The 56287-nt window shown below is 70.3% G+C and carries 55 protein-coding genes (2 of these 55 cut by a window edge); 32 read left to right on the forward strand and 23 right to left on the reverse strand.

The annotated features are described in order from the left end of the window. From ABEA33_RS13585 to ABEA33_RS13595, 3 genes are all read right to left on the reverse strand, one after another. Positions 1-340 carry the 5' end (the start) of a hypothetical protein gene (locus ABEA33_RS13585; RefSeq protein WP_345527325.1) on the reverse strand. It extends 512 nt beyond the left edge of the window, so the window shows 340 of its 852 coding nt (coding positions 1-340); the start codon lies at positions 338-340; its stop codon lies beyond the left edge, outside the window. Then, positions 341-943 carry a hypothetical protein gene (locus ABEA33_RS13590; protein WP_345527326.1) on the reverse strand — a complete coding sequence of 201 codons (603 nt, stop codon included), beginning with the start codon at positions 941-943 and terminating at the stop codon, positions 341-343. A gap of 99 nt (positions 944-1042) precedes the next feature. After that, complete coding sequence (locus ABEA33_RS13595) at positions 1043-1900, reverse strand: aldo/keto reductase (protein WP_345527327.1); 858 nt, start codon at positions 1898-1900, stop codon at positions 1043-1045. 67 nt (positions 1901-1967) lie between these two features. Here ABEA33_RS13595 and ABEA33_RS13600 point away from each other — a divergent pair, with 67 nt between their 5' ends. Further along, positions 1968-2924, forward strand: a complete 957-nt coding sequence (locus ABEA33_RS13600) for an iron-containing redox enzyme family protein (protein WP_345527328.1) — start codon at positions 1968-1970, stop codon at positions 2922-2924. After that, a complete protein-coding gene (locus tag ABEA33_RS13605; RefSeq protein WP_345527329.1) occupies positions 2921-3130 on the forward strand; it encodes a CDGSH iron-sulfur domain-containing protein in 210 nt (69 codons plus the stop codon). The genes ABEA33_RS13600 and ABEA33_RS13605 overlap by 4 nt, the downstream gene beginning before the upstream one ends. A 10-nt stretch (positions 3131-3140) precedes the next feature. Here ABEA33_RS13605 and ABEA33_RS13610 read toward each other — a convergent pair whose 3' ends face one another. After that, positions 3141-3770 carry a methyltransferase gene (locus ABEA33_RS13610; RefSeq protein ID WP_345527330.1) on the reverse strand — a complete coding sequence of 210 codons (630 nt, stop codon included), beginning with the start codon at positions 3768-3770 and terminating at the stop codon, positions 3141-3143. 95 nt (positions 3771-3865) lie between these two features. After that, complete coding sequence (locus ABEA33_RS13615) at positions 3866-4495, reverse strand: alpha-ketoglutarate-dependent dioxygenase AlkB (protein ID WP_345527331.1); 630 nt, start codon at positions 4493-4495, stop codon at positions 3866-3868. Between the two features lie 188 nt (positions 4496-4683). Here ABEA33_RS13615 and ABEA33_RS13620 point away from each other — a divergent pair, with 188 nt between their 5' ends. From ABEA33_RS13620 to ABEA33_RS13640, 5 genes are all read left to right on the forward strand, one after another. Further along, positions 4684-8490 carry an HtaA domain-containing protein gene (locus ABEA33_RS13620; RefSeq protein ID WP_345527332.1) on the forward strand — a complete coding sequence of 1269 codons (3807 nt, stop codon included), beginning with the start codon at positions 4684-4686 and terminating at the stop codon, positions 8488-8490. A gap of 130 nt (positions 8491-8620) precedes the next feature. After that, positions 8621-8992, forward strand: a complete 372-nt coding sequence (locus ABEA33_RS13625; protein WP_345527333.1) for a hypothetical protein — start codon at positions 8621-8623, stop codon at positions 8990-8992. A gap of 52 nt (positions 8993-9044) precedes the next feature. Next, the gene (locus tag ABEA33_RS13630) at positions 9045-9821 is read left to right on the forward strand and encodes an ABC transporter ATP-binding protein (protein WP_345527334.1); all 777 of its coding nucleotides are present in this window, start codon (positions 9045-9047) and stop codon (positions 9819-9821) included. Next, entirely contained in the window at positions 9818-12379 is a 2562-nt protein-coding gene (locus tag ABEA33_RS13635; protein ID WP_345527335.1) for an ABC transporter permease, read from the forward strand. Before ABEA33_RS13630 ends, ABEA33_RS13635 begins: the two co-directional genes overlap by 4 nt. A gap of 74 nt (positions 12380-12453) precedes the next feature. Beyond that, positions 12454-13173 carry a GntR family transcriptional regulator gene (locus ABEA33_RS13640; protein ID WP_345527336.1) on the forward strand — a complete coding sequence of 240 codons (720 nt, stop codon included), beginning with the start codon at positions 12454-12456 and terminating at the stop codon, positions 13171-13173. 6 nt (positions 13174-13179) lie between these two features. Here the strand turns inward: ABEA33_RS13640 and ABEA33_RS13645 are convergent, their stop codons facing one another. After that, positions 13180-13524: a hypothetical protein gene (locus ABEA33_RS13645; protein ID WP_345527337.1), complete on the reverse strand. Its 345-nt coding sequence runs from the start codon at positions 13522-13524 to the stop codon at positions 13180-13182. Positions 13525-13615: 91 nt separating this feature from the next. Here ABEA33_RS13645 and ABEA33_RS13650 point away from each other — a divergent pair, with 91 nt between their 5' ends. Next, the gene (locus ABEA33_RS13650) at positions 13616-14323 is read left to right on the forward strand and encodes a copper homeostasis protein CutC (RefSeq protein WP_345527338.1); all 708 of its coding nucleotides are present in this window, start codon (positions 13616-13618) and stop codon (positions 14321-14323) included. A gap of 10 nt (positions 14324-14333) precedes the next feature. Then, entirely contained in the window at positions 14334-14594 is a 261-nt protein-coding gene (locus ABEA33_RS13655; RefSeq protein WP_345527339.1) for a DUF4031 domain-containing protein, read from the forward strand. On the opposite strand, the gene ABEA33_RS13660 is transcribed toward ABEA33_RS13655, so the two are convergent. Next, complete coding sequence (locus ABEA33_RS13660) at positions 14591-15187, reverse strand: HD domain-containing protein (protein ID WP_345527340.1); 597 nt, start codon at positions 15185-15187, stop codon at positions 14591-14593. The two genes, ABEA33_RS13655 and ABEA33_RS13660, sit on opposite strands and share 4 nt — an antisense overlap. A 96-nt stretch (positions 15188-15283) precedes the next feature. Here ABEA33_RS13660 and ABEA33_RS13665 point away from each other — a divergent pair, with 96 nt between their 5' ends. Continuing rightward, positions 15284-15658, forward strand: a complete 375-nt coding sequence (locus ABEA33_RS13665; RefSeq protein ID WP_345527341.1) for a nuclear transport factor 2 family protein — start codon at positions 15284-15286, stop codon at positions 15656-15658. 1 nt (position 15659) lies between these two features. Here the strand turns inward: ABEA33_RS13665 and ABEA33_RS13670 are convergent, their stop codons facing one another. The 4 genes from ABEA33_RS13670 to ABEA33_RS13685 form a co-directional block, all read right to left on the reverse strand. Then, on the reverse strand, positions 15660-16910 hold the full coding sequence (locus ABEA33_RS13670; protein ID WP_345527342.1) for an MSCRAMM family protein: 1251 nt from the start codon (positions 16908-16910) through the stop codon (positions 15660-15662). Positions 16911-16966: 56 nt separating this feature from the next. Next, positions 16967-17824: an oxygenase MpaB family protein gene (locus tag ABEA33_RS13675; RefSeq protein ID WP_345527343.1), complete on the reverse strand. Its 858-nt coding sequence runs from the start codon at positions 17822-17824 to the stop codon at positions 16967-16969. Further along, positions 17824-19023, reverse strand: a complete 1200-nt coding sequence (gene serA / locus ABEA33_RS13680; protein ID WP_345527344.1) for a phosphoglycerate dehydrogenase — start codon at positions 19021-19023, stop codon at positions 17824-17826. The genes ABEA33_RS13675 and serA overlap by 1 nt, the downstream gene beginning before the upstream one ends. A gap of 82 nt (positions 19024-19105) precedes the next feature. Further along, complete coding sequence (locus ABEA33_RS13685; RefSeq protein WP_345527345.1) at positions 19106-19369, reverse strand: hypothetical protein; 264 nt, start codon at positions 19367-19369, stop codon at positions 19106-19108. 148 nt (positions 19370-19517) lie between these two features. Between ABEA33_RS13685 and ABEA33_RS13690 the strand changes: the two genes are divergently transcribed. Next, positions 19518-22226: an alpha/beta hydrolase gene (locus ABEA33_RS13690; RefSeq protein WP_345527346.1), complete on the forward strand. Its 2709-nt coding sequence runs from the start codon at positions 19518-19520 to the stop codon at positions 22224-22226. Here ABEA33_RS13690 and ABEA33_RS13695 read toward each other — a convergent pair. Next, positions 22223-23578, reverse strand: coding sequence for a TrpB-like pyridoxal phosphate-dependent enzyme (locus ABEA33_RS13695; protein WP_345527347.1), 1356 nt, complete (start codon positions 23576-23578; stop codon positions 22223-22225). The two genes, ABEA33_RS13690 and ABEA33_RS13695, sit on opposite strands and share 4 nt — an antisense overlap. Before the next feature lie 309 nt (positions 23579-23887). On the opposite strand from ABEA33_RS13695, the gene ABEA33_RS13700 reads away from it, so the two are divergent. After that, positions 23888-24037, forward strand: coding sequence for a hypothetical protein (locus tag ABEA33_RS13700; protein WP_345527348.1), 150 nt, complete (start codon positions 23888-23890; stop codon positions 24035-24037). 149 nt (positions 24038-24186) lie between these two features. Here the strand turns inward: ABEA33_RS13700 and ABEA33_RS13705 are convergent, their stop codons facing one another. Genes ABEA33_RS13705 through ABEA33_RS13720 form a run of 4 tightly spaced genes read right to left on the reverse strand, consistent with a single transcriptional unit; the run spans position 24187 to position 29078 of the window. Continuing rightward, entirely contained in the window at positions 24187-25827 is a 1641-nt protein-coding gene (locus ABEA33_RS13705; RefSeq protein ID WP_345527350.1) for a DNA repair helicase XPB, read from the reverse strand. 29 nt (positions 25828-25856) lie between these two features. After that, positions 25857-26261 carry a VOC family protein gene (locus tag ABEA33_RS13710; RefSeq protein ID WP_345527351.1) on the reverse strand — a complete coding sequence of 135 codons (405 nt, stop codon included), beginning with the start codon at positions 26259-26261 and terminating at the stop codon, positions 25857-25859. 9 nt (positions 26262-26270) lie between these two features. Then, positions 26271-26798, reverse strand: coding sequence for a CGNR zinc finger domain-containing protein (locus tag ABEA33_RS13715; RefSeq protein WP_345527352.1), 528 nt, complete (start codon positions 26796-26798; stop codon positions 26271-26273). A gap of 9 nt (positions 26799-26807) precedes the next feature. Further along, a complete protein-coding gene (locus ABEA33_RS13720; protein ID WP_345527353.1) occupies positions 26808-29078 on the reverse strand; it encodes a helicase-associated domain-containing protein in 2271 nt (756 codons plus the stop codon). A gap of 39 nt (positions 29079-29117) precedes the next feature. On the opposite strand from ABEA33_RS13720, the gene ABEA33_RS13725 reads away from it, so the two are divergent. The 9 genes from ABEA33_RS13725 to ABEA33_RS13765 are packed head-to-tail and all read left to right on the forward strand — an operon-like array spanning position 29118 to position 37542. Further along, positions 29118-30044, forward strand: coding sequence for an FHA domain-containing protein (locus tag ABEA33_RS13725; protein WP_345527354.1), 927 nt, complete (start codon positions 29118-29120; stop codon positions 30042-30044). Continuing rightward, complete coding sequence (locus ABEA33_RS13730; RefSeq protein WP_345527355.1) at positions 30041-31174, forward strand: RDD family protein; 1134 nt, start codon at positions 30041-30043, stop codon at positions 31172-31174. Before ABEA33_RS13725 ends, ABEA33_RS13730 begins: the two co-directional genes overlap by 4 nt. Positions 31175-31193: 19 nt before the next feature. Beyond that, positions 31194-31604 carry an SRPBCC family protein gene (locus ABEA33_RS13735; RefSeq protein ID WP_345527356.1) on the forward strand — a complete coding sequence of 137 codons (411 nt, stop codon included), beginning with the start codon at positions 31194-31196 and terminating at the stop codon, positions 31602-31604. Then, entirely contained in the window at positions 31604-32161 is a 558-nt protein-coding gene (locus ABEA33_RS13740) for a dihydrofolate reductase family protein (RefSeq protein ID WP_345527357.1), read from the forward strand. The genes ABEA33_RS13735 and ABEA33_RS13740 overlap by 1 nt, the downstream gene beginning before the upstream one ends. 30 nt (positions 32162-32191) lie before the next feature. Next, the gene (locus ABEA33_RS13745) at positions 32192-33808 is read left to right on the forward strand and encodes an AMP-binding protein (RefSeq protein WP_345527358.1); all 1617 of its coding nucleotides are present in this window, start codon (positions 32192-32194) and stop codon (positions 33806-33808) included. A gap of 40 nt (positions 33809-33848) precedes the next feature. After that, on the forward strand, positions 33849-34352 hold the full coding sequence (locus ABEA33_RS13750; RefSeq protein ID WP_345527359.1) for a SigE family RNA polymerase sigma factor: 504 nt from the start codon (positions 33849-33851) through the stop codon (positions 34350-34352). Beyond that, positions 34349-35662 (forward strand): hypothetical protein, encoded by a 1314-nt coding sequence (locus tag ABEA33_RS13755; RefSeq protein WP_345527360.1) that lies wholly within the window; start codon positions 34349-34351, stop codon positions 35660-35662. The genes ABEA33_RS13750 and ABEA33_RS13755 overlap by 4 nt, the downstream gene beginning before the upstream one ends. 9 nt (positions 35663-35671) lie before the next feature. Next, positions 35672-37087, forward strand: coding sequence for an ATP-dependent sacrificial sulfur transferase LarE (gene larE / locus ABEA33_RS13760; protein ID WP_345527361.1), 1416 nt, complete (start codon positions 35672-35674; stop codon positions 37085-37087). A gap of 59 nt (positions 37088-37146) precedes the next feature. Continuing rightward, complete coding sequence (locus ABEA33_RS13765) at positions 37147-37542, forward strand: cold-shock protein (protein ID WP_345527362.1); 396 nt, start codon at positions 37147-37149, stop codon at positions 37540-37542. Positions 37543-37625: 83 nt separating this feature from the next. Here the strand turns inward: ABEA33_RS13765 and ABEA33_RS13770 are convergent, their stop codons facing one another. Continuing rightward, positions 37626-39044, reverse strand: a complete 1419-nt coding sequence (locus tag ABEA33_RS13770; protein ID WP_345527363.1) for an MFS transporter — start codon at positions 39042-39044, stop codon at positions 37626-37628. A 71-nt stretch (positions 39045-39115) separates the two neighbouring features. On the opposite strand from ABEA33_RS13770, the gene ABEA33_RS13775 reads away from it, so the two are divergent. Beyond that, entirely contained in the window at positions 39116-39895 is a 780-nt protein-coding gene (locus ABEA33_RS13775; protein WP_345527364.1) for a DUF3027 domain-containing protein, read from the forward strand. On the opposite strand, the gene ABEA33_RS13780 is transcribed toward ABEA33_RS13775, so the two are convergent. Further along, positions 39892-40194, reverse strand: a complete 303-nt coding sequence (locus ABEA33_RS13780) for a DUF2530 domain-containing protein (RefSeq protein ID WP_345527365.1) — start codon at positions 40192-40194, stop codon at positions 39892-39894. The two genes, ABEA33_RS13775 and ABEA33_RS13780, sit on opposite strands and share 4 nt — an antisense overlap. Before the next feature lie 36 nt (positions 40195-40230). On the opposite strand from ABEA33_RS13780, the gene ABEA33_RS13785 reads away from it, so the two are divergent. From ABEA33_RS13785 to ilvA, 8 genes are all read left to right on the forward strand, one after another. Beyond that, a complete protein-coding gene (locus ABEA33_RS13785) occupies positions 40231-41679 on the forward strand; it encodes an NCS2 family permease (protein ID WP_345527366.1) in 1449 nt (482 codons plus the stop codon). Between the two features lie 128 nt (positions 41680-41807). After that, entirely contained in the window at positions 41808-42257 is a 450-nt protein-coding gene (locus ABEA33_RS13790; RefSeq protein ID WP_345527367.1) for a MarR family transcriptional regulator, read from the forward strand. Between the two features lie 11 nt (positions 42258-42268). Then, positions 42269-43534, forward strand: coding sequence for an MFS transporter (locus ABEA33_RS13795; RefSeq protein ID WP_345527368.1), 1266 nt, complete (start codon positions 42269-42271; stop codon positions 43532-43534). Positions 43535-43834: 300 nt separating this feature from the next. Continuing rightward, positions 43835-44209, forward strand: a complete 375-nt coding sequence (rpsL, locus tag ABEA33_RS13800) for a 30S ribosomal protein S12 (protein ID WP_028636428.1) — start codon at positions 43835-43837, stop codon at positions 44207-44209. A 1-nt stretch (position 44210) separates the two neighbouring features. Beyond that, a complete protein-coding gene (gene rpsG / locus ABEA33_RS13805; RefSeq protein WP_056151822.1) occupies positions 44211-44681 on the forward strand; it encodes a 30S ribosomal protein S7 in 471 nt (156 codons plus the stop codon). A gap of 80 nt (positions 44682-44761) precedes the next feature. Beyond that, positions 44762-46873 carry an elongation factor G gene (gene fusA / locus ABEA33_RS13810; RefSeq protein ID WP_345527369.1) on the forward strand — a complete coding sequence of 704 codons (2112 nt, stop codon included), beginning with the start codon at positions 44762-44764 and terminating at the stop codon, positions 46871-46873. Positions 46874-46942: 69 nt separating this feature from the next. Then, complete coding sequence (tuf, locus tag ABEA33_RS13815; protein ID WP_345527370.1) at positions 46943-48136, forward strand: elongation factor Tu; 1194 nt, start codon at positions 46943-46945, stop codon at positions 48134-48136. Positions 48137-48396: 260 nt separating this feature from the next. Next, on the forward strand, positions 48397-49653 hold the full coding sequence (gene ilvA / locus ABEA33_RS13820) for a threonine ammonia-lyase IlvA (RefSeq protein ID WP_345527371.1): 1257 nt from the start codon (positions 48397-48399) through the stop codon (positions 49651-49653). Here ilvA and ABEA33_RS13825 read toward each other — a convergent pair. Continuing rightward, positions 49637-50986 (reverse strand): aspartate aminotransferase family protein, encoded by a 1350-nt coding sequence (locus ABEA33_RS13825; protein ID WP_345527372.1) that lies wholly within the window; start codon positions 50984-50986, stop codon positions 49637-49639. The two genes, ilvA and ABEA33_RS13825, sit on opposite strands and share 17 nt — an antisense overlap. A gap of 17 nt (positions 50987-51003) precedes the next feature. Here ABEA33_RS13825 and trmB point away from each other — a divergent pair, with 17 nt between their 5' ends. Continuing rightward, entirely contained in the window at positions 51004-51729 is a 726-nt protein-coding gene (gene trmB / locus ABEA33_RS13830) for a tRNA (guanosine(46)-N7)-methyltransferase TrmB (RefSeq protein WP_345527373.1), read from the forward strand. Here trmB and ABEA33_RS13835 read toward each other — a convergent pair. Continuing rightward, positions 51714-52727, reverse strand: coding sequence for a LacI family DNA-binding transcriptional regulator (locus ABEA33_RS13835; RefSeq protein WP_345527374.1), 1014 nt, complete (start codon positions 52725-52727; stop codon positions 51714-51716). The genes trmB and ABEA33_RS13835 overlap by 16 nt on opposite strands. Before the next feature lie 47 nt (positions 52728-52774). Here ABEA33_RS13835 and ABEA33_RS13840 point away from each other — a divergent pair, with 47 nt between their 5' ends. Then, positions 52775-54160, forward strand: coding sequence for a GH1 family beta-glucosidase (locus ABEA33_RS13840; protein WP_345527375.1), 1386 nt, complete (start codon positions 52775-52777; stop codon positions 54158-54160). On the opposite strand, the gene ABEA33_RS13845 is transcribed toward ABEA33_RS13840, so the two are convergent. The 3 genes from ABEA33_RS13845 to ABEA33_RS13855 all read right to left on the reverse strand — a co-directional run. Then, entirely contained in the window at positions 54150-55076 is a 927-nt protein-coding gene (locus tag ABEA33_RS13845; protein ID WP_345527376.1) for a carbohydrate ABC transporter permease, read from the reverse strand. The genes ABEA33_RS13840 and ABEA33_RS13845 overlap by 11 nt on opposite strands. Next, on the reverse strand, positions 55073-56035 hold the full coding sequence (locus ABEA33_RS13850; protein WP_345527377.1) for a carbohydrate ABC transporter permease: 963 nt from the start codon (positions 56033-56035) through the stop codon (positions 55073-55075). The genes ABEA33_RS13845 and ABEA33_RS13850 overlap by 4 nt, the downstream gene beginning before the upstream one ends. A 172-nt stretch (positions 56036-56207) precedes the next feature. Continuing rightward, positions 56208-56287 carry the end of an ABC transporter substrate-binding protein gene (locus tag ABEA33_RS13855; RefSeq protein ID WP_345527378.1) on the reverse strand. Its footprint extends 1300 nt past the window's final position, so the window shows 80 of its 1380 coding nt (coding positions 1301-1380); its start codon lies off the right edge, out of view; its stop codon occupies positions 56208-56210.

Below are 56287 nucleotides of genomic sequence, written 5' to 3' on the forward strand. Positions count from 1 at the left end.
CCACCAGGAGGAGGCCACCCGTCGCGGCGGTGGCGAGGGTCGCCCTCCGTCCGACTCGGCCAGAGCGGAACACGGCCATCCCGCCGGCCGTCGCGGCGGCGAGCAGGATCACCAGCAGTGCGGGCACCAGGATCCCCTGGGGGCTGCGCATCACGAACTCACGCGTGCCCATGCCCAGGGTGTCCACGTCGACACCGAAGTAGGAGTACTGGGCCCGAGACGAGACGTAGCCGAAGTAGAAGAGCAGAGCGGTCACGAACGTCACCGGCGCGATGAAGGTCGTCGCGAGCGTCAGCCAGCGCTCCCACGAGCGGCTCGGCTCCGCACCCTCGTCGGACATCTACTCGGTCCCGTCAGACGGTGGGTCCGTCGTGGAGGGGGTCTCGAGAGATTCCGACTCGCTCCCCTCGATCACCAGGACGGCCGTCTGGGTGACGAGCTCCTCCTTGAACCGGTCGCAGGCGGCCTGGTCGTCGCAGTACGCCGTCCCGTCCGCACCGATCTCCAGGGTGGCTGGTGTCTCGCCGGTCCACCGCACGCCGAGGTTGCAGGACGTCTGCCCCGTCCGGAAGGTGACACCCCCGAGGCAGGCCGGCCCGGCGCCGGCACAGGCGCTGGCGTCGACACTCACATGGTCCGGCAGGTGGAACTTCGTGATGGCGACCTCGATGCCCTCGGGGATCTGCTCACCCGGGCCGACCCAGGCCACCGTGCCGCAGCCGCTGGGACTGGTGGTGGTCAGGGCGGTGTCGGGGACCAGCCCGCCGATGGGGAGGCCGGGCAGGGGCGCGCTCGGCTGGTCGCCGCCGGGGTTCGGTGCGTCGACTTCGCCGTCCGCGCCCGCCTGCGACACGGGTTCGTCGCCCGGCTCCGGGTCCGAGCCGCAGCCTCCGACCAGCAGCGCCGCGGTGAGCAGCCCCACCGCGACCGTCGATGTCCTCATGGCGGTCACCTCCAGCGCGGAGCACGGATTGCTCCGTCACTGAGAGGTGGCCGCCGCGAGTGGCCAGATACCTCGGGCAGACCGACCAGCCGGGACCTGTCAGCCCAGGTCGGACAGTGCCGAGAACTCCTCGTCCGTCAGCTCGATGCCGGCAGCGGCCGTGTTGGACTCGAGGTGCGCGACGCTCGACGTGCCCGGGATCGGGAGCATCACCGGCGACCGCCGCAGCAGCCACGCCAGTGCGAGCTGCGACGGCGTCGCGTCGTGGCGCTTGGCCGCCTCCGCGAGCGGACCGTCCTCCTTGGACAGCTCGCCGGTCGCGAGCGGGAACCACGGGATGAAGCCGATGCCCTCGGCCTCGCAGTAGTCCAGGACGTCCTCGGAGCTGCGGTTGGCGAGGTTGTAGAGGTTCTGGACGGTGGTGATCTCCGCGACCTCGCGCGCGGCCTTGATCTGCTCGACGCTCACCTCGGACAGCCCGATGTGGCGGACCTTGCCCTCGTCCTGCAGCGCCTTGAACTCCCCGACCTGGTCCTCCAGCGGGTACGCCGCGTCGATCCGGTGCAGCTGGAAGAGGTCGATGGTCTCCACGCCGAGCCGGCGCAGGCTCAGCTCGCACTGCTGGCGGAGGTACGGCGGGTAGCCGACCGGCGTCCAGATGTGCGGCCCCTGCCGGGTCAGGCCCGCCTTGGTCGCGATGACCACGTCGTCGGCGTACGGGTGCAGGGCGTCCTTGAGCAGCTGCTCGGCCGTCTCCGGGCCGTACGAGTCGGCGGTGTCGAAGAACGTGATGCCGAGCTCGACGCTCCGCCGCAGCACCGTCATCGCGGTGTCGTGATCCTTGGCCGGTCCCCACACGCCCTCGCCGGGGAGCTGCATGGTGCCGTAGCCAAGTCGGACGACGGGCAGGTCGCCGCCTATGTCGAAGGTCCCTGAGCTGTTGGCGATGTTGGTCATGCCTCATTCGTACTACCTCCTCCAAGAGGGTGAGTCTGTGTCTCGCGCGAACGGGTACTCCACGGACATGGATCTGCCGACCCCACGGGGCCCCCTGACCGAGACGCTCTTCGGCGCGCTCCGGTCGGGAGACGACTTCTTCGCGGTGCTGACCGCCCTGCCCGACGCCGACCCGGGCGACTCCGCGCTCGCGCTGTGGGTGCTGCACCAGCTGCACTACCGCGACTTCACCGGCGTGCCCGACGACCTGGAGTGGGACGCGCAGCTGCTCCGGCTGCGCGGCCTGCTCGAGCGCGACCTCGAGCAGCGGCTGCGCTCCCGGTTCACGGCGCCAACAGGGCTGGGCTTCGTCGCCGACTTCTTCGACTGGGTCGCCGAGCACGACGGCGCCTCGATCGCTGCGCACGTGCACCGCGACGCGACCCGGGAGCAGGTGCTGGAGCTGACCCGGATGCGCTCGATCTACCACCTCATGGAGACCGACCCGACCGCGTGGGTCGTGCCGCGGCTCGGCGTACGCGCCAAGGCCGGCCTGATGGAGCTGCTGTACGACGAGTACGGCGCCGGCGACCCCAACCGCCTCCACCACCACCTCTACGCGCGTGGCATGGAGGCGAGTGGGCTCGACGCGTCGTACGGCGCGTACATCGACGAGGTGCCGCTGGAGGTCCTGGAGCAGAACAACGCCCAGTCGCTCTTCGGCCTGAACCGCCGGCTGCGCGGCGCTGCGCTCGGCCACCTCGCGGCCTTCGAGGCCACGAGCTCGTTGCCGTCGTCGCGGATGGTGCAGGGTCTCGAGCGGCTCGGCTTCCCTCGGGAGTACGTCGACTACTACGCAGAGCACGTCGAGGCCGATGCCGTGCACGAGCAGGTCGCGGTCCACGTGATCTGTGGCGGCCTCCTGGCCGACGAGCCGCAACTGGAAGGCGACCTGTGGTTCGGTGCGTTCACCGCCCTCGACCTCGAGGACCGCGTCGCCCGCTCGGTGCTCGCGCGCTGGGAGTCCCAGGAGGCGGTGGCATGAGCGACGTCTTCGACCATCCCGACGCGATCCGCTGTCCCGGAGGCCCGCTGCTCATCCGCGGCGACCACACGGTCGAGGACCCCGGTGGCATCCCGCACGGCACGACCCGGCCGGTCTCGGCGGTCTGCCGCTGCCTGAAGTCGGGGTCGCTGCCGTGGTGCGACGGCACCCACAAGGTGCTGCCGAAGGAGCTGCGGCCAACGTAGATGGTGCTCTCTAGCGCCGATCGACCCGCACGAGCACCCCGCGATCGTGCCAGCGCACCTCGGTGACGCTCAGCTCGTCGCCGCGCAGCCGCTCGCGCGCCGCGTCGAACTGCTCGTGGGTGCCGAGTTGGAGGAGCAGCGTGCCTCCTGGGGTGAGATGGAGGCGTGCGGTGTCGAGACAGGTCCAGGCGACGTCCATGCCGTCGTCGCCACCGTCGATCGCCAGGAGCGGGTCCTCGGGGTAGCGCCCGGTCTCGGCGCGACGGACCCACGGCGGGTCGGCGATGACCATCGCGAACCGTTCGCTGTCGCGCAGCATCTCGTCGATCGCTCCCTCGCGGACCTGCACCCGGTCCGACATCCCCGCGGCATCCGCGTTGTGCCGGGCGTAGTCGCACGCCACCGGGCTGAGGTCGACGCACACCAGCTGGCGATCGCTGTCGGCCACGGCGAGCAGACCGATCTGCCCGGCGCCCGAGCACAGCTCGAGCACGCTCCCCGGCGGCGCGGTCGGCAGGATCTCGCCCGCCCACGCTGACTGGGCGACGGTCCAGGGGCGCGGCTCGAGGACGCGGCCGTCGTACGCGATGCGGAGCGGGCCGAAGTCCATCTCCTCCGGCTCGGCGGTGACGCTGTTCATGGCCGCGCTGTACCCATCAACGACGTCGGCAAGCGCGAGCCCCGGTGGTTGAGGTGCGAGGAGCGCCAGCGACGAGCCTCGAAACCACGCCGACCTCAGAACACGTTGAGTGGCCGGAACTGGACGGACACCCGCGGCCCGGCGTGCGCCACCTTGGGGACGGCATGCTCCCACGTGCGCTGGCACGAGCCGCCCATCACCAGCAGGTCCCCGTGCCCCATCTCGATCGAGATCGACGGCCCGCCGATCCGCGGTCGCAGCGCGAGCCGGCGCGGATCGCCGAGAGAGACGATCGCGACCATCGTGTCCTGGGTCTTGCCGCGGCCGATGGTGTCGCCGTGCCAGGCCACGCTGTCGCGACCATCGCGGTAGTAGCAGCAGCCCGCGGTGACGAACGGCTCGCCGAGCTCGGGGCGGTAGTGCGCCGACAGCGCCCCACGCGCCCGCGCCAGGGCCGGATGGGGGAGCGGCTCGCCGACGCCGTACGTGTGCAGCAGACGGGGTACGGCGACCTCGCGGTCGTACATCTGGCGTCGCTCCGCGCGCCACGGCACGTCCTGCACCATGGCGGCGAAGACGTCATCCGCCTCGGGCAGCCACGCCGGACAGATGTCGACCCAGGCGCCACGCGTCAGCTCCCGGCGTACGACGCGGTCGAAGGTCGGGGCGTCGACGCTGGCAGTCCCGAAGCTGGGCGCCCCGAACAGCGAACCCTGGAAGTCCATGGAGCGAGACTACTTCGAATCGAACAAATGTTCTATGTAGCTGAGGTCGCGGCCCACCGACCTCGTCGGTCTCCACTGGGATGGCCTTCGCGAACGGCGTCGAACCGTTCGTCCTGACCTGGAGCGAATCGCAGGCCGCTCGTCAATTAGGATAGGCTTGCCTAATCACCTAGATAGAGGATGGCGGCATGTCCGAGACACCTACGGTGCCCGAAGGCGCCAGCAAGCCCGCGTACCTGCAGCGTTGGTGGAGTCGGCTGTGCGTCCTCACCCTGCTGCTCGGCACGCTGGGCTTTGTCACGGCGTCCCCGGCTTCGGCCGAGGAGATCGCCATCACCGAAGGCACCGTGACCTGGGGTCTCAAGCAGTCTTGGCGCACCTACATAGGCGAGGCCGGCACCACAGTCTCTGGCGGCGTCACGCGCGCGGTCGACGGTGCCTTCGTGTGGCCCGTTGAGTCCGGCGCCTACGACGACTCGACCAAGACCCTTGAGCTCGATCTCGGCGGCAGTGCCCACTTCGAGGCCCACGAGGGTGCGCTCGATCTGACGATCAGCGGGCTCAAGCTCGTCATTGATGGCGAGACTCAAGCGCTGTTCGGCAAGCTGCAGAGCAAGAACCTCGACACCGGTGCGATGGTCGACTACGGCTTGGTGCCGCTGGCCGACATCGACCTCGACAGCGGAGCGCCGACCGTCACCGGCGGCACGACGACGTGGACGCCGCTGACGTCCTATCTCGCACCGGAGGCAGCCAAGGCTTTCGCCGGCTTCTACGGCAGCGGGATCGCCATCGACCCGGTTTCCATGACCTACACCGGACCCGGCGGTAAGCCGGTCGTCACCAAGGAGAGCTGGGACGCCCCCGCGACCCTCGTGTACGAGGAGATCGGCACGGCGGCGCCCATCCAGAACGCCACGGCGATCATGCCCGACTCCGACCGCAACATCGTGCACGTTGCCACGAGCACAGATCTCCGGGCGTATGCCGCGGACACGATGGAGCCGCTCGGCGCCGCCGTGACCCCGGGCCAGAGCTCCTACCCGACACCGATCCTCGACGAGTACTCCGGCGCGGTCGTCGCCAACTCCGGCGGCAAGCTCAAGGCCTTCACCTGGAATACCGCGACGAATGCCTACGACGTCACGGTGATCAGCGAGACGCCGATGTACCAGTTCAGCTACGACCCGAACTCCGCTCTGACGTGGGGCTTCAACGGAGAGGGCATCTACTACTGGATCAGCAATGGCGACGGCACCTGGTACGTCGAGAAGTTCGCGATGACGGGCCTGCCGAACGGCCGGGTCGGCTTCGCCGTCGACAGCAGCTGGACGGCCATCTTCGCCACGGCGGGCTCCCAGCCGTTCGCCGTCGATGTGACCCACAGCCCCCTGCAGCGCACCGCGCTCCCGGACGACTACCTCAACCCGACCGCCGCGCAGGCGTTCTACGGATATCCCACCGAGGCCGAGGCGCCCGCGGGCGGCGGATTCGTGCTGTCGAACTACCAGGGACAGGTCTACACCGTGAAGAGGTCCGACGGGGCCTACCGCCTGGTCGGTGCCCCCAAGATCACGGGCGGCAACCAAGTGCTGCGCGGCACGCTGGACTCCGACACAGGCACGACCTATCTCGTCGACTACGGGATGCAGCGCCTGACCGCAGTGAAGGGCGACTCGGTCGGGATCATCCCCGTCAAGGACCTCGGCATCGACTCGATCACGCCGATCGCGGCATCGGCCGACGGGGGCGTCGTGTACGCCGCCTCCTACCGCGGTGGAGCGGGCTCCGCGACCTACGGCCTGCACCGCTACCGCCAGATCGGCGTCACGCCCGCCGTCACGAGCCAGCCAAAGAGCACGACAGGCACGCTCGCGATCGGTCAGGAGACGGACACCGCAAGCTTCGAGGTCGACGGCAGCCTGATCGACAGCATTCAGTGGCAGACCCGCGCCGGCGCTTCGGGGAAGTTCGCCGACATGGACGGCGAGACGAGCAAGAAGCTGACCGTGACCGTCACAAAGGACGACCAGGGACGTCAGTACCGTGCCAAGGTCACCAACCAGTTCGGCGCCATGGTCTCGGACGCGGCGATCCTGACGGTCAACACCGCGCCGGTGATCTCGGTCAACGTCTCCTCGACCGCCGTCGGGGAGGGGGCCGATGCTCTGTTCGAGGTGATGCCGGGCGGCAATCCCTACCCGAATATCACCTGGCAGCGTCGCGTCGGTGGCTTCTGGGAGGACATCAAGGCGACCGACGTCAACTACCGAGTCGATGGTGGCAGGCTCACGGTGCGGGGCACCAACCTTGAGCAGGACGGCACCTTGTTCCGCGCCCAGCTGTCGAACGTCGTCGACACGATCTTCACCAAGAGCGGCAAGCTGACGGTGAGTCCGAAGATGACGATCCCGGAGGACGGTCTGGACCTGGAGGGCGTGTCGTTGGATTGGACGGGGTCGGAGGAGTTGCAGTCGGCGCCGCCTGCCGGTGGGTCGAACTACTTCTCGGCTGGGAAGTCGAATGGCGATGAGGCGTCCTACAAGGCGGCCGATGGCAATGTGAAGGTCCAGCAGCTGTCCTCGATTGGCGCGGAGTCGGCGGCGACGTACGCGACCCGTGCGGCGCATGTGTCCAACGGTGGGTCGCAGTTGGTGCGGCTGTCCGATGGCGAAGCGAAGGTCGAGGCTGATGGTTCCGCGACAGTTGAGTGGGAGGGTTCGTGGTCGGTGAACTTCTACGGCGGGATGGTGCCGTTCACGGTCACCGATCCTGAGCTCGAGGTCGACAAGGACGGTCGCGGCACCTTGAAGGCTGACCTGTCCGGGTATGCATCGTCGATGGAGGACCCCGAGGTCAAGACTCCGCTGGACCTGGTGCAGGACGTCACGATCGCGACCTTCTCCGATGTGGAGATCGACCCGGCCGGGAAGGTCATCGTCGACCCGGACTATGCCGGGGTGGAGCTGACTGTCCCGGATGGTCAGACGCCGCAGAAGCGCACGGGTGACGGCTGGGGTTCGTGGCCGCAGGGGTTTGTGGACTTCCACGTCGCCACCGGCTTGTCGTCGTACTGGTACTCCTCGGGCGGTGCGGCCGACAGTAAGAAGCCGCCGACGCCGTTCGTGGTGGACTTCACCGACGCCGAGACGGTCGATGGCCCGTCGGTGCGGGCACCGCAGATCACGGGCCAGCCGGGATCGAAGTCGGCGTTGGTCGGGTCGGATGTCACATTGTCGGTGACCGCATCCGGCGATGACCTGTCCTACCGGTGGCAGAAGCGGATCGGGTCGTTGTGGATCGACCTCCCCGACGAGACCGACGCGACGTTGAAGCTGACCGACGTGGTGGCCGAGGATGCCGGCTCCTACCGGGTCCGACTGACCAACAGCGCAGGCTCGGTGACGTCGTCGACGGCGACGCTGACGGCGGTCGAGAACGCCTCGACCCTCACCATCACCGCGCCTTCGGCCACGACGTTCGGCAAGGCTGCGACGGTCGTGGTGAACGTGCCGGACCGGACCGGGCAGGTCACGCTGGCCGGGGTGGGTCCCGCGAAGACGGCCATGCTGGCCGCAGGCAAGGCGACGTTCGAATTGCCGAAGACGCTGGTTGCCAGGGGCTACATCCTGCGTGCTTCGTATGCCGGTGACGCCAGGTATGCGGGTGTGTCCGCGCGCAAGAAGCTCACGGTCAAGCGGGCGTCGGTGTCGTTCACGTCGTTGACGGTGACCGATAAGCCGACGAGCAAGAAGGCCGGCAAAGCCAGCGTCGTGCTCGAGTCCTCGACCGGTGCGACGGTGACCGGGAAGGCCATGGTCACGGTCAAGAAGGGCAGGTCGGCGAAGAAGGTGACCGTGACCGTGAAGAACGGGAAGGCCATCATCAAGCTGCCCAAGCTGAAGAAGGGCGCCTGGAAGATCTCGGTGTCCTACCTGAAGTCGACCAACTTCAACGCCAAGACCAAGACCACCACGGTCAAGACCACCGAGTAGAGACGAGCTGAGGTTCGAAGGGTTCGTCTGGTCCGCTGAACACCTGGTCACCATTGTGAGGCGATGGTCGCCGCCACGAGTCCGAGCCTGTCCATCCCGGCCACCGCGATGCTCGACCCACAGGTGATCGATGACCCGTACCCGTTCTACCGACGGCTCGCGTCGAGGACTTCTCGTCGAACATTCGAGGACGCATCCCGAGTTCAGCCGGATCGTCCACCAGCTACGGGGCGGGCTGTCGGCTGGTCCAGCACTGGGTGCGCCCGGCGACGTCTCGGGCCTGGTCGACCAGGCCACGAGCCTGGTCGCAGACGTCGTCCGGACCGGTCAGGCGGCGGGCGAGATCCGGGTCGGTGACCCCCGGGCGCTCGCCCACCTCTACGAAGTCATCGTCCACGAGCACGTCATCCTCGCCGCGGCCGACGACCCGCACGCCGCGAACCTCACCAGGTCCGAGCTCCACGACTTCATCGACGGTGCCCTGCGCGCGCCCTCCGGGTGAGATCAGGGCGATTCCGGTAGCGCTGGACCCACGGACGCGGGAGGGTTGCCCCATGACCGAGGGCTCCTCCTTCCCGCCCCCGGCGGGCCACACCTCGCCGCCAGCGGCGCGCGTCCGCAACCTGACCAAGACGTACGGCCTCGGGCAGGCGCTGGTCACCGCGCTCGACGACGTCACCCTCGACATCGCCGCCGGTGAGTTCAGCGCGGTGATGGGCCCGAGCGGGTCCGGCAAGTCCACCCTGATGCACTGCTGTGCAGCGCTCGACACCGCCGACACCGGCTCGGTGTTCATCGGCGAGCAGGACCTGACCAAGCTCAAGGACAAGGGCCTGACCCGGCTGCGCCGCGACGAGATCGGCTTCGTCTTCCAGTCGTTCAACCTGGTGCCGACGCTGACCGCCGAGGAGAACATCACCCTCCCGATGTCCATCGCCGGCCGCAGGCCCGACCGAGAGTGGTACGACAACGTCATCGCGACTGTGGGGCTCGGAGACCGCCTCAAGCACAAGCCCAACGAGCTCTCGGGCGGCCAGCAGCAGCGCGTCGCGGTCGCCCGAGCCCTCGCCAGCCGGCCGCGGATCGTCTTTGCCGACGAGCCGACCGGCAACCTCGACTCGCGCTCCGGCGCGGAGGTGCTCGAGCTGCTGCGCCGCAGCGTCGACGACCACGGCCAGACCGTCGTGATGGTCACCCACGACCCCGTGGCGGCGGCGTACACGGACCGGGTCGTCTTCCTCGCCGACGGTCGCGTCGTCGACGAGCTGCGCGACCCCACCCGCGAGCAGGTCCTGGACGTGATGAACCGGATGGCCGAGCAGACGGCATGATCAAGGCCGCCCTCAAGAGCCTGCTCGGGCGCAAGGTGCGCCTGCTGATGAGCACGTTCGCCATCGTGCTCGGCGTCGCGTTCGTCGCGGGCTCGTTGATCTTCTCCGACACCCTCAGTCGCAGCTTCACCGCGCTCTTCGCCTCGACCGTCGGCGACGTGGTGGTGCGCCCGGAGGGCGGTACGACGGCCGACGGTGCGCCCTCGACCGTGACGCTCCCCGCGAGCCTGGTCGAGCAGCTGCGCGAGGTCCCCGGCGCGGCCCGGGTCGACGGCAACGTCAACGCGTTCGGCGTCTTCGTCGTCAGCGACGACGGCAAGGTCGTCAGCGGGTTCGGTCCTCCGGCGATCGGCGGCAACTGGTCGGACGCGCCGGCGGGCCACGGCCTCCAGGGACTCACGATCATCGAGGGCCACGAGCCGCACGGTCCCGATGAGGTGGTCTTCGACGAGCGCACGGCTGAGCGCGCTGGCTACGCCGTCGGCGACAAGGTCGACATCATCCCCTCGACCGCGATCGCCCAGCCTGCCGGCGGGGAGCCGGCCGCGCCGGCCCGGATCCAGCCGACCCTGGTGGGCATCGCGGGCTTCCCGAGCGGTGGTTCGCTCAACGGCGCGACGTACGCCGCCTTCGACACCGAGACCGCCCAGGACCTCTTCCTCGGCGGCGAGGATGCCTACACCGACATCTGGGTCACCGCCGACGACGGGGTCTCCCAGGAGCAGCTGCGCGACGACGTCGAGCCGGTGCTGCCCGACGGAGTCGAGGCCGTCACCGGTGACGATGCTGCCGACGAGTCGGCCTCGGACCTGATGGAGGCCATCTCGTTCCTGACCACCTTCCTGCTGATCTTCGCGGGCATCTCGCTGGTCGTCGGTGCGTTCCTGATCGTCAACACCTTCTCGATCCTGGTCGCCCAGCGCAGCCGCGAGCTCGCGTTGCTGCGCGCCCTCGGGGCGTCCAAGCGCCAGGTGATGTGGTCGGTGCAGCTCGAGGCGTTCGTGCTCGGCGTCCTCGGCGCGACCATCGGCCTCGGCCTCGGTGTCCTGCTGGCGATGGGCATCCGCGCGCTCTTCGCCAACTTCGGGCTCGACCTCTCCGGCCAGCCGCTGATCTTCGCGCCGCGCACCTTCATCGCGTCGTACTCGGTCGGCATCCTGGTCACCATGGCCGCCGCCTGGCTCCCGGCCCGGCGGACCGGGCGGATCGCGCCGGTCCAGGCGATGCGCGACGACATCGCGCTGCCCGAGTCGTCGCTGCGCCGGCGGATCGCCTGGGGGCTCGCGCTCACCGTCGCCGGGCTTGTCGTGCTGGCCCTCGGGCTCTTCTCCGACCTGCCACACGGCGGCTGGCAGACCGGAGGCGGGATCCTCGCGATCCTGCTCGGTGTCGCGGCCATGAGCCCGGTGATCAGCAGACCGTTCCTGGAGCTCGCGCGGGCGTCGTTCGCCCGGGCCTTCGGCAGCGTCGGCAACCTGGCCGGGCAGAACTCGCTGCGCAACCCCCGTCGTACGGCGGCCACCGCGTCCGCACTGATGATCGGCCTGGCGCTCGCCTGCACGATGGCGATCGTCGGCGACTCCGCGAAGGCCAGCGTCGACAAGTCGGTCTCCGAGAACTTCGTCGGCGACTTCGTCGTCAGCAACGTGATCGGTCAGGGCTTCTCGCCGGTGATCGGCGATCAGATGCAGCAGGTCGACGGCGTCGACCGCGTCGTGCGCGAGCGGTTCGCCTCGGCCGAGCGGGGGCGGGGCAACCAGTTCGTCGCGGCCGTCGATCCTGCGGACGTCGACGCGCTCGAGCTCGACGTGAGTGACGGCGACGCCCTCGCCGCGGGCTCCGTGATGCTGCAGCGGACGTGGGCCGACGACGAGGACCTCGGGGTCGGCGACGACCTCGAGCTGGAGCTGCCCGCCGGGAAGCGCACGTTCGCCGTGTCCGGGATCTTCGAGGACAATCCGGTCGTCGCGGCTCCGGTGCTGACCACTCTCGACGACTTCGCCGACGGTGGCTTCCCCGACAGCGACAACGTCCTGATCCTCTTCACCGACGACTCTCCGGGCATCCAGGACCGGCTCGACGCGGTGGTGGCCGACCTGCCCGTCGTGACCGTCAAGGACCAGGCCGAGTTCGCCCAGGAGCAGCGGGAGCCGATCGACCAGTTCGTGCTGATGATCTTCGCGCTGCTCGGTCTGGCGCTCGTCATCGCTGTCCTCGGCATCGTCAACACCCTGGCGCTGTCGGTGATCGAGCGGACTCGCGAGGTCGGCCTGCTCCGTGCCATCGGGCTCAGCCGCGGTCAGCTGCGGCTGATGATCACGCTCGAGTCGGTCGTGATCGCCGTCCTCGGAGCCGTGCTCGGGGTGGTGCTGGGCCTCGGGTTCGGGATCGCCCTGATGTACGCCGTGCGCGACCAGGGGCTCGAGGTGATCAGCGTCCCGGTGGGACAGCTGGCGGTCTTCCTGGTGCTCTCGGTCGTCATCGGGGTGCTCGCCGCGGTCTTCCCGGCCCGCCGCGCAGCACGTCTGGACGTGCTCCGGGCAATTGCGACGGAGTGAGCCCGTAATCACGCGGAGCACCTATGATGCGCGATCCGAGGACGAGAACCCTTTTCACTGCCTACAGTTCAGCCGTGGACGAGTTGCTGGTGACCGAGGGACGTGCGCTCAAGCACGTCCAGGTGCGTGAGTACGTGCGCACTCTCGTCACGGGGGCGGCGCCCGGTTCACCTGCACCTTCTGAACGCGAGCTGGTGCATCGTTTCGGGGTCGCCCGCATGACGGTACGACAAGCGATGGATGCGCTGGTGGTCGAAGGACTGCTCGAGCGCATTCCCGGGCGAGGCACGTTCGTGGCCCGCCCTCGGCGTACGGCGAGCCGCCTGACGAGCTACACCGAGGAGATGTCTCGGCGTGGTCTGTTGGCGGAGTCGCAGACACTGCTGGCCCGGCGCGAGCAGGCGGGGCCTGGTGTGGCCCGCGCACTGAACGTGAGCGAGGGCGACGCCGTGATCCACTGGCGCCGACTGCGCCGGGCGGACGGACAGCCGATGTGCATCGAGGACGCCTACCTCAACGAGGTGCTGATCCCGGGCTTCCTGCAGAGCGGGATGCCTATGAGCCTGTACGACGCCCTGGAGTCGCGCGGGCTGCGACCCACCTGGGCCGAGGACTCGGTCAACGCCGACGTCGCCAACGCCGAGGAGGCCGAGAGCCTCGAGATCGAGGCCGGCACCCCGGTGCTCCGGCACTCGCGGCGTGGTCTCGCAGGTGAGAAGGTCGTCGAGGTGTCGCGCACGGTCTACCGGGCCGACCGCTTCACCATGTGGCTGCAGGTCGGCTCGGAGCCCTAGGCGACACTAGAGCCCACCGAGGGGGGCGACGATGTCGCCGCTCTCCTCGCAGACCCACACCGGGTCCGGGCCGCCGAGGTCCGGCTGGATGTAGAGCACGTGCAGTGGGGTGTGGTCGCCGCAGTCGTTGCAGACCGGCCATCGGCCGACGTGCTCGAAGAGGGCGTCCTGCACGTCCTGGGCGACCAGCCCGGCGACGTACTGGGCGCCTTCGGGCCACTGCTCGGCCCACCACTTGCGTTGCTCGACCGCGTCCTCGAGCGCTGAGACGGCCGTCGGGGTGGCGTGGTTGCGCGCCGCCAGGTCGGCCAGGACGCGGGCCCGTGCGTCGAACAGCAGGGTGTTGTCCATCTCTCCATCATGCTCCTGGCGCCCAACAACCGGCGCGAGTCGCTGAGCGCGGCGCCCCCGCCCGGCGTGCCCCTCGCCCTACAGTGGCCGCATGGGCGACGGCCTCCTCGAGGTGTCCGTCCTCGACCCGCGGGACGTGTCCGGCGCGGCGGAGGGCGGGGCCGACCGACTGCTCCTCTCCACCGCGGACGGGATGTCGCCCGAGCCCGCGCTGGTCTCCGCGGTGTGCCGCGCGAGCGAGCTGCCCGTGCACGTCGTGCTCCGGCTCAACGACACCTGGAGCACCACTGGTGGTGAGATCGCCCGTCTCGTCGGGTTGGGCCAGGACTATGTCGGCTCCGGTGCCGCCGGGTTCTCCTTCGGCTTCCTGGACGCCGACCTGGAGGTCGACACCGAGGTCTGCGCCTATCTCGCGGCGCAGCTCCCACATGTCCCGTGGACATTCGGCCGGGCCGTCGACGACACCCTCGACCTGTGCCGCTCCTGGCGCCGCCTGGTCGAGCTGCCCGGGTTGGCTGGGGTGTGCTCGGCGGGTTCGCCGCGCGGGCTGGAGGCGGGGTTCGACGAGCTCCTGTCGGTGGCCGCGGACCCGACCGTGGCCGCGATGCTGATGCCGGGCGGCGGGCTGCTCGCCGAGCAGGTGCCGTGGTTCGCGCGGTCGGGGGTGCGCCAGTTCCACCTCGGACGGCAGGCGCGACCCGGCGCGTCGTACAAGGCGTACGTCGATGCCGGGCATGTCCGCTCGTGGCGACTCCTCGTCGACGACGCGCTCGAGCGGGCCGTCCGCGCCGCGGGGTGACCTCGACCCGATGATCCTGATCGACCCGCCCAACGCGGCCGGGCACGGCCGCCTGTGGTCGCACCTGGCCAGCGACACGTCGTACGACGAGCTGCACGTCTTCGCCGCCGGCGTGGGCATCCCGCTCCGCGGCTTCGACCGGGACCACTACGACGTGCCGTCCGAGTGGTACGACGAGGTGGTCGCCGCCGGGGCCGTCCCCATCTCCTCGCGCGAGCTCGTCGCCCGCCTGATCGCTGCGGGGCTGCGGCGGCGGAAGGGTCGGGGCTAGCCCAACCCCGCCAGCTCGCGCTCGACGTTGGCCCGGGCGGCGTCCTCCCAGGTGCTCCGGGCGTACGCCGTGTGGAAGAGGTGCGGCTTCGCGAGCAGATCGCGCAGGATCGTCGCCCGACCCGCCGCGAACGCGTCGTCGGGCACCTCGGCGTACTCCTCGCGGACCGAGGCGGCGTACTCGGCGTAGCGCTCCGCCGATCCCGCCAGGATCGCCAGGTCCGCGTCGGAGAGGGCGCACCCGTTGGCGTCGTCGTCGGCGGGCAGGTGGTGCTCGGTCATCAGGACCAAGCGCACGACCTCGTCGACGACCGCCTGGTCGACCAGGGTAGGCAGCGCCTCCGCCGCCCAGGCGGCCGAGCGCTTCTCCGCGTCGGGCTGCGCGTCGTACACGCTGTCGTGGAACCACGCCGCCAGTAGCACGGCCATCCGGTCGAACTCCACGCCGTGAGCCGACAGCTCGTGGACCCGCTCGAGCACCTCGGACAGGTGGCGGCCGTCGTGGTAGCGGCGGTCCGGGTGGGCGTACGACGCCACGAGCTGCGCGCCCAGCGTCCGGGCTCCGGGCAAGGGCCACGAGAGCAAGAGGTCCACGCCGCCATTCAAGACGCCAGACACCATCACGCGCTACGGTTGCCGGCACAAGAACGACATAAGAACGTGTTCTAGTTTCGATCGCGAGGAGTTCAGATGGCAGCGAGCGCGGACCGCATCGGCCAGATCGTCGACGACTACATCCGTCTGGTCGGCTCAGGCACCGCCGACGAGATCGTCGCCCTGTACGCCGCCGACGCCACCGTCGAGGACCCGGTCGGGTCCGACGTGCGCACCGGGCACGCGGCGATCCGGGAGTTCTACGCCGGCCTCGAGGGGCTGGAGAAGGAGACCCGGCTGATCACGTCGCGCATCGCCGGCGGAGAGGTGGTCTTCCACTTCGAGATCATCACCCGCGCGGGGGACAAGACCTACACGCTGTCGCCGATCGACGCGATGACCTTCGACGACAGCGGTGTGATCACCACAATGCGCGCCTTCTGGGGCGACGGCGACATGGTGATCAGCTGACTCAGGGCCCGCAGGTCGCCGGGTCGTCCTGCTCGTCGGCGGGCAGGTGCGGCAGCGCGACGAGCCCGATCGCGGATTCCCTGCTCGTGGTGATCGCGAAGGGCGCAGTTGTTGCGGTGCCGTATTTGCAGTAGTGCGTGCCCTTGCCGAGGTACGGCGAGTACAGGCCGGTTTGGGCGACCACCGTCATGCCGCTCTGCGTGGTGAGCTGTCCAGTGAAGGAGAACCGGCCGCCGCTGTCGGTGATCGTCGTGCCGAGTTTGGTGCCGGCCCCGTTGAAGAGAAGCACCTGGGCGCCCTCGAGGGGGAACGTTGTGTCCTTGGCGTCCACGACAGTGCCGGAGACAGAGGCGCCGCGCTTGGTGACCTTGAACTTGCCGAGGTCCGTCTGGTTGGACTTCACCTTGCCGGAGACCACAGTGCCGGTCTGCGGCAGCCACGCGCCCACCCCGTCGAACTTGAGCTTGTACCTGCCGGGGTAGAGACCCTCGAATATCGCGGTGCCGCCCTTGGCCGTCGCGGTCCACCACTGCCCGGTGGCCTTGCTGGTGACGGTGACCGAGGTCTTGCCGCCGAGTGAGCCGTTGGACGTGTAGAGCAGCACACGCAGGGCGCCGGCACGCTTGCTGAGCCGGATGGCCACATCCTGGCCCTTGCGCGGCTTGATGAGGCCCGCGTAGGCGCTCTTGCCGACCCAGCGCCTCTTCTTGTCCCAGGTGAACATCGAGTACTTGCCCTGCGGCAGGCCGCCGACGGCGAACTGGCCCTTGGCGTTGGCGGTCGTCTCGAAGGACTGCTCCGCGCGGTTGGCCGCCACGACCCGGGCGTTCTTGGCGGGCTTGCCGTCGCCGGTGCGGATCGTGCCGGTGACGTAGCCGCCAGGCTTCATCTTGACGTTGCGGATGGTCGGGTCCCCGGCGCGGACGGTCACCTGGACGTCGGTCGGCGCGTACTTCTCGATCTGGTACGACGGCCGCTGGTCGACGAACTGCAGGTGATAGGTGCCGGGCGCCAGGTTGAGGGCGTACGAGCCGCCGCCGGCGGCCTTCTTGCCGAGGTAGTTCCAGCTCTTGTCGAACCAGAGCAGCTGCACCTTCGGGTGGTCCTTCTGCGGGAACTTCAGCACTCCGGTCACGACCTCGGTGTTCGAGGCGGCCTGGGCGCTTCCCACGGGCGCGACAGCGAGCAGCAGCGAGCCGAGCAGGGCCACCACCGCGACGACGGCGGCGCGGGTCCGAGTGGGAGGAAGCATGCTGCCAGCCTAAGTCTCCCCGCTGAGGGTCCCCCCAAGATCGCCTCAGGCTTGGCTCAAGACCCGTGAGCCCGCTCACGCGGCGTCATCGCCCACCGGATGGTGCCGGTCGCGACCCCGCCCAGGGTGCGCACCACGGTCCGCTCGGAGACCGGCAGCCACGGCAGTCGCAGCGGCAGCCGGGTCCATCGCGGCATCAGGCCGACGGCGGCCGCCGCGATCACGGCGTACGGCGCACGCGCGAGCGCGGGCAGCGGCGGGTGCAGCAGGAGATAGCTGACGGTGGCCCGGGCCTCGGGAGTGCTGCGCAGCTCGGGCCGGTACGCCGCGAGCTTCGCCTTCAGCTCCGCCTCGGTCGTCGGCGGGTCGACGACGCCGAGCCGGCGGGCGACCTCGGCGGTCTGGGCGACGTAGGTGTCTCGATCAGCGCCGGTCAGCGGCTCCCGCCCGTAGACGGTGTGCGCCCGCAGGAAGCTGTCGATCTCCGCGACGTGCACCCAGCCGAGCAGGTGCGGGTCGGAGGCGGCGTACGCCGTGCCGTCGGGCATGGTGCCGACGATGTGCTCGTGGATGCTGCGTACGGCGGCCACGGACTGCTCGGCGTCGTCGGCCGTCCCGAAGGTCGTGACCGCGATGAAGCGGCTGGTCCGGGCGAGCCGGCCCCAGGCGTCCTGGCGGAAGTCCGAGTGGTCCGCGACCCCGCGCATGGCCGCGGGGTGCAGGCTCTGCAGCAGCAGCGCCCGCATGCCGCCGATGAACATCGACGCGTCGCCGTGGACGCGGGTGATCGGGCTGTCGGCCTCGAACCAGCGGGGTCCGGGTCGGCCGTGGATCCGCTCGGCGTGCCTGAGGCCGTCGGGACCCGCGACGCGCGCGAACAGCTCGCTACCGAGCCGCTCCCGCACGCCGAGCATCAGGCGTCCCAGGTTCGCAGCCAGATGGTGTGCTCCGACTGCGTCAGCTTGGCGAGCGCGTCGGCAGGGAGCGGATCGAGCGTGTCGGTCACGACGTACCCCTGCTCCCCGCGGGTGGAGAGGTACTGGCCGGTGACGTTGGCGCCGGCGTCGGCGAGCACGCCGTTCACACCGGCCAGGACACCCGGCACGTTGACGTGCAGGAAGCCGATCCGGTGGCCGGCCTGCAGCTGCGGGGCCAGTACGGCGGGCAGGTTGACCGACAGCTCGGTGCGGCCCTCGAGCGAGAAGCCCGCGAGCTTGCCGGCGACGAAGTAGCCGATCTCCTCCTGCGCCTCCTGCGTGGAGCCGCCGACGTGCGGGGTGAGGATGACGTTGGGGAGGCCGCGGAGCACCGACTCGAACTCGTCGCCCTGCGCCTTCGGCTCGACGGGGAAGACGTCGAGCGCCGCGCCGGCGATGTGGCCGGACAGGATGTGCTCGCGCAGCGACTCGTTGTCGACCACCATGCCGCGAGCGGCGTTGATGAAGAGGCTGCGCGGCTTCATCTTCGCGAACTGCTCCGGCCCGAAGAAGCCGGCGTTGCCCGGTCGGCCGTCGACGTGGAGGCTGACGACGTCGGCCTTGGCCAGCAGCTCGTCGAGGCTCTTCATCCGCTGCGCGTTGCCGTGCGCGAGGCGGTCGGCGGTGTCGAAGAAGATCACCCGCAGGCCGAGCGCCTCGGCCAGGTTGGACAACTGGGTGCCGATGTTGCCGTAGCCGACGATGCCGAGGGTGCGGCCGCGCACCTCGTGGCTGCCGTTGGCCGACTTGTCCCAGACGCCGTCGTGCATCTTGTGGGTCTTCTCGGTGAGCCGGCGGGCCAGCGCGATGATCTCGCCGATCACGAGCTCGACGACGCTGCGCGTGTTGGAGTACGGCGCGTTGAACACCGCGATCCCGCGATCGGCCGCGGCGACCAGGTCGACCTGGTTGGTGCCGATGCAGAAGCACCCGATCGCCAGCAGGTCGGGGGCGCCGTCGAGCACGGCCTGGGTGATGTGGGTGTTGGAGCGGATCCCGAGCAGCTGCACGCCGGGCAGCACCTCGAGCAGCTCCTGCTCGGACAGTGATCCCGCCCGCAGCTCGACCTCGAAGCCGCGCGCCTCGAGGACCTCGACGGCGAGCGGGTGGATGTTCTCGAGCAGCAGCACCTTCACGCGACAAGCCTAGGTGCCGTCCGTCCCAGGGCCGAACCCTCGCCGATGTGTGGACGTTCGGGCACGGCGTCGGTGCCGTCGCTCAGGGGCGCATCCAGTGCGGGTGCGTCCGGTTGCCCTTGCACACGTAGCGGCGGCCGTTGGCGTCCCACCCGCTGCGGCCGTACTTGCTCTGGGGGCAGAACTGGCCACCCCGGATGCAGGTGCCGCTGGAGGTGCGCGTGCAGGCGTGGGCGCGTGCGCTGGCGGCGACGCCGTCAGACGGCGTCACGTCGGCGACGGCAGGTGTCGCGACGAGTCCAGCGAGCAGGAGACCGAACGTCGCGAGCAGGATTCGTAGCTTCATCCCTCGAAGGTGGCATCGATCTCGCGGGCTGTCCGCCGTTCGGCTGAGCCTTTGCCGTATGGACCAGACCACCGGGTGTGTCGAATCCGCGGTCGGCGCACGGCACGTTCGACGTCGCGTGCGGCGACCGGGCGGCATGATGCGAGGCATGCCTCGTCCCTCCGGGTGGATCGCCGCCTCGGCTGCGCTCGTGCTCGCCGCCACCGTCCTCTCCAGCGGGATCGGTGGGGCCGCGGCGCGACCGCACGTGACCGATCGGGCGCCGGCCGCCGCGAGCGTCCGGGGGGAGTGGCAGGTCCGCACGCTCGGGCCCGGGCAGTACGCCGTCGCGTGGACGTCGCCGACCCGGCTGCCGGTCACCTCCGACCGGCCGACCGTCGTCGGCCCCGCGGGGTGGCTGGTCGGCACGTCGACGATCGCGGGCGACGGCCGCACGGTGCGAGCCCGGATCGACGCGCCGACCCGGCCCGACCCCACCCGGCTCGACGTACGCCTCTCCGGTGTCCGGCTCGACGCCGTCGCCGGCGATCGCGCCCGCCGGGCCGCCGGCCCGTTCGAGCCGGCGCTCGACCTCCCCGGCACGCAGACGTTGACGACCGACCCGGCGACTCCGGGGTCGTACGCCGTCGCCACGAGCGACTACACGCTGGCCCCGGTGGCAGTCCCCGGCATGCGCGCGCCGATCGAGATGGTCGGCCACGTCGTCGAGCCGGCCGCCGGGGCGCCCACCGGCCCGCGGCCGTTGGTGCTCTTCATGCACGGCCGCCACGGCTCCTGCTACGACCCGGCCGACGCGGACGCGTGGTCCCAGAACTGGCCCTGCAAGGCGCCGTTCCGCGAGGTGCCGAGCCACCTGGGCTACGACTACGTCCAGCAGGTGCTGGCCTCACAGGGCTACGCCACCGTCTCGATCCGGGTCAACGGCATCAACGCCCAGGACTTCGACGCACCCGACGGTGGCGCCGGTGCTCGCGCCCGCCTCGTGCAGGCGCACCTGGACCACTGGGCCGGGCTGGCCGCGGAGCACCAGGTCGACCTGTCCCGCGTCGTCCTGGTCGGCCACAGCCGTGGCGGCGAGGGCGTCGACCGGGCCTCCATCCGGATCCCCCTGACCGCGCCGTACCGGATCGTCGGGCAGGTGCTCATCGCACCGACCGACTTCGCGGTGCAGACCGCGCCGTACGTCCCGACCGTCACGCTGCTGCCGTTCTGCGACGGCGACGTCAGCGACCTGCAGGGCCAGAAGTTCACCGATGCGGCCCGCGACGTCGCGCCCGGCGACACGTCGCTGAAGAGCAGCGTCTTGGTGATGGGCGCCAACCACAACTACTTCAACACCGAGTGGACGCCGAAGACCGCCGTGTCGCCCGCGAGCGACGACTGGCCCGGCGAGGCCGGCCAGACCTGCGGCTCGGCCGACCCCCGGCGCCTCACTGCCGCCGAGCAGCGGGCCATCGGGACGGCGTACGTCGCCGGCGCCGTGCACCTCTTCGCTGCCGGCGACCAGTCCGTGTTGCCGCTCTTCGACGGCTCGCGGGCGCGGGTCGCGTCGCAGGGTGATGCCCAGACGCTGAGCCACGCGATCGGTGGCGGCCGGGTCGTGCGCGTCCCGTCGACCACGACGGCGCTGTCGCTGGCCGATGGTGCCCAGACGCGCTTCTGCGCCGGCACGTACGACGACGGCCGGGTCTCCTCGTGCGGGCTCGGCGCTGCCCTGGCCGCGGCTGCCCCGCTCTGGTCGACGAACGGCGAAAGGCTGCCGGTACGGAGCTTCTTCGAGATGGCCTGGACGGCGAGTGGCCAGTCCGGTGGGCTCCTGCTCGCCAGCCCGCTCGACCTGACCGGCCGTCGCCTCGAGCTGCGCACCATCGTCGACGGCCGGTCCGCGACGGCGGTGCGGGTCCGGATCACGGACGCCGACGGCGCCGGCGCGCTGGTCGACCCGGTCGGTGGTGTCGGTCTGCCCGGTCTCGGCTCCACGGCCGACGTCCGCAAGCTCTGGGCGCAGACCCTGGTGGTCGACCCGACGGGCGCCGCCGTCGACCTCACCCGGATCACCCGGGTCGACCTGGTTGCCGCAAGCTCGCGCGGCAGGGTGTGGGTCGCCGACCTGGCCTCGGCCCCGGCCGCCCTGGCCGCCGTACCCGACCGTCGCCTGCCCACCGTCAGCTTCTCGCGGGTGCGAGTCACCGAGGGGATGGGCGGAGCGAAGACCGCTCGCGTGCCGTTCCAGATCTCCGGAGCCCTCACCTCTCCGGCCCGCTTCACGGTGCTCACCGTCGGGCAGGCACGCGGCGACGTGCAGCGCTTCACGGTCGACCTCGCACCGGGACAGACGAGCGGATCGGTCCCGGTCGGGTACGTCGCGGACCAGCGCGCCGATTACCGGCGGCTGGTCACCCAGGTGACCGCTTGGCCGACCCGCAACGTGATGACCGACGGCTACCTCGGTGAGCTCGCGGTCATCGATGACGACCCACGTCCGAAGGTCGCCATCCGGGCCGTCGCGCGAGAGGTGCCCGCGGGCAGTCCGGCGCGGTGGCGGATCCGGCTCGACAAGCCCGTCGACTTCGACCTGTCCGTGTCCGGCAAGGTCGTCCGCGGTCCGGGTACGCCGGTCCGGGTCTCCGACATCGCGCAGTCCTGGACCGACCTGCACGTCGGGCCGGTCCGTCCGGGCAAGCCTCTGTGGAAGTCGCACGCCATGACGTACGACGTCATCGACCCTGGCCGCCGCGAGGTCGTGATCTCGATCCCGACCCGACCGTCCGACGAGGCCGGTGCGACCCGGACGTTGACGCTCCGGATCGACATCGGCAAGCAGACGGTGCGGCGTACCGTCCGGATCGTCTCCTAGACGATCGGCACCCCGGCCAGCGCTGTCGCCAGTGCGTCGTCGGAGAGCGGGTCGTCCTCGAGCCGGCCGCTCAGGAAGGCGTCGTACGCACCCAGCTCGAGGAGACCGTGGCCGGAGAGCCCGATCACGATGACCTTCTCCTCGCCCGACTCCTTGGCGGCCAGTGCCTCCCGCCTCGCCTGGGCGAGAGCGTGGGAGGACTCGGGCGCCGCGACGATGCCCTGGGTGCGGGCGAACTCGAGACCCGCCTCGAAGCACTCGCTCTGGTGCAGCGCGGTCGCCTCGATCAGCCCCTCGTGCACTGCGTGGGAGACCAGCGGCGCCATCCCGTGGTAGCGCAGGCCGCCCGCGTGGATCGGTGACGGCACGAAGTCGTGGCCGAGCGTGTACATCTTCATCAGCGGGGTGAGGCCGGCGGTGTCGCCGAAGTCGTAGCGGTACTCGCCGCGCGTCAGCGTCGGGCACGAGCTCGGCTCGACCGCGAGGATCGTGGGGTCCTGATTGCCGGCGAGCTTCTCGCGCAGGAACGGGAACGCCAGCCCGGCGAAGTTGGAGCCGCCTCCTGCGCAGCCGACCACGAGGTCGACGCTCGACTCGCCGGCCTTCGCGAGCTGACGCAGCGCCTCCTCGCCGATCACCGTCTGGTGCAGGAGCACGTGGTTGAGCACCGAGCCGAGGGCGTACTTGCTGCTCTCGTCCTGGGCCGCCACCTCGACCGCCTCGGAGATCGCGATGCCCAGTGAGCCCGGGTGGTCCTCGGGGAACGCCTTGCCCGACTCGGTCAGCCGGCTCGGCGAGCGGTGCACGGTGCCGCCGAACACCTCGATCAGCGTGCGGCGCTGGGGCTTCGTGTCGTACGACGCGCCCACCTGCCACACCTCGCACTCGACGTCGAAGAGCGCGGCGGCGTACGACAGGGCCGTGCCCCACTGACCGGCGCCGGTCTCGGTCGTCAGCCGCCGAATCCCGTGCAGGGAGTTGTAGTAGACCTGCGGGATCGCGGTGTTGGTCTTGTGGGAGCCGGCCGGCGAGACGCCCTCGTACTTGTAGTAGATCCGGGCCGGCGTGCCCAGCTTCTGCTCCCAGCGGCGGGCGCGGTAGAGCGGGCTCGGCCGGTACTGCTTGTAGACGTCGAGCACCGGCCCCGGGATCTCGACGTACCGCTCTCCGGTCACCTCCTGCATGATCAGCTCGATCGGGAACAGCGGCGCCAGGTCGTCCGGCCCGACCGGCTCCCGCGTGCCCGGGTGCAACGGCGGGGGCGGCGGCGTAGGGAGGTCGGCCACGATGTTGTACCAGTGGGTGACCTGCTCGGACTCGTCCAGCGTGAACATGATCTGGTCGTCGCTCATGCCCGCAGGCTAGCGACGACGCGCCCGTCTCGGGAGTGCATCGTCTCGGTGGTTGAGGTGTGAGGGCCGTCAGGCCCGAGCCTCGAATCCACCACGGCGAAGGCAGGGCGGTGGTCGAGCAGCGAGCTCCGGCGAGCGTCGTCGAGGCCCCCGCACCTGAGCGCCCTGTCGGGGTTGCGGGGATCTCGGCAGGCTCGACCACCGGGGGCCGCGTGGGCCGTCACCTCGCCGGCCCCTCAGCGATGACGTGACGTTCGCGTTGTTCGAACGTTCGTGCAACGCAGAACCTGGAATGGAGCTTGGCTGCCGTTGGCTGACAACGGGGGTATCTCGGTGGTCGAGCAGCGAGCTCCGGCGAGCGTCGTCGAGACCTCCGCACCGGAGGGCCCTGTCTGGGTTGCGGGGGTCTCGACAGGCTCGACCACCGCAGGCCGCATCGCGCTCGACTACGCCGCCTGAGGCCCGACCCTCTCGGGAGCAGCCATGACAACGACCGATCTCGTCCGGATCTTTCACGACCTCGAGACCGGCACGTCCTCACCTCGATGCGAGTGCGAGCTCGATCCCGGACCGACCACGCCTCCGGATACGACGGCTCTGAGGCGGACTCAGGCTGGCAGATCCTCCGCGTCCACGATCCGGTAGGCGTAGCCCTGCTCGGCGAGGAACCGCTGCCGGTTCTGGGCGAACTCGGCGTCGACGGTGTCGCGGGAGACGATCGTGTAGAAGTGCGCGGACTTGCCCTCGGACTTCGGTCGGAGGAGCCGGCCGAGGCGCTGGGCCTCCTCCTGGCGGGACCCGAAGGACCCGGAGACCTGAATGGCGACCTCGGCGGAGGGCAGGTCGATGGAGAAGTTCGCGACCTTCGAGACGACCAACAGGCCGACCTCCCCGGAGCGGAACGCGTCGAAGAGACGCTGCCTCTCCTTCACCGGCGTCTCGCCCTTGATGACTGGAGCATCCAGGGCGGCAGCGAGCTCGTCGAGCTGGTCGATGTACTGCCCGATGACCAGGGTCGGCTGGCCGGGATGCGCCGCGACGAGGTCGCGGACGACGTCGATCTTGTGGTGCGTGCACGCCGCGAGCCGGTAGCGCTCCTCTGGCTCGGCGGTCGCGTAGGCCAGCCGCTCGGAGGACGGCAGCGTCACCCGCACCTCGACGCAGTCCGCCGGCGCGATCCAGCCCTGCGACTCGATGTCCTTCCACGGGGCGTCGTACCGCTTCGGCCCGATCAACGAGAAGACGTCGCCCTCGCGGCCGTCCTCGCGCACGAGCGTCGCGGTGAGTCCGAGGCGCCGGCGGGCCTGGAGGTTGGCGGTCATCCGGAAGATCGGCGCAGGGAGCAGGTGCACCTCGTCGTACACGATCAGGCCCCAGTCGCGCGCGTCGAGCAGCTCGAGGTGCGAGTAGACGCCCTTCCGCTTCGTCGTCAGCACCTGGTATGTCGCGATGGTGACCGGCCGGACCTCCTTGACGGAGCCCGAGTACTCGCCGATCTCGTCCTCGGTGAGAGACGTACGGCGGACCAGCTCGTCCTTCCACTGCCGCGCGGAGACGGTGTTGGTGACGAGGATCAGCGTGGTGGCCTTCGCCTCGGCCATCGCGGCTGCGCCGACCAGGGTCTTGCCGGCGCCGCAGGGGAGTACGACGACCCCGGACCCGCCGTGCCAGAAGGACTCGGCCGCCTCGCGCTGGTAGTTGCGCAGGTGCCACTCGGTCTCGTCGAGGAAGATCGGGTGCGCCTCGCCGTCGACGTACCCCGCGAAGTCCTCGGCCGGCCAGCCGAGCTTGAGCAGCGCCTGCTTGAGGTTGCCGCGCTCGGACGCGTGCACCACGACGGTGTCGTCGTCGATCCGCTCGCCAAGCATCCCGGCGATCTTCTTGGCGCGCAGCACCTCCTCGAGCACTGGGCGGTCGGTGGAGGCCAGGACCAGCCCGTGGATCGGGTTCTTCTCGAGCCGCAGCCGCCCGTAGCGGGCCATCGTCTCGGCGACGTCGACGAGCAGCGCGTGCGGTACGGCGTACCGGCTGTACTCGAGCAGCGTGTCGACGACCTGCTCCGCGTCGTGGCCGGCGGCACGGGCGTTCCAGAGGCCGAGCGGCGTCAACCGGTAGGTGTGGACATGCTCGGGGGAGCGCTCGAGCTCGGCGAACGGCGCGATCGCCTTGCGGCAGTCCGCCGCGCGCTCGTGGTCGATCTCGAGCAGCAGCGTCTTGTCGGATTGGACGATGAGGGGGCCGTCATTCACCGACCCAGCCTACGGACCGGCCGAAGGCCTCAGCTGTAGAGGCAGAACGGATGACCATCGGGGTCGAGCAGCACCCGTACGTCGTCCTGCGGCTGGTGCTCCGCCGGCCTGGCGCCGAGCTCGACGGCATGCGACACGGCAGCCTCGAGGTCCTCCACCTCGAAGTCCAGGTGCAGCTGCTGCTGGGGCTGGAAGAGCGACGACGGCCAGACGGGCGCGATGTGCTGCTCGTTGAGGTGGAAGGCGAGGTAGGCGACGCCGTCGGGTGGGCTCAGCGTCACCCAGTCGTCCTCCTCGGACGCGATGTCCCACTCGAGCAGCTCGGCGTAGAAGCGGGCGAGCCGGCCCGGCGTGCGAGAGTCGAGCACGACGCCCCAGTAGTCCTTGCGGGCCGACCGGTCCGAGTTCGGGTGGTGCGTGATCCGTCCGCGCATGCGGTGACGCTACGCGGTCGCGGCCGCCCGTCGGCGGGCGCGGTACGCCGCGACGTTGGCCCGTGACGAGCAGCGGTCGGAGCAGTAGCGCCGCGACCGGTTCGGCGACGCGTCGACGAACGCGTTGGTGCACGTCGTCGACGAGCACACCCCCAACCGGTCGGCGCCGAGGTCGCAGACCAGCGTGGAGACACCCAGGAGGGACTCGCCGACGATCTGCTCGGCGACGCTCCCCGAGCCGGTCCACACGTGCAGGTGCAGGTGCTGGGCGTCGTGGTCGGAGATCTGCGGAGTGATCGGGTGCCGGGCGAGCAGCCCGTTGAGGCCGGCCACGACGGCCGAGACGTCGCCGGCCTCGCCCGCTTCGAAGACCGGGCGGAGCTCACGCTGCAGCTTGCGCAGCAGCATGCAGTCGCGGTCGGCGGCGCGTCCCCGCAAGCCCGGGCGGTCGTCGAGGTACGCGAGCAGGCCGTCGACCTCGGAGAGGTCGGCGTTCAGCAGGGCAGCCGCCGCCTCGGCATACCGAATGAAGTCCACGATTCAATCTTACGGAGCGTCTGGGAGCGGGCGCACCGTGGTGATCCGGTGCACCGCAAAGGTCCGCACGTCGTCGCTGCGGTGGTCGTGTGCCGTGAGGCTGCCGCCGTCGAGCGACATCGGGTCCACGACCCGGTCGCTGCTGGCGCCCTGGTTGTCGACGTACCCGATGACGATCGTCGCGCCGGTCTCGATCGCCTCGCGAAGCGCGGTCATCGAGCCGGTCGGGGTGAGCCGGTCGATGGCCACGGTGGGTCGCGTGGACTCGGCCCGGTCGCCGGCGCGGATGGCGCTGACGACCTGGCTGGTGTGCGCGGTCTCCCGGACGGCCCGCTGCGCGCGACCGCGGTGCTCCTTCGGGGTGCGCGCCCGGAGCACGTCGGGCCGGGCGACGTGGACGGTGCCGTCGGGGGACTCGACGACGGGGGCGACGCCGAGGTCACGCAGGCGCGGGAGGAGTACGTCGATCGGCGTGGTGCTGATCAGGACAGTCGGGGCCAGGCGGCGCAGTCCAAGGGTCGCGGCCTTCGGGTGGTGCAGGAGCTCGACCAGAGCCGCCTCGTCGTCGGCGCGCAGGAACGCCTCGGCGTGGCCGACTCGCACCGACCCGAACGTCCGGGCGGTGTCGTCGACCAGGTAGGTGAGCGGCTGCGGCACCGGCGTGCGCGAGACCGACCCGATGAAGTCGTGCACCTCGACCGCTGACCAGCCGGTGTCGAGTGCTCGGCGTACGGACCCGGGCGTGAACCGGTAGACGGTCGCGCCGCCGCGTGACTCGACGTCGGCGACCAGCTGCAGCTGCCGCGCCAGCTGCGACTCCAACGGACCGGGCGCCACCGCGGTCAGGTCTGCCTGGAGCAGCACGTGGTCGACGGGCGCGGGAAGCAGCTCGGTGAGGCCGGTCGTCGCGCCGTTGCGGTCGCCGGCGAGCAGGGTCCGGGCGTACGTCGACAGGCCGCCCAGCGCCAGGAGGCCGAGCGAGGTGCCCTCCTCGACCGCCCACACGACCTGGTCCGCGCGGGTGCGGGGGCGGCGCGGTCGGAGCCACTCGACGTGCTGCCGCAGTGACGGGACGCCGGTCCCCGAGGCGAGCACCGTGTCGGGCTCGAGACCGCTCAGCACGCCGAGGGTGAGCAGGCGGGTCTCCACCTGGTGGACCCCGGACAGCTCAGGGACGAGCGCGTTCCAGGTCTTGCCCGCGGGGTCGCGGGAGCCGACCAGGCCAGGCAGTCGGGGGCTGTCCAGCCACGCGGTCGCCAACGCGAGCCAGCGCTCGGCGGTCGGCAGTGCCGTCCAGGCGTCGAAGGCGTCGGTCGGGATCCAGCGCGCGTCGCCGTTGGGTCCGGCGGCGGTGGACAGCAGCCCCGCGGCCGAGGCGACCTCGACCAGGAGGGCGGCGGTGGGCTCGTCGACGTGGAGGTCGGTCGCAAGGGTGCGCAGGTCCCGGACGCCGAGACCGCCGCTGCGCAGGGCCGCGGGCGGGTTGGTGCCCCACTGGTCGAGCAGCAGCTCCACCCGGTGCGCGGCCTCGAAGGCCGCGCCCGCGGCCGCCCGGTCGACCATGGCCTGCCGACGCTCCGAGGTGGCGAGCGCGGGCGGGACGTCGACGGCGGCCGCCGTGGTGTGGCCGCCACGCAGGGCCATCCCGACCTCACCCGGGAGCACCACGGAGCCGCCGCTGCGCGGGACCAGCAGGCGGTGCGCCAGCAGCTCCTCGGCCGGGGTGGTCGCCTCTCCGGGAAGCACGGTGTGCCGGGCGGATCCGCTGGTCGCGGCGCCACCGGCGTCGAGGACGTGCTCGAGGAGTCCCCGGGCCGCCGGCGAGATGACCTCGAGCCGGGCAGCGACCTCGTCGGCGGTCAACGGATCGGCCGAGACCGGGCGCAGCCCGCTGACGCCGGGGGACCCCGGCGTCAGGGCCTCGGCCACCGTGGTCAGCGGGCGCACGCCCTGTGGGCTCTCCCACGCCAGCGCCAGGTCGAGCAGCCGCTCGAGCGCGGTGTGCACGGAAGCGCCGTCGCCGTGGACCACGTCCACCAGCTCGTCGGCGCTGGTTTGACCCACCACGACGAGGGCATCAAGGACACAGAGCTCGAACCGGTTCAGCTGGTCGAGCGCGCGTAGGACAGAGGACCGGGTGGCCGCCCGCGAGGCGAGCTGGCCGGAGTCGTGAGGGGCCGGAGTGGCGAGATCGGGGCGCAGGTGGAGCAGACGGGACAGCCGTTCGACCGGCCAGCCGCGGAGCTGGTCGGCGAGGGTGCGGTACGCCGTCGCGGACATCCCTCCCACGCTACCGGGCCGAGCACGGGAGGTACGCCGGTGAGTGCGGCGCCGGGACTCGCGTGGTCATTCCGCAGCGGCGAGTGGTTCGGGATCTTCGGCCCGAACGCGACCGTCGTACTGCCGCCGACCGAGAAGGATCGCGTCGCGCGACTGTGGGAGCTGGTCGACGACGGTGCCGGCTTCGACGAGACCCTCGACGCCCTGATCTCGGCCGGCCTGCGTGAGCTGCCGGGATTCGTGCTGGTGAGCGAGCAGCACGCCGAGACCCGGGTCGTGATCCGTGGAGCGGCTCGCGTCCACCTGGCGACCCGCGACGAGGTCGTGCACGTGGAGGGTGACGAGGGCACCATCTGGGTCGAACGGTCGGTCTCCGGCGTGGCCCGGGTCCGGATCGAGGTGACCGACGAGACCGACAACGACCACCTCGACGGGGTGATCGACGGCGGGCTGGTCCGGCTCGGCAGCGCCGAGCACCCGCCGGCCCTCGACGAGGTCTCGGTCCCGGAGAGTCGGGACCACGACGGCCTCACCCGCGGCCCGCAGACCGCCCCCGTCGACCTGCTCGGGCTGCCGCCCGGGATCGAGAGCCAGCCGCCGCCGGTCACCGCCCGACCGGTCGCGCGACTGCTGCTGCCCGACGGCGAGACCGTCGATGTCGACCGCTCCATCCTGGTCGGTCGGGCGCCCGAGGCGAGCCGCATCGTCACCGAGGGAGAGCCGCGCCTGGTCGCGGTCGCGAGCCCGCACCAGGAGGTGTCCTCGACCCACCTGGAGGTGCGGCCGGGATCCGGGGCCGACCACGGCTGCGCGGTCGCCACCGACCTCGGCTCGACCAACGGCTCGGTCGTCGTCCAGCCCGGCCTGCCGCCGGAGGACCTGCGACCCGGCGTCACGGTCCAGCTGGTCCCCGGGGCTGTCGTCGACCTCGGTGACGGCGTGAGCATCGAGGTCATCGACGCGTGACCGGCGAGACCGTCCCCTTGACGCCGGTCGCCGACCTGGACCGGCGCTTCTACGCCTTCGCCATCGACCGGGCGATTGCCTGGAGCCTCGACGCGGCTGCCGCGGTGATGATCTTCCAACTGCTCATCGAGCCCGGCAACGTCTGGGCGGGCGTGGTCGCGATCATCGGCGTGGTCGTCCTGGTCGGTGCGGTGTTCGCGGTGGTCCTGGGCCTCACCGGCACCTCGCCGGGCATGGGCATCTCCGCGATCCGAGTGGTCCGTGACAGCAGTGTCCGGGAGGGCAGCGGTACGCCGATCGGGGTCCGCGACGCGCTGCTGCGCCAGCTGATCCTGGGTGTCGCCGCGCTGCCCACCCTCGGCCTCGGTGTCGCCACCTTGGCCTGGACCGCCGTGATGGATGTCGATGGCCGCCGCCGGGGGTGGCACGACCACGTCGCGCACTCCGTCGTGGTCGACGTCCGCCCCGTGGTCGAGGAGCTGCCCGAGGAGGAATCCGGGCCGCGCCACGTCGTCAACCTGACTGCTCTCCGTCTGGTTCCGGCGCCCGCGCCCGAGCCCGTCAGCTCGCCGGCCCGTGCCCGCAGGCCCAGCTCGCCCCCGCCGGCCGGTCCGCCACAGCCACCGACCCAGCCCCAGCCGGCGCGGCACGCCGCCGTGGCGATCGCCCCGTCGCCACCACCACCCCCGCCGGCCTCGTCGCGGCAGCAGCTCGGCTACCCCCTCGTGCCCGAGCCTCGCCCCGACGCCGACCCGGATGCGTCTGTCGGCGGGGCACACGCCGCCCGGGCCGCCCGGTCACCTTGGCGCGTCCGCTTCGACACGGGGGAGTCCTTCCTCGTCGAGGGCCTCGCCCTGGTCGGCCGCCGCCCGGAGGGGCGCCACGGCGAGCAGGTGCAGCACCTGGTCCAGCTGCCCTCGTCCGACATGTCGCTGTCGAAGACGCACGCGCAGTTCCAGATCGCTGCGGACGGCGCGCTCGTCGTGATGGACAGAGGCTCGACCAACGGCTCCTTCCTGGTCCGTCAGGGCGTGCCGCGCGGCCTCCCGGCGGGCAAGGCCGCGACCCTGGTCGACGGTGACCACGTCCGCTTCGGCGACCGCGAGATGACCGTCGTACGCGAGGGGTAGAGCGGGCTAGATTGCGCTCATGACCTTCGAGTACGAGCTCTCCGTGACCACGACCGCGAGCCCCGCCGACGTGTGGGCGCTGTGGAGCGACGTCGGCAGCTGGCACGCGTGGGACCCGGCCGTCGAGCGGGTCGCGCTGGAGGGCCACTTCGCGGAGGGCGCCGCCGGCACGATGTCGCTCGTGGGCGGGATCGAGGCACCGTTCGTGCTCGAGATCGTGGAGCCCGGCGCCCGCTTCCTGGACCGGCTGACCATCGGCGACCTGGTGATCCGCATCGACCACCAGGTGAGCGCGACCGACAGCGGGGCCGAGGTGCTGGTCCGCACGACCGTCGAAGGCCCCGGCGCCGAGGACGTCGGGCCGATGGTCACCGGTGACACCCCCAAGGCGCTGGCGGCGCTGACCGGACTGGCGGAGAGCACGGGCTGATGCGCCCCCTGATCACCACCCACTTCGTCTCCCTCGACGGCGTCGCCGAGGCTCCCGGCGGCGAGCAGGGCTACCGGCACAGCGGCTGGACGATGGACGTCGAGGCCGATCCGGCGTCGTACGAGCGCAAGGGCCAGGAGCAGGAGGAGGCGACCGCCTTCCTGATGGGTGGCCGCTCGTACGATGCGTTCTCCGAGGTCTGGCCCGCGATGGACTACTTCGCCGGCTGGAACGCGATGCCCAAGTACGTCGTCTCCAGCACGGTCGCCGACCCGCAGTGGCACAACACCTCGGTGCTCTCCTCGCTCGACGACGTCGCGGCGCTCAAGGAGACCGAGGGCGGCCCGATCTTCGTGCAGGGCAGCATGCTGCTGACGCAGGGCCTCCTCAAGGCGGGTCTCGTCGACGAGATGCGGCTCATGGTCTTCCCGGTCATCCTCGGCAGCGGTCGCGGTCCCTTCCCCGACGACGCCGAGGACAAGGTGAGTCTGGAGCTCGTCGAGTCCACGACGTACGCCAACGGCGTCCAGTACCAGGTCTTCCGCACGCAACGTTGATCCAACGTTCGTCGGCGTAGGTTCGAGGACATGGAGTCGTACGCCAAGGGCGAGCTCGAGCCGCCGCTGTTAGAGGAGACCATCGGGGCGAACTTCGCCCGCACCGCCGCGACGTACGCCGACCGCGAGGCGCTGGTCGAGTTCGCGTCCGGCCGTCGCTGGACCTGGGCGGAGCTCGACCGCGACGTCGACGCCGTCGCGCGCGGCTTCCTCGCGGCCGGCCTCGAGAAGGGCGACCGGGTCGGCATCTGGGCGCCGAACTGCGCGGAGTGGACCCTCACGCAGTACGCCGCGGCCAAGGCCGGTCTCGTCCTGGTCAACGTCAACCCGGCCTACCGGACTCACGAGTTCGCGTACGCCGTCAACCAGTCCGGGATGAGGCTGCTGGTGGCCGCGACCCGGTTCAAGACCAGCGAGTACCGGCAGATGGTCGAGGCCACCGCAGGCGAGTGCCCGACCCTGCAGCGCGCGGTCTACCTCGACACCGACGACTGGGTCGATCTCGTGGCCAGCGGTGCACAGCTGCCCGAGGGAGCGCTGGCGGAGCGGATGGCGACGCTGTCGCCCAGCGACCCGATCAACATCCAGTACACGTCGGGCACGACCGGACGTCCCAAGGGCGCGACGCTGAGCCACCGCAACATCCTCAACAACGGCTACTTCACGACCGAGCTGATCCATCTCGGACCCGAGGACCGGCTCTGCATCCCGGTGCCCTTCTACCACTGCTTCGGCATGGTGATGGCCAACCTCGGCTGCACCTCGCACGGCACCACGATGGTGATCCCGGCGCCCGGCTTCGACCCCGAGATCACGTTGCGTGCGATCGCCGAGGAGCGCTGCACCGGTGTGTACGGCGTACCGACCATGTTCATCGCGATGCAGCACCATCCGACCTTCGCCGACCACGATCTCTCGAGCCTGCGCACCGGGATCATGGCCGGCTCGATCTGCCCGGTCGAGGTGATGAAGCACTGCGTCAACGACATGCACATGGCCGAGGTCTCCATCGCCTACGGCATGACGGAGACGTCGCCCGTCTCCTGCCAGACGAGGTCGGACGACGACCTCGAGCGCCGTACGGCGACGATCGGGCGGGTCCATCCGCACGTCGAGATCAAGGTGGTCGACCCGGTGACCGGCGAGACCGTCGAACGCGGTCAACCGGGGGAGTTCTGCACCCGCGGCTACTCGGTGATGCTGGGCTACTGGGAGGACCCGGACAAGACCGCTGAGGCCATCGACGCCGACGGCTGGATGCACACCGGCGACCTCGCCGAGATGCGCGAGGACGGCTACTGCAACATCGTCGGCCGGATCAAGGACATGGTCATCCGCGGCGGCGAGAACGTCTACCCGCGCGAGATCGAGGAGTTCCTCTACGCCCACCCCGACATCGAGGACGTCCAGGTGATCGGCGTCCCCGACGAGAAGTACGGCGAGGAGCTGTGCGCCTGGATCAAGATGCGCGCCGGCGCCGAGCCCCTCGACGCCGCCGCCGTCCGCGAGTATGCGACCGGCAAGCTCGCGCACTACAAGATCCCGCGCTACGTGCTGGTCGTGGAGGAGTTCCCGATGACCGTGACCGGGAAGATCCGCAAGGTGGAGATGCGCGAGGAGACGGCGAAGTCGCTCGGCCTCGGCTGAACCCCCACCCGAACCGGCCCGCGCCTGCGTGAATGGTGGTGTGGAGGACTTCGAGGCGTGGGTGCACGCGCGCGGCGGCGCGCTCGCCCGTACGGCGTACCTCCTCACCGGTGACGTCCACCTCGCCGAGGACCTCGTGCAGGACACCCTGGCGCGGGTGGCCCAGCACTGGCGGCGGATCGCCCGGTCCGGGACAACGGACGCCTACGCCCGCAAGGTGATGCACCACCTGGCCATCGACCGCTGGCGCCGCCGCAGCGTCCGGCCTCCCGAGGTGGTCACCGACAGCCATCCCGAGATCGGCAGTACTGGCCCGGACGTCGAGCGCCGGTTGGTGCTGCGCGAAGCACTCGCCCGCCTGACGCCCAGGCAGCGCGCGGTGCTGTCGCTGCGCTTCTACGAGGACCTGACCGAGGTCCAGGCGGCGGCCGTGCTCGGCTGCTCGCCCAACACCGTCAAGTCCCAGACCCGCGCGGCACTCGACCGGTTGCGCGCCCTCGCGCCCGACCTGCTCGCTGAGCTGACCGAGGAGGCGCGCTCATGACGCATGACCTGCGCGAGCGGCTCGACGAGCTGGTCGCCGACGTCCCGGCGTACGTCGTACCTGACGCCCGCGCCGCCTGGTCGGCAGGCGCCCGGCGTCGTACTCGGCACCGGATCGGCGTCGTTGCCGGAGCACTCGCAATCCTCGCCCTGGTGGCGAGCGCCGTGTCCTGGCTGCCCCGGACGCTCGACCCCGCCCCGGCCGACGGCGAGAGACCCGGCGTGCGGGGTTATCCGGCCCGGGTCGACGAGCCGTGGCTCGACCGCGAGCTTCCGGACAGGCCCGGGCCGGTCGCAGGGATTCTGGAGACGGACGATGGATCGGTCCGGGTCGTCTCGGCGACGGGTCGGGTATGGACCCTGGACCAGGGCGAGGCCATCGGGTTCCCACTCGCGGTGTCCGCGGACGGCACGAAGCTGGGGTACTTCGAGCAGATCGACCGGTTCGTGCTGCGAGACCTCGTCACCGGTCGCGCCGAGGTGGCTGCCGATGTCGGCGATGGCTCGTACATCGACGGCGAGACGGAGCCGTGGGGTCGCTACTGGGTGAGCCAACAGATGCCCGCCTACATGTCGCCCGCCGGGGACCGGGTCTTCGTCTCGGGCATCGACCGCGACGACGAGGACGTCCGCGGTCTGCTCATCGGTGGCGGCGACTCCACCAGGCCCGTGCGGTCGCCGAATACCCCTGGCCAGACCGCGTTCCCCGCCGGCTGGACGCCGGGCGGGGATCTGGTGTGGGTCGACGGCAACGCCGACGACCGCGGCAGTGCCCGCTGGGCCACGGTCGTCATCACGACGGTGAGGGGCGAGGAGGTGCGCCGCGTCGACCTCGATCTCCCGGGCACCACCGGCGCGCTGTCCGGGCAGTGGTCCGGCTCGGTCTCGCCCGATGGTCGCACCATCGCGTTGAGGACCGAGCGGTTCGCCGACAGGTCGGCGACGCTGTTCTCGCTCGAGAGCGGGTCGGTCGTGCGTGAGCTCCCGACGCCGGATGACCTGTGTCCGATCTCGTGGTCAGGGTCTGATCCGGTGACCTCGTCGGCGCAGGGTGACGACGATGTGGTCGTCCGCCACAACGACGGGTCCCCGATGATCGTGGCGGACCCGGCGCTCGCGGCCAGCTGCGGGATCTGGGCGACCGACGCGCTGTCGGGTGAACCGCGAGGGATGGTCGGACGGCTGCTGGGAGCTCGGCAGGGTTGGGTGGCGTGGCATTGGCAGGAGGTGACGCTGGGAACGCTCGCACTCGCCGGCGCCGCGCTTCTCGTCGTACGACGCCGCCGAACGCGGTTGGTGCCGACCTCCTAGGCTGAGGGCATGGCAGATCAGCTGGTGGTCGGGTTCGACCTCGACATGACGCTGATCAACACCGGGCCCGGGTTCCGTGACGTGCTCGCGGTGCTGGGCGCGGAGCTCGGAGTGGAGTTCCCGGCCGAGGAGATGACGGCCAAGCTCGGGCCGCCGCTCGACCTGCTGCTCGAGCCCTACCTCCCGGCTGAGGCGATCCCGGCCGCCGGTGACCGGTTCCGCGCGCTCTACCCCGACCACGCGATCGCGGGCACGCCCGCCTTCGACGGCGCACACGACGCCCTCGCCGCCGTACGCCGCCATGGTGGCCGGGTCGTCGTGGTCACCGGCAAGTACGCCCCCAATGCCCAGCTGCACCTCGACCACCTGGCGTTCGACGTCGACCACCTCGAGGGCTGGGTGTGGGGCGTCGGCAAGGCCGACGCGCTGCGCCGCGAGGGAGCCTCGATCTACGTCGGCGACCACGTGCACGACGTCGAGGGCGCGCTCGCCGCGGACGCGATCAGTGTCTCGGTGCTCACGGGCGGCTGCACCCGCGAGGAGCTGCTCGCGGCCGGCACCCACGTCGTGCTCGACGACCTCGCAGACTTCCCGGCCTGGCTCGACGAGCACCTGCTGGACCTGCGCCTCGCGGCTCTCGAGGCCGACCTGCGTGAGCGCGGATCGGTCCTCGTCGCCTACAGCGGCGGCGCCGACAGCGCGTTCCTGCTGGCGGCCGCGGTCCGCGCCCTCGGCGCCGACAACGTCGCTGCTGCCACCGGCTACTCCCACTCGCTGCCGATGGCGGAGCGCGACCCGGCGCGCGAGTTCGCGGCGAGTCTCGGCGTCGACGTGCTGACGCCCGAGACCCACGAGATGGAGCGCGAGGGCTACCGCGCCAACGCCGGTGACCGCTGCTACTTCTGCAAGGCCGAGCTGCTCGACGTCCTCACCCCGATCGCCGCGGGCCGCGGGCTGGCCCACGTCGCGACCGGGACCAACGCCGACGACGTGCTCGCCGGATTCCGGCCTGGCATCCGGGCTGCCGCGGAGCGCGACGCCATCACCCCGCTCAGCGACGCCGGCCTCACCAAGGAGCAGGTCCGCGCTGCCTCTCGCCGCTGGGGCCTGCCGACGTGGGACAAGCCGGCGGCCGCCTGCCTCTCGTCACGGATCGCGTACGGCGTGGAGGTCACCCCCGGCCGGCTCGGCCGGGTCGAGCAGGCCGAGGTCGCGGCCCGGGCCGTTCTCGCCGAAGCCGGACTGGTCGACCTCCGGGTGCGCGACCTCGGTGATCGGGCGTCCGTGGAGGTCGACGCCCGGCTGCTCCCACTCGACGCGGCGGTCGAGGCCGACCTCCTCGACGGCGTACGCGCTGCCGGCTTCACCGAGGCCGCGGTCGACCCCCGCGGATTTCGTTCGGGATCCATGAACGAGGCGCTATAGGCTGTGCCGTCCGGCGTGGCCGGTCCGAGCAGCCCAGCAAGCAAGAAGAGGTCAGATCCGTGCCCACTGGCAAGGTGAAGTGGTACGACAACGACAAGGGATTCGGGTTCCTGTCGCAGGAGGACGGGCCCGACGTCTACGTGCGTGCCGAGGCGCTGCCCGAGGGCACCACGGCGCTCAAGGCCGGCACCCGTGTCGAGTTCGGGATCGCCCAGGGCCGTAAGGGTGACCAGGCGCTCCAGGTGAAGGTCCTCGACCGGCCGGCGTCGGTCTCGCGCAACCAGCGCGACGCCAAGCGCAAGAAGCCCGACGAGATGGCCACGATCGTCGAGGACCTGATCCGCCTGCTGGACGGCGTCGGCGAGGCCTACCGCCACGGACGCCAGCCCGACGGCAAGGCCGCCAAGCCGGTCGCTGCCCTCCTGCGCGCCGTCGCCGACGAGCTGGAGAGCTGAGACGCGCCAGCGGATCAGCTGATGGTGGTCGAGCAAGCCGCGCGACTGAGGAACGAAGTCGCGGCCGGCGTGTCGAGACCCGGTCAGTTTCCTGTCGAGACGTCACGGGCCTGCTTGGCCGGGCGGCGGATCAGCACGAACGCCGACCAGGCGACGAGTGCCGCGGTAGCGACGCCGAGCCCGAGGCGCGGCGGGTCGATCGGCATCACGATGCCGATGAAGCCACCGATCACCCAGGCCAGCTGGAGCGTCGTGTCGCTGCGGGCGAAGGCGCTGGCCTGCACCCGGTGGGGCACGTCGCGCTGGATCGTCGCGTCGAGCGAGAACTTCGCGAGCGCCTGACCCAGCCCTGCCACGAGGCCGAGCAGGGCGAGCGCCAGGACGCCGTAGAAGACCAGCCCGAACACCACGACCGCGACGTCGGCGACCAGGACGGCCGACACGGTCACCGCGGGGTTGATCCGTTTGAGCATCGAGGCGGCGATCACCCCGAGGAAGTTGCCGGTCGCCGCGGCGCCGACCACGATCGCGGTCAGCACCTCGGGGCTCCAGTCGCCGATCGGGTTCTCGCGGAGCTGGAACGCCATGAACATGATCAGGAAGCCCGACATCCACCGCGGCCCGCAGTTGGCCCGCAGCGCGTAGGCGACCGCGGGCGGGATCCGGACGCTGCCCTGACGGGCGCGCTCCTCGCCGCCGCGCAGCAGCAGGTCGCCCTCGCCCTCGCTGGAGTCGACCCGCGACGGCAGCCGGACCGCCGCGATCGTCGCCGCCACGAACAGCAGGAAGGCGTAGCGCAGCACCCACTCGGGTCCGGCCAGCGAGGCGAGTCCGGCGATCGGCGCCGACACGGCGACGCCGACGATGCCCGACATCGACACCCGGCCGTTGGCCTTGACCAGGGTGAACTCGCGGGGGAGGAGCCGGGGTACGGCGGCCGCGCGCGTGACGCCGTACGCCTTGGACGCGACGAGTACGCCGAGGGCGGACGGGAAGAGCCAGGGCGAGTCGGTGACGACGGCCCCGGCGAGCACCCAGACCAGGAAGGCCCGGATCGCCATCGTGGCGCCGATCGCCCAGCGGCGACCGTGGGCGAAGCGATCGAGGAACGGTCCGATCAGCGGCGCCACGATCGCGAACGGCAGCATCGTCAGGCCGAGGAAGAGGGCGACCTGTCCGCGCGCCTCGCCCGACGGCACCGTGAAGAAGAGGGTGCCCGCGAGCGAGATCGCCACCGCGGCGTCGCCTGCGGTGTTGAAGAAGTGCATCTGGATCAGCCGGGAGAGACCGGACTCACCGGCCCCCTGCGCCTCGGCCGCGCGCTTGGCCTGGCGCATGGTGAACCGTCCGGCTCGGCTGGCGCCGCGCGCCGTCGCCCCGAGCCCGCGGGCGACCTTGCCACCGGGACCCGAGGTGCTCCAGCCCGACGCGGGACCACCCTTCGGATGCGGGTCCCGCCAGCGCTGCTCGTCGGTCGACGAGTCCGGAGGCGGCGTGCTCATGGCACCCATCCTGCCCGGTCGACCGAGCCCCGACCTGACAGGCATGGGGCCGATACGTCATGATTTCGTCTGTGATAACGATCGCGCGCCCCAAGTCCGACTCCGCCACCGTGGCGGCGGTCGATCTGGCCCGCGCCGCCCTCATCGAGGAGGTCGGCGCCGGCGACGTCGGCGACCACCTCGGCTACGCGGTCGAAGGTGAGCGAGTGGTCACCCACCTGTTCGCCTGCGAGCGCCCCGGCTACGTGGGGTGGCAGTGGTCGGTGACCGTGGCCCGCGCGAGCCGCAGCAAGGACGTCACAGTCGACGAGATCGTGCTGGTCCCGGGCGAGGGCGCCATCGTCGCCCCGTCCTGGGTGCCCTACCGCGAGCGGATCAAGCCCGGCGACCTGTCGCCCGGCGACCTGCTGCCGGTCGCCGACGACGACCCGCGCCTGGTCCCGACGTACTCCTACGGCGACGACCCGCTCGACTCCGACGACAAGGCGCAGATCCGCGCCGTCGCCCAGGACCTCGGCCTCGGCCGGGTGCGCACGCTGGCACCGGAGGGTCGCGAGCTCGCCGCGCAGCGGTGGTACGACGGCGACGGCGGGCCCGAAGCCCCGATCGCCCGCTCGGCCCCGGACCAGTGCACGACCTGCGGCTTCCTGATCCGCATCGCCGGGCCGCTGTCGGAGATGTTCGGCGTCTGCGCCAACGGCGACGCCAACGACGACGGCCGGATCGTGTCGTTCGACCACGGCTGCGGCGCGCACTCCGAGGTGCGGCTGGCCAAGAAGCACGAGCCGCTGCCCCCGCCGGTGCCGGTCTTCGACACGCTGACCGTCGACGAGGTCGAGATCCTGAGCTAGCCCTCGAGGGCTTCGAGCTCGGCCGCCTGCTCGGTGCGGGCGCGGCGCTTGCGCCGGCAGTACTCGAGCCCGATCAGGCCGAGACCGACGCCGGCCATGCAGGTCCAGAGCCACCACACGCGGCCCGAGTCGTCGAGACGCCCGTAGAACGGCAGCAGCCCGAGGAACGCGACGAACCACAGCGCCGTCCCGACCTCGACGGTGCGTACGCCGTCGACGTCCAGCGGCTCGACGTCGGCGACGAAATAGGTGCGGTTGCCGATCTCGTGCTGCAGCGGTTGACCCTCGTCGTACTCCACGCGAGACACGCTAGTCGACCCGTCAGCGGGCGTGGAATGGTGTACGCCGTGAGCAACCAGCGCACCGCCGTCTCGGGCGGTATCGACCGGTACTTCAAGATCACCGAACGCGGCTCCACGGTGGGCCGCGAGGTGCGTGGCGGCCTCGTCACCTTCTTCACGATGGCCTACATCATCGTGCTCAACCCGCTCATCCTCGGCTTCGCGACCGACTCCGAGGGGCAGCTCCTCGGCGGCGGCACCGTGCCCAACCTCGCGATGATCGCTGCCGGCACCTCGCTGGTCGCCGGCGTGATGACGATCCTGATGGGCGTCGTCGCCAACTACCCGCTCGCCCTCGCGACCGGCCTCGGCCTCAACGCGTTCGTGGCGTTCTCGATCGCCAGCCAGATGACCTGGGCCGACGCGATGGGGTTGGTGGTCATCGAGGGACTGGTGATCCTGGTCCTGGTGCTCACGGGGTTCCGCGAAGCCGTCTTCCACGCGGTGCCTGCCCAGCTCAAGGTGGCGATCTCGGTCGGCATCGGCCTCTTCATCGCCCTGATCGGCTTCGTCGACGCCGGCTTCGTGCACCGGATCCCGGACGCCGCCAACACCACCGTCCCGGTCCAGCTCGGCGCGACCGGTCAGCTCTCGGGCTGGCCCGTGCTCGTCTTCGCCGTCGGCCTGCTGCTCGTGATCGGCCTGTGGGTGCGCAAGGTCAAGGGCGCGATCCTGATCTCGATCGTCGCGACCACCCTGCTCGCCATCGTCGTCGAGGCGATCGGTGATCCGAAGCGATGGAGCCTGACCACTCCTGCGTGGCCGGACAAGGTCTTCGACACCCCTGACTTCGGCACGGTCGGCGAGTTCAGCCTCCTCGGCTCCTTCGAGAACGCCGGCGTCGTGACCGCGCTGCTGTTCGTGTTCACCCTCCTGCTCGCGGACTTCTTCGACACGATGGGCACGATGACCGCCATCGGAGCCGAGGCCGGCCTTCTCCAGGAGGACGGCACGCCGCCGAATACCCAGCGGATCCTGATCGTGGACTCGGTCGCCGCGGCGGCAGGCGGTGCCGCCGGCGTCTCGTCCAACACGTCGTACATCGAGTCAGCGTCCGGTGTCGGCGAGGGCGCCCGCACCGGCCTCGCCTCGGTCGTGACCGGCGTGCTGTTCCTGCTGTCGGTCTTCGTGGCGCCGCTGGTCGCGATCATTCCGTCCGAGGCCGCGGTCCCCGCGCTTGTCCTGGTCGGCTTCCTGATGATGCAGCAGGTCAAGGGCATCGACTGGGACGACCTGGAGGTCGCCATCCCGGCGTTCCTGACGATCGTGCTGATGCCGTTCACGTACTCCATCACCGCCGGCATCGGTGCCGGCTTCATCACCTACGTCTTCATCAAGCTGGTCCGCGGCAAGGTCGCCTCGCTCCATCCACTCATGTGGCTGGTCTCGGTGCTGTTCCTCGTCTACTTCTTCATCAACCCGATCACCAGCTGGCTCACCTAGGACGCCGAGTCGGCGCCAGTTGACCCGCGAGTCGGCGCAAAGTGACCCACCTCGGTGTCACTTTGCGCCGACTCGGCACTTTGACGACCCAGGAATAGTTAGCACAGGTAATGACTTATGCTAACGACATGCCTACCGTGGAGAAGGTCGCCCGCACCGACGCCGGGCTCGCCGCCGAGCTGCGCCTCGGTGTCATGCGGCTGCGCCGACGTCTCGCGAGCGAGCGGCACCCCGACAACGAGCTGAGCCTCAACCAGATGGGCGTGCTCGGCGTCCTGGCCCGTCGCGGTGCGCTGGCCGTCGGCGAGCTCGCGTCCGCCGAGAACGTGCAGCCGCCGTCGATGACGCGCACCGTCAACTGCCTCGAAGAGAGCGGGGACGTCGTCAAGCGACCCCACGAGTCCGACCGCAGGCAGGTCGTCGTCGAGCTCTCCGAGCAGGGTCGCGACCGCGTCCTCGCCGACCGGGCTCGCCGCGACGCCTGGCTGGCTCAGCGGTTGCGCGAGCTGACGCCCGACGAGCGTGCCGTGCTCCGCCAGGCCGCCCCCATCCTCGACCGCCTAGCCCAGAAGGACTGAACCGACACCGTATGAGCCCCACGTTCCGCGCCCTCCGCAACCCCAACTACCGGCTGTACCTGGCCGGTAGCGTCGTGTCGAACACCGGCACGTGGATGCAGCGGGTGGCGCAGGACTGGCTGGTGCTGCACCTGCCGGGCAACAGCGGCACCGAGCTGGGCATCACGACCGGGCTCCAGTTCCTCCCCATCCTCCTGCTCTCGCCGTACGCCGGGGTGATCGCCGACCGGTTCCCGAAGCGTCGACTGCTCCAGGTCACCCAGCTCACGATGGCGCTGGCCTCCCTGGTGCTGGGCGTCATCGCCGTCACCGGCGTCGCGCAGACGTGGCACGTCTACCTGATCGCCTTCCTCTTCGGGATCGGCGCCGCGTTCGACGGGCCGGCCCGCCAGGCGTTCGTCTCCGAGATGGTCGGCCAGGACGAGCTCACCAACGCCGTCGGCCTCAACTCCGCGGCCTTCAACGCTGCGCGCATCCTCGGTCCGGCCGTCGCCGGCCTGATGATCGGCGCGCTCGGGGGAGGTGCCCAGGCGACCGGCTGGGTCATCCTGGTCAACGCCGCGTCGTACGCCGCGGTGATCTGGCAACTGCAGCGGATGAACGTCGCGCTCCTGCACTCCCCGGAGCTGCGCGGCCGCACGCCGGGGGCGCTGGTCGAGGGCGTCCGCTACGTCCGCAGCCAGCCCAAGATGGTGATGATCCTGATCATGGTGTTCTTCGCGGGCACCTTCGGCATGAACTTCCAGATCACGTCCGCGCTGATGGCCACGGAGGTCTTCGACAAGGGCGCGACGGAGTACGGCGTGCTCGGGTCGGTGATGGCGGTCGGCTCGCTGACCGGCGCCCTGATGGCGGCCCGGCGGGTGCGCGTCCGGCTCCGGCTCCTGGTGATCGCGGCCGTCGCGTTCGGGCTGGCCGAGATCGTTGCAGGCCTGATGCCGTCGTACGTCGCGTTCGTGCTCTTCTGCCCGGTGATCGGGTTCTGCACCCTGACCCTGCTCAACTCCGCCAACGCCACCATGCAGCTCGAGTCGGCGCCGGCGATCCGAGGTCGGGTGATGGCGCTCTACATGACGATCGTGATGGGCGGTACGCCGATCGGCTCGCCCATCATCGGGTGGGTCGGCCAGCACCTCGGCGCCCGCTATACGCTGGTCATCGGAGGCGTCCTCACGATCGTCGGCGTCGCCTTGGCGCTCGCCGTCTACGAACGCATGCGCCGAGCGCACGACCCCGAGCCGGTCGTGGGGGAGGGAAGGGTGCTTGCCGCGCACTGAGCGCCGCTCCGCCGCGTTTTGACCGGTGTAGAGCGCCCGGGTAATCTTTTTCCTCGTGTCTGGGACAACCAGGCCGTTGTGCGTGCCCGGATGCAGTTGAGGTGCCAGATCCTCGACTCCGGCGCGAAAAACCCCCTCGGTGAGAGCCTCCTCGGAACTCGCTGAAAGCAGCGGATTGGCGACACGCCCGACCTCGGGGGCAAGCCCGGCAGGTTGACCTAGCACCACTCAGACACACAGCTCCAACACCGTGCGAGCAGAGCGCCCGTACTGAAGCCAAACAAGAAGGGGAACCACCCGGTGCCCACCATTAATCAGTTGGTCCGCAAGGGCCGCCAGGACAAGGTGTCGAAGAACAAGACGCCTGCCCTGAAGGGGTCTCCGCAGCGCCGTGGCGTCTGCACCCGCGTCTACACCACCACCCCGAAGAAGCCGAACTCCGCTCTCCGCAAGGTCGCCCGCGTGCGCCTGTCGAGTGGCGTCGAGGTCACCGCTTACATCCCGGGCGTCGGTCACAACCTTCAGGAGCACTCGATCGTGCTCGTTCGCGGCGGCCGGGTGAAGGACCTCCCCGGTGTCCGCTACAAGATCATCCGCGGCACCCTCGACACCCAGGGCGTCAAGAACCGTAAGCAGGCTCGCAGCCGCTACGGCGCCAAGAAGGAGAAGAGCTGATATGCCGCGCAAGGGTCCCGCTCCGAAGCGGCCTATCGACATCGACCCGGTCTACGGGTCGCAGCTGGTCTCCCAGCTCGTGTCGAAGGTCCTCCAGGACGGCAAGAAGCAGGTTGCGCAGCGCATCGTCTACACCGCGCTCGAGGGCTGCCGCGAGAAGACCGGTACCGACCCGGTCGTCACGCTGAAGCGCGCGCTCGACAACGTCAAGCCGACCATCGAGGTCAAGTCCCGTCGTGTCGGTGGCGCGACCTACCAGGTCCCGATCGAGGTCAAGGGCACGCGTGGCACCACGCTCGCGCTGCGCTGGCTGGTCGGCTACGCCTCGGACCGTCGAGAGAAGACGATGCACGAGCGCCTCATGAACGAGATCCTCGACGCCTCCAACGGCCTCGGTGCCGCGGTGAAGAAGCGCGAGGACACCCACAAGATGGCCGAGTCCAACAAGGCCTTCGCGCACTACCGCTGGTGACCACGGGCGGGCGGCGCGCCCCGGTGCGCCGCCTCGCTCCCACCGCACTCCCACTTTCTTTCTAAGGAACGCTGACAACAGTGGCTGTCGACATCACCACGGACCTCAACAAGGTCCGCAACATCGGCATCATGGCGCACATCGACGCCGGCAAGACCACCACCACCGAGCGCATCCTGTTCTACACCGGCATCACGTACAAGATCGGTGAAGTCCACGAGGGCGCTGCCACGATGGACTGGATGGAGCAGGAGCAGGAGCGCGGCATCACGATCACGTCCGCCGCGACGACCTGCTGGTGGAAGGACCACCAGATCAACATCATCGACACCCCCGGTCACGTGGACTTCACCGCCGAGGTCGAGCGCTCGCTGCGCGTCCTCGACGGCGCCGTCGCCGTGTTCGACGGTGTCGCCGGTGTCGAGCCCCAGACCATGACGGTGTGGCGCCAGGCGAACAAGTACTCCGTGCCCCGGATGTGCTTCGTCAACAAGCTGGACCGCACCGGCGCGGACTTCTTCCGCTGCGTCGACATGATGGTCGAGCGCCTCAACTCGACGCCGCTGGTCCTCCAGCTGCCGATCGGCGCCGAGTCCGACTTCATCGGTGTCGTCGACCTGGTCGGCATGCGTGCGCTCGTCTGGCGTGGCGAGACCACGATCGGTGAGGACTACGTCGTCGAGGAGATCCCGGCCGAGCTGGCCGAGCAGGCCGCGGAGTACCGCGAGAAGCTGCTCGAGACGCTGGCCGACGCCGACGACCAGATCATGGAGAAGTTCCTCGACGAGGGCGACTTCACGGTCGAGGAGCTGGAGGCCGCGATCCGTCGCGCGACCCTGGCCGACAAGCTCAACCCGGTGCTCTGCGGCACCGCGTTCAAGAACAAGGGCGTCCAGCCCCTGCTCGACGCGGTCGTCAAGTACCTGCCGTCGCCGCTCGACATCGACGCGATCATCGGCCACTCCGTCAAGGACGAGACCGTCGAGATCAAGCGCCTCCCGTCGGACGACGAGCCGTTCTCCGGCCTGGCCTACAAGATCGCCACCGACCCGCACCTCGGCAAGCTGATCTACGTCCGGGTCTACTCGGGCAAGCTCGAGGCGGGCTCGACCGTGGTCAACTCGGTCAACGGCCGCAAGGAGCGGATCGGCAAGGTCTACCAGATGCACGCCAACAAGCGTGAGGAGATCGCGTCGGTCGGCGCCGGCCAGATCGTCGCCGTCATGGGTCTCAAGGACACCAAGACCGGCCACACGCTGTCCGACCCGCAGAACCAGGTCATCCTCGAGTCGATGACGTTCCCGGCCCCGGTGATCGAGGTCGCGATCGAGCCCAAGACGAAGAGCGACCAGGAGAAGCTGGGCACCGCGATCCAGCGCCTCTCCGACGAGGACCCGACCTTCACGGTCAAGTCCGACGAGGAGACCGGCCAGACGATCATCGCCGGCATGGGCGAGCTCCACCTGGAGATCCTCGTCGACCGGATGAAGCGCGAGTTCCGCGTCGAGGCCACCGTCGGCAAGCCGCAGGTCGCCTACCGCGAGACCCTCCGCAAGGAGGTCACGAACCACAGCTACACGCACAAGAAGCAGACCGGTGGTTCGGGTCAGTTCGCGAAGGTCGTCGTCTCGCTCGGCCCCAACATCGACCCCGAGACCGGGACCGGCGCTGGCTACGAGTTCGTCAACAACGTCTCGGGTGGTCGCGTGCCGCGCGAGTACATCCCGTCGGTCGACCAGGGTGGCCAGGACGCGCTGGAGTTCGGCGTTCTCGCCGGCTACCCGATGGTGGACGTGAAGTTCACGCTCGAGGACGGCGCCTACCACGACGTCGACTCGTCCGAGCTCGCGTTCAAGATCGCCGGCAACCAGGCCTTCAAGGAGGCCGCACGCATGGCCAAGCCCGTGCTGCTGGAGCCGATGTTCGCGGTGGAGGTGACGACCCCCGAGTCGTTCCTCGGCACCGTCATCGGCGACATCAACAGCCGTCGCGGCCAGATCCAGGCACAGGAGGAGCGTCACGGTGACATGGTCATCAACGCCCTCGTGCCGCTCTCAGAGATGTTCGGGTACGTTGGCGACCTGAGGTCCAAGACCTCCGGTCAGGCTTCGTACTCGATGGAGTTCGACTCGTACGCCGAGGTTCCCACGAACATCGCCGACGAGATCATCAAGAAGGTTCGCGGCGAGTAACTCTCATCCGGACCCTCGGCAGCATCAACTTGTACGAGTCAAGTAACAACCCACACAGGAGGAGCCCCAGTGGCTAAGGCGAAGTTCGAGCGGACCAAGCCGCACGTCAACATCGGCACCATCGGTCACATCGACCACGGTAAGACGACGCTGACGGCGGCGATTACCAAGGTGCTGCATGACAAGTACCCGGATCTCAACGCCGCTTCGGCGTTCGACGAGATCGACAAGGCTCCTGAGGAGCGTCAGCGCGGCATCACGATCTCGATCGCGCACGTTGAGTACCAGACCGAGGCGCGCCACTACGCGCACGTCGACTGCCCTGGTCACGCTGACTACATCAAGAACATGATCACCGGCGCGGCCCAGATGGACGGCGCGATCCTCGTGGTCGCCGCCACCGACGGCCCGATGCCGCAGACGCGTGAGCACGTGCTGCTCGCCCGCCAGGTCGGCGTGCCGGCCCTGGTCGTGGCGCTCAACAAGTGCGACATGGTCGACGACGAGGAGCTCATCGAGCTCGTCGAGATGGAGGTGCGCGAGCTCCTCTCCGAGTACGAGTTCGACGGCGACGACATCCCGGTCGTTCGCGTTGCCGCCTTCCCGGCGCTGCAGGGCGACGCCAAGTGGGGCGACTCGATCCTCGAGCTGATGAACGCGGTCGACGAGTCGATCCCGACCCCGGCCCGTGAGACGGACAAGCCGTTCCTCATGCCCGTCGAGGACGTCTTCACGATCACCGGTCGTGGCACCGTCATCACCGGTCGCATCGAGCGCGGCATCGTCAAGGTCGGCGAGGAGGTCGAGATCATCGGCATCCGCGAGGTTGCTCAGAAGTCGACCGTCACCGGCGTCGAGATGTTCCGCAAGCTGCTCGACGAGGGCCAGGCCGGCGAGAACGTCGGTCTCCTGCTTCGTGGCACCAAGCGCGAGGACATCGAGCGCGGCATGGTCGTCATCAAGCCGGGCACCACGACCCCGCACACCAACTTCGAGGCCTCGGTCTACATCCTCTCGAAGGAGGAGGGCGGCCGTCACACGCCGTTCTTCAACAACTACCGCCCGCAGTTCTACTTCCGTACGACGGACGTGACCGGCGTCGTGACCCTCCCCGAGGGCACCGAGATGGTCATGCCCGGCGACAACACGGAGATGGTCGTTGAGCTGATCCAGCCCATCGCCATGGACGAGGGCCTGCGTTTCGCGATCCGGGAGGGTGGCCGCACCGTCGGCGCCGGCCGGGTCACCAAGATCACCAAGTGATTGACGGAGTCGGCCACCTCAGGGTGGCCGGCTCCGCTCAATGCCGGCCGGGTCACCAAGATCACCAAGTGATTGACGGAGTCGGCCACCTCAGGGTGGCCGGCTCCGCTCAATGCCGGCCGGGTCACCATCACCAAGTGATCCAGCACTGACACGAAGGGCCCCGACAGCCGCAAGGCTGTCGGGGCCCTTCTGTCTGTGCTGATCCCACAGCGGACCGCATGTCGACGCTCGAGCCCAAAGCCCTAGGGTCGTGTTCCGTGAGCAACCAGCGAGTCGACGCGGCGGCAGTGGAGGCAGCGGCCGAGATCCTGGCGCCCGTCGTACGGCGCACCGAGGTCGAGCACAGCGTCCGGCTCAGCGAGATCGTCGGCGCACCGGTGCTGCTCAAGCGCGAGAACCGTCAGCTGACCCGCTCCTACAAGGTGCGCGGCGCCTACCACCTGATCAGCGGGCTCACCGATGCCGAGCGCGCCCGGGGCGTGGTCTGCGCGAGCGCGGGCAACCACGGCCAGGGTCTCGCGTGGAGCTGCGCACGCCTGGGTGTCAACGGCCGGGTCTACGTGCCGGGCAACACCCCACGCCAGAAGCGGCAGCGCATCCTGGCCCTCGGTGAGGGCCGGGTGGACCTCGTCGTCGAGGGGAGCTCGTACGACGTCGCGGGCGCGGCGGCCCTCGCCGACTCCGAGCGGACGGGCGCCGTCTACGTCCCACCGTTCGACGACGTCCGCACGATCGCGGGTCAGGGCACCGTGGCGGTGGAGCTGATGAGCCAGATCGCGCTCCCGGTCCACACCGTCATCGCACCTCTCGGCGGAGGTGGCCTCGTCGCCGGCCTGGCCGTCTGGCTGCGCGAGCGGCACCCGCAGGTGCGCATCGTCGGCGTCGAGCCCCAGGGTGCCGCGAGCATGACGGCCGCGCTCGCCGCGGGGGGACCCGTCCTGCTGCCCGAGGTCGACACCTTCGTCGACGGCGCTGCCGTGGGCCGGGTGGGCGACGTGACGTTCCCACTGGTGCGAGACCTGGTCGACGAGGTCATCACGGTGGAGGCCGGTGCGGTGTGCACCGAGATGCTCGACCTCTACCAGGTCGAGGGGATCATCGCCGAGCCTGCCGGGGCCCTGGCCAGCGCTGCCGCGCGTGAGCTGGCCGGGTCGTTCCCTGCCGACAGCGCCGTCGCCTGCATCGTCTCCGGCGGCAACAACGACGTCAGCAGGTACGGCGAGATCGTCGAGCGCTCGCTCGTCCACCAGGGATTGCGGCACTACTTCCTGGTCTCGTTCCCCCAGGAACCCGGCGCGCTGCGGCACTTCCTCGCCGATGTCCTCGCGGACGGCGAGGACATCGTGGTCTTCGACTACGTCAAGAAGAACAACCGCGAGACCGGACCGGCGCTGGTCGGGATCGAGCTCGACACCGCCGCGGGCCTCGCCGGGCTGCTCGACCGGATGGAGAGCAGCCCGCTCACCATCGAGCGGGTTCCGCCGGGCTCGCCGCTCTTCACCTTCCTGATGTGAGGGCGGCCACGGCCTCACCGAACACCTCGGTGTGCCGGTCGACGTCCGCCTCGGTGTGGTGCGGGCTGAAGAGCGCCATGTTGTGGAACGGCGTCAGCAGCACGCCCCGGTTGAGGCACCACAGGTGCAGGAACCCCTCGAGCTCCTCGTCCACCGCGGCGGCCGCGGCGGCGCCGTCGCGCGGCGGCGGGCAGAACCAGTACTCCGCGCGGCAGCCGAGTCGCTGCACGTGCCACGGCAGATCGTGCTCGGCGATCACGTCGGAGACGCCGGCCGTGAACCGCTCGGCGAGAGGGACCGCCAGCGCGAAGTCCTCGTCGCGCAGACAGGTCGACAGCGTCGCCCGGATCGCGGCCAGGGCGAGCGCGTTGCCGGTGAGTGTGCCCCCGACCCCGGCGACGTCGATCTCGTGGCCGAGCATCGGCCCGGAGAGCCGCTCGGCCACCTCCGCGCTCAGCCCGTACGCCGCACACGGGATGCCGCCGCCGATCGGCTTGCCCACCACCACGATGTCGGGGTCCAGCCCCCACGCGACCGTCGCGCCACCGGGGCCGGCGCACAGCGTGTGAGTCTCGTCGTTCACGAGCAGGACGCCGTGCCGCCGGGTGACCTCGCGGACGCCCTCGAGGTAGCCCGGCTCGGGCAGCACGATCCCGATGTTGGTCAGTGCCGGCTCCATCAGCAGGCAGGCGACGTCCCCGACCGCGAGCCGCCGGTCCAGGGCGTCGAGGTCGTTGAACGGCACCACGGCGGTCGTCTCGGCGACGTCGACCTGCGGCCCGAGGGCGCCCGGCCGCGCCACGACGCGGTCGCCCTGGAGCACGGCCAGGGTCTCGTCCACGGTGCCGTGGTAGCACCAGTCCATGACGGCGACCCGGGGCCGACCGGTGAGGTAGCGCGCGAAGCGCAGCACGAACCGGTTCGCGTCGGTCGCCGACATCGCCAGTTGCCACGACGGCAGCCCGAAGCGTCGGGCCAGCTCCTCGCCCACCCAGACGGCGTCGGCCGACGGCAGCATCGTCGTGATGCCCCGACCGGCCCGCTCGGCGATCGCCGCGGTGACCTGGGGGAGGGCGTGCCCCGTCATCGCCCCGGTGTCGCCGAGGCAGAGGTCGACGTACTCGACGCCGTCGACGTCGACCAGCCGCGCGCCGGCGGCGGACTCGAAGAAGACCGGGAAGCGTCCGGGCCACCGGGTCATCCACGGCATCGGCACGCCGGCGAGCAGCGGCCCGCGCGCCTGCTCGGCGAGCGCGGCGGATCGGGGGTGGGTCGTGACGAAGCGATCCTCCTCGGCGGCCCGCAGGGACTCGATTCGGGTGCGCGTGATCATGAAGGGAAGATAGGCCCATGAGCGAAGAGGGGGTCCGTCCGGCGCGCCCGCACCACAGGCTGACCGACGACGGCCGGCGGATGCGCGAGGTGCTGTCGTACTCGCGGCGGGGCAGTCGGTTCACGCCGCGCCAGCAGCAGGCCTGGACGGCGTATGCCGAGCGCTGGTGGGTGCCCGACGAGTCCGTCGACGAGCCGGGCTTCACGCTGGCCGGCCTGTTCGGTCGCGAGGCGCCGTTGATCGTGGAGATCGGCTCGGGCATCGGCGAGTCGACCGTCGAGCTCGCGGCCACCCGGCCCGACCACGACGTCGTGGCACTCGAGGTGTGGCGCCCCGGCGTCGCCGACACCCTCGGCCGGATCGGCGCTGCCGGCCTGGCCAACGTGCGGATGCTGAGCGTCGACGCCGTCTGGTCGATCGAGCACCTGATCGAGCCGGGCGGCCTGGCGGGGCTCTGGACGTTCTTCCCCGACCCCTGGCACAAGGCCCGGCACCACAAGCGCCGCCTCATCACGCCGTCCTTCGCGGCCGTCGCCGCGCAACGGCTCGCGCCCGGTGCCGAGTGGCGGCTGGCCACCGACTGGGCCGACTACGCCGAGCAGATGGTCGAGGTCCTCGACGCCGAGCCGCTGCTCACCGGCGGTGTGGTGGAACGCTGGGCCGAGCGACCGGTGACCAAGTTCGAGCGCAAGGGCATCGCCGCCGGTCGCGACATCACCGACCTGGCCTACGTGCGCGCCTGAGGACGCGACGTCGTACGACGGACCACGAGCTCGGTCGGCAGGATCACCTGCTCGGGGCGCCAGTCCTCGTCGCCGAGCGCGGCGAGCACCTGGGCCGCGGCGACCCGGCCCTGCTCGTGCACCGGCTGGGAGACCGTCGTCAGGTCGAAGTAGCTCGCCATCTCGTGGTCGTCGATGCCGATCACGGAGACGTCCTCAGGCACCCGGAGGCCGAGCTCGCGGGCCGCGCGGAGGGTGCCGATCGCCATCTCGTCGGAGGCGGCGAAGATCGCGGTCGGCCGGTCCGGCCGGGCGAGCAGATCCCGGCTCGCGCGCAGGCCGCCGGCGACGGTGAACTCGCCGTCCGCCTCGAGCTCGGGACACTGCGCCACCCCGGCCTGCTCCAGAGAGCCGCGGTAGCCGGCGAGCCGGGCAGACGGCGCGGTGAAGTCGAGAACCCCTTCGGTGGCACCGCCGAGGTAGCCGATCCGTTCGTGGCCGAGGTCGAGCAGGTGTCGGGTCGCTGTCGCGGCAGCCTCGTGATCATCGATCCGGACCGTCGCCCAGCCGGGCATGTCGGCACCGACGATGGTGACCGGCCGGCCGAGGTGCGAGAGTCGCTCCAGCTCGTCCGGGCTCGGCTTGAGGCTGAACACCAGGACGGCATCGACCCGCTTCGTCAGCAGGCTGGTCTCGAACACCCGGTGCCGGGCGGAGGCGTCGCCGGCGAGGTTGTAGAGCAGCAGGTCGTAGCCGTGCTCGCGCAGCACTTCCTCGGCGCCCTGGACGATCGCGGCGAAGAACCACTGGGTCACCCGGGGCACGATCACGGCGACGGTGCGGGTGTGCCCGCTGGCGAGCCCGGCCGCGCTGGGGGAGGGCACGTAGCCGAGCCGTCGGGACGACTCCAGGACCCGTGCGCGGGTCTCGTCCGAGACGCCCTGCAGGCCACGCAGCGCGCGCGAGACCGTCGCGGTGGACATCTCCACGTCGCGGGCCACGTCCTTGATGCTGGTCACAGCGGGAGCGCTCCCACTTTCGCGGTAAAGGCACTACGGTGGTGCCCATGACCACGCACCTTCCGGACGGATCCACCCTGGCCTTCGGCGCCGCCACCGCGGCATACCAGATCGAGGGGGCGCACACCGAGGACGGTCGTGGCCCGTCCATCTGGGACACCTTCGCGGCGAAGCCGGGCGCGACCCGCGACGGCCGGGACGGCTCGGTCGCCTGCGACTCCTACCACCGCTTCGAGGAGGACCTCGACCTGGTGGCCGGCATGAACGCGGGCTGGTACCGCTTCTCCGTGGCCTGGCCGCGGATCATCCCGGCGGGCACCGGCGCCGTCGAGACGCGCGGGCTGGACTACTACGACCGGCTGGTCGACGCCGCCCTGGCACGGGGCGTGCAGCCGACCGCGACGCTCTACCACTGGGACCTGCCCCAGGCTCTCGAGGACCGCGGCGGCTGGCTGGAGCGCAGCACCACCGAGGCGTTCGCCGACTACGCGATGGTCGTCCACGACCGCCTCGGTGACCGGGTGAAGGTGTGGGCCACCCACAACGAGCCCTGGTGCGCGGCGTACCTCGGCTACGCGGCCGGCATCCACGCGCCGGGCCGCAAGGAGGGTGGTGCCGGACACCGCGCCGCGCACCACCTCAACCTCGCGCACGGTCTGGCGGCCGCTCGCCTCCACGAGGCTGGCGTGACCGACCTCGGGATCGTGCACAACCTCGCGCCGTTCTGGCCCGAGACCCCGGAGGCCGCCGGTGCCGCCTCCGAGCTCGACGCGGTCCGCAACCGGATCTGGCTCGACCCGCTCGTCGACGGCGTGTACGACGACGAGCTGCTGCGCGTTGCGCCCGAGCTCGCCGACCCGTCCCTGGTGCGCGACGGCGACCTGGCCCTCGTGCACGGGTCCGCCGACTGGCTCGGCGTCAACTACTACACGCCGTTCCGCCCGACGCTCGCCGACCCCACCCTCGACGTACACCCCGAGATCGAGGCCTACCCGGGCGTCACCCCGGTGTCCTTCGTCGTCCGCGAGCCGCGCACCGACATCGGCTGGGAGGTCGACGGCTCCGGTCTCGAGCAGCTCCTGGTCGACACGCACAAGCGCACCGGCCTGCCGATCATGGTCACCGAGAACGGCGCGGCGTACCCCGACGACACCCTCGTGCAGAGTGCCGCCGGGCGACCGGGCTCGATGATGGTGGACGACCAGGACCGGATCGGCTACCTGCGAGACCACATCGTCGCCACCGAGGCTGCACGCGCGGCCGGTGCGGACGTCCGCGGCTACATCGTGTGGACGCTGCTCGACAACTTCGAATGGGCCGAGGGGTACACGAAGACCTTCGGTGTCGTGCACATCGATCCGCAGGACCTCACCCGCACCCCCAAGGCGTCCTACCACTGGCTGGCCGGGCACATCGGCTCCGTCAGCCCTTGACGCTTCCGGCCAGCAGGCCGCGGACGAAGTAGCGCTGCAGGGACAGGAAGACGATCAGCGGCACGATCAGCGAGACGAACGCGCCGGCCGACAGCAGGAACCAGTCCTGCCCGCGCGTGCCGGACAGCTCCGCCAGGCGTGCGGTCAGCGGCGACACGTCGGGGCTGCCGCCGCCGAACACCAGCGCGACGAGCAGGTCGTTCCAGACCCAGAGGAACTGGAAGATCCCGAACGCCGCGATGGCGGGCGCCATCAAGGGCAGCATGATCCGGCTGAAGATCTGCACGTGCCCGGCACCGTCGACGCGCGCCGACTCGATCAGCTCGCCGGGGATCTGGGACATGAAGTTGTGCAGCAGGTAGATCGCCAGCGGCAGCGCGAAGATCGAGTGCGAGAGCCAGATCGTGTAGTAGCCGCCGCCGGGCGCCTCGGAGCCCGTCAGGCCCAGGTCGACGTACAGGCTGAGCAGCGGGATCATCGTCACCTGGATCGGCACGATCTGCAGGGCGAAGACCGCCACGAAGAGGAAGTCCCGTCCCGGGAACCTCATCCACGCGAAGGCGTACGCCGCCATGGTCGCGATGCTCAGCGGGATCAGCACCGCCGGGATCGTGATCACGATCGAGTTCACGAAGTACGTCGAGAGCGCGGTCGGACCGTTGAGCACCTGGTCGTAGTTGTCCAGGGTGAAGCCCGGATTGGTGAAGATCGTCCACCAGCCGCTCGAGGTGATGTCGCTCTCGGGGCGGAAGGACGTGATGAGCAGGCCGATCGTCGGGATCGTCCAGAGCAGCGCGATCAGGATCGCGGCGATCGACGCCCAGGGGGATGTGAGCGCCTTGTGCGCGCTGCTGGCGACCGTCTCCTTGGCGACGACGGACTCGACCGACAGGTCGTTCGGGTCAGCGGTGGTCATCGTGCCTCCAGCTTGCGCATCTGACGGACGTTGTAGATCACGATCGGCATCACCAGGACGAAGATCAGCACGGCCAGTGCCGCACCGAGTCCCTGGTCGAAGGACCGGAAGCTCTGCACGTAGAACTCGTAGGCGAGCACGCTGGTGTCGAAGTTGCCACCCGTCGTGGTCCGCACGATGTCGAACGCCTTGAGGGTCGTGATGCTGATCGTGGTGAGGACGACGATCAGCGAGGGGCGGATGCTCGGGATCGTGATCTGGCGGAACAGCTGCAGACCGCCGGCGCCATCGAGGCGGGCCGCCTCGACGATGTCGTCGGGGATCGCCTTGATCGACGCCGACAGGATCGTCATCGCGAAGCCGGCCTGCACCCAGATCATGATCACGATCAGGAAGATGGTGTTCCACGGCTCGGTGAGCAGGAACCGGTAGGTGTCGAAGCCGAGGGTCTTGAGGACCGCGTTCGCCACACCGATCTGGGCGTCCGACGTCTGGCGGTAGTCGTAGACGAACTTCCAGATGATCGAGGCGCCGACCAGCGAGATCGCCATCGGCAGGAAGATCAGGGCCTTCGCGAACTTCTCGAACCTCGCCCGGTCGATCAGCACGGCGTAGATGAGACCGATCGCCGTCGAGGCCAGCGGCACGACGACGACCCAGACCGCCGTGTTGAGCAGCACCCTGATCAGGGCGCTGTCGGTGAAGATCTTCTGGTAGTTGTCCAGGCCGATGAACTCGTTGCCGGCCGCGTTGCGGAAGGATTGATAGACCGTGGAGATCGCTGGGTAGAGCAGGCCCAGGCAGATCAACAAGACCGCGGGCAGCACGAACGCCGCGGACTGGATCAGCTCTCCCCTGCGGGAGCGCAGTCGCTGCGTCAGCAGCAGGATCACCGCGACGACTCCGAAGAAGAGTCCGATCGCGATGAACATCTGGACGAACTTCTCACCTGTGGACAAGTCGTTCTCCCGGTGGCTCGGGCGGCGGAGCGGCGGCTCACACGGCCGGGTGGACAAGGAGGATGGTGCCGGGCCGCGGGGCCTCCCGTCCATGGCGGACGTGAGGGCCTGCGCGGCCCGGCGGGGTGTTGTTGCCCGCCAGCCGGTCAGCGACCGGCCGGCGGGCGGTCGATCACGGCCAGGACGACTCGATGTTGTCGAGGGTGTCCTGCGTGCTCTGGTCCTCGCCGATCCAAGCAGTCATCTGCTTCC

Origin of the sequence: Nocardioides endophyticus (assembly GCF_039543845.1) — a bacterium.
Lineage (GTDB): Bacteria > Actinomycetota > Actinomycetes > Propionibacteriales > Nocardioidaceae > Nocardioides > Nocardioides endophyticus.

Bases quoted from the DNA above. Each gene is read 5' to 3' on its own strand.
- ABEA33_RS13695 (WP_345527347.1), bottom strand. From the start codon at position 23,578: ATGAGCGACGACCAGATCATGTTCACGCTGGACGAGTCCGAGCAGGTC.
- ABEA33_RS13620 (WP_345527332.1), top strand. From the start codon at position 4,684: ATGTCCGAGACACCTACGGTGCCCGAAGGCGCCAGCAAGCCCGCGTAC.
- ABEA33_RS13610 (WP_345527330.1), bottom strand. From the start codon at position 3,770: ATGAACAGCGTCACCGCCGAGCCGGAGGAGATGGACTTCGGCCCGCTC.
- ABEA33_RS13755 (WP_345527360.1), top strand. From the start codon at position 34,349: ATGACGCATGACCTGCGCGAGCGGCTCGACGAGCTGGTCGCCGACGTC.
- ABEA33_RS13690 (WP_345527346.1), top strand. From the start codon at position 19,518: ATGCCTCGTCCCTCCGGGTGGATCGCCGCCTCGGCTGCGCTCGTGCTC.
- ABEA33_RS13845 (WP_345527376.1), bottom strand. From the start codon at position 55,076: ATGACCACCGCTGACCCGAACGACCTGTCGGTCGAGTCCGTCGTCGCC.
- ABEA33_RS13745 (WP_345527358.1), top strand. From the start codon at position 32,192: ATGGAGTCGTACGCCAAGGGCGAGCTCGAGCCGCCGCTGTTAGAGGAG.
- larE (WP_345527361.1), top strand. From the start codon at position 35,672: ATGGCAGATCAGCTGGTGGTCGGGTTCGACCTCGACATGACGCTGATC.
- trmB (WP_345527373.1), top strand. From the start codon at position 51,004: ATGAGCGAAGAGGGGGTCCGTCCGGCGCGCCCGCACCACAGGCTGACC.
- ABEA33_RS13735 (WP_345527356.1), top strand. From the start codon at position 31,194: ATGACCTTCGAGTACGAGCTCTCCGTGACCACGACCGCGAGCCCCGCC.
- ABEA33_RS13710 (WP_345527351.1), bottom strand. From the start codon at position 26,261: ATGCGCGGACGGATCACGCACCACCCGAACTCGGACCGGTCGGCCCGC.
- ABEA33_RS13740 (WP_345527357.1), top strand. From the start codon at position 31,604: ATGCGCCCCCTGATCACCACCCACTTCGTCTCCCTCGACGGCGTCGCC.
- ABEA33_RS13630 (WP_345527334.1), top strand. From the start codon at position 9,045: ATGACCGAGGGCTCCTCCTTCCCGCCCCCGGCGGGCCACACCTCGCCG.
- ABEA33_RS13685 (WP_345527345.1), bottom strand. From the start codon at position 19,369: ATGAAGCTACGAATCCTGCTCGCGACGTTCGGTCTCCTGCTCGCTGGA.
- ABEA33_RS13615 (WP_345527331.1), bottom strand. From the start codon at position 4,495: ATGGACTTCCAGGGTTCGCTGTTCGGGGCGCCCAGCTTCGGGACTGCC.
- ABEA33_RS13665 (WP_345527341.1), top strand. From the start codon at position 15,284: ATGGCAGCGAGCGCGGACCGCATCGGCCAGATCGTCGACGACTACATC.
- ABEA33_RS13795 (WP_345527368.1), top strand. From the start codon at position 42,269: ATGAGCCCCACGTTCCGCGCCCTCCGCAACCCCAACTACCGGCTGTAC.
- ABEA33_RS13600 (WP_345527328.1), top strand. From the start codon at position 1,968: ATGGATCTGCCGACCCCACGGGGCCCCCTGACCGAGACGCTCTTCGGC.
- ABEA33_RS13595 (WP_345527327.1), bottom strand. From the start codon at position 1,900: ATGACCAACATCGCCAACAGCTCAGGGACCTTCGACATAGGCGGCGAC.
- ABEA33_RS13675 (WP_345527343.1), bottom strand. From the start codon at position 17,824: ATGCTCGGCGTGCGGGAGCGGCTCGGTAGCGAGCTGTTCGCGCGCGTC.
- ABEA33_RS13790 (WP_345527367.1), top strand. From the start codon at position 41,808: ATGCCTACCGTGGAGAAGGTCGCCCGCACCGACGCCGGGCTCGCCGCC.
- ABEA33_RS13655 (WP_345527339.1), top strand. From the start codon at position 14,334: ATGATCCTGATCGACCCGCCCAACGCGGCCGGGCACGGCCGCCTGTGG.
- ABEA33_RS13635 (WP_345527335.1), top strand. From the start codon at position 9,818: ATGATCAAGGCCGCCCTCAAGAGCCTGCTCGGGCGCAAGGTGCGCCTG.
- ABEA33_RS13645 (WP_345527337.1), bottom strand. From the start codon at position 13,524: ATGGACAACACCCTGCTGTTCGACGCACGGGCCCGCGTCCTGGCCGAC.
- ABEA33_RS13825 (WP_345527372.1), bottom strand. From the start codon at position 50,986: ATGATCACGCGCACCCGAATCGAGTCCCTGCGGGCCGCCGAGGAGGAT.
- ABEA33_RS13770 (WP_345527363.1), bottom strand. From the start codon at position 39,044: ATGAGCACGCCGCCTCCGGACTCGTCGACCGACGAGCAGCGCTGGCGG.
- ABEA33_RS13720 (WP_345527353.1), bottom strand. From the start codon at position 29,078: ATGTCCGCGACGGCGTACCGCACCCTCGCCGACCAGCTCCGCGGCTGG.
- ABEA33_RS13625 (WP_345527333.1), top strand. From the start codon at position 8,621: ATGACCCGTACCCGTTCTACCGACGGCTCGCGTCGAGGACTTCTCGTC.
- rpsG (WP_056151822.1), top strand. From the start codon at position 44,211: ATGCCGCGCAAGGGTCCCGCTCCGAAGCGGCCTATCGACATCGACCCG.
- ABEA33_RS13605 (WP_345527329.1), top strand. From the start codon at position 2,921: ATGAGCGACGTCTTCGACCATCCCGACGCGATCCGCTGTCCCGGAGGC.
- ABEA33_RS13840 (WP_345527375.1), top strand. From the start codon at position 52,775: ATGACCACGCACCTTCCGGACGGATCCACCCTGGCCTTCGGCGCCGCC.
- ABEA33_RS13650 (WP_345527338.1), top strand. From the start codon at position 13,616: ATGGGCGACGGCCTCCTCGAGGTGTCCGTCCTCGACCCGCGGGACGTG.
- ABEA33_RS13785 (WP_345527366.1), top strand. From the start codon at position 40,231: ATGGTGTACGCCGTGAGCAACCAGCGCACCGCCGTCTCGGGCGGTATC.
- ABEA33_RS13590 (WP_345527326.1), bottom strand. From the start codon at position 943: ATGAGGACATCGACGGTCGCGGTGGGGCTGCTCACCGCGGCGCTGCTG.
- ABEA33_RS13670 (WP_345527342.1), bottom strand. From the start codon at position 16,910: ATGCTTCCTCCCACTCGGACCCGCGCCGCCGTCGTCGCGGTGGTGGCC.